This window comes from Xanthomonas arboricola pv. juglandis, from assembly GCF_905367715.1.
Taxonomy (GTDB): Bacteria; Pseudomonadota; Gammaproteobacteria; order Xanthomonadales; family Xanthomonadaceae; genus Xanthomonas; species Xanthomonas arboricola.
Genome location: NZ_HG999362.1, coordinates 1611457 through 1666697, shown reverse-complemented (window position 1 = coordinate 1666697; position 55241 = coordinate 1611457). Strand labels below are relative to the sequence as shown.

The 55241-nt window shown below is 66.9% G+C and carries 57 protein-coding genes and 2 other RNA genes (2 of these 59 only partly in view); 41 read left to right on the top strand and 18 right to left on the bottom strand.

The genetic code is table 11. The features are described 5' to 3' along the window. The 14 genes from metG to KHN93_RS07075 form a co-directional block, all read left to right on the top strand. A protein-coding gene (gene metG, locus KHN93_RS07140; RefSeq protein WP_212579326.1) for a methionine--tRNA ligase crosses the window boundary here: on the top strand, positions 1-1454 show its 3' portion. The gene continues 634 nt to the left of window position 1, outside the view; only the last 1454 of its 2088 coding nucleotides appear in the window; its start codon lies off the left edge, out of view; it ends in the stop codon at positions 1452-1454. Positions 1455-1640: 186 nt separating this feature from the next. After that, positions 1641-2231, top strand: a complete 591-nt coding sequence (locus KHN93_RS07135) for an HAD family hydrolase (protein WP_039528307.1) — start codon at positions 1641-1643, stop codon at positions 2229-2231. Between the two features lies 1 nt (position 2232). Next, entirely contained in the window at positions 2233-2664 is a 432-nt protein-coding gene (rnfB, locus tag KHN93_RS07130) for an Rnf electron transport complex subunit RnfB (RefSeq protein ID WP_104645388.1), read from the top strand. 195 nt (positions 2665-2859) lie between these two features. Beyond that, the gene (locus KHN93_RS07125) at positions 2860-3648 is read left to right on the top strand and encodes a hypothetical protein (protein ID WP_104594851.1); all 789 of its coding nucleotides are present in this window, start codon (positions 2860-2862) and stop codon (positions 3646-3648) included. Between the two features lie 85 nt (positions 3649-3733). Further along, the gene (locus KHN93_RS07120; RefSeq protein ID WP_024940530.1) at positions 3734-4102 is read left to right on the top strand and encodes a DUF4345 family protein; all 369 of its coding nucleotides are present in this window, start codon (positions 3734-3736) and stop codon (positions 4100-4102) included. A gap of 58 nt (positions 4103-4160) precedes the next feature. Next, positions 4161-4724 (top strand): sigma-70 family RNA polymerase sigma factor, encoded by a 564-nt coding sequence (locus KHN93_RS07115; protein WP_024940529.1) that lies wholly within the window; start codon positions 4161-4163, stop codon positions 4722-4724. Beyond that, positions 4721-5563, top strand: a complete 843-nt coding sequence (locus KHN93_RS07110; RefSeq protein ID WP_039528313.1) for an anti-sigma factor — start codon at positions 4721-4723, stop codon at positions 5561-5563. Before KHN93_RS07115 ends, KHN93_RS07110 begins: the two co-directional genes overlap by 4 nt. Positions 5564-5789: 226 nt before the next feature. Continuing rightward, entirely contained in the window at positions 5790-6788 is a 999-nt protein-coding gene (locus KHN93_RS07105; RefSeq protein WP_102256812.1) for an acyl-CoA desaturase, read from the top strand. Then, complete coding sequence (locus KHN93_RS07100; RefSeq protein ID WP_104561016.1) at positions 6785-8035, top strand: NAD(P)/FAD-dependent oxidoreductase; 1251 nt, start codon at positions 6785-6787, stop codon at positions 8033-8035. Before KHN93_RS07105 ends, KHN93_RS07100 begins: the two co-directional genes overlap by 4 nt. Beyond that, positions 8035-8940 carry a DUF1365 domain-containing protein gene (locus tag KHN93_RS07095; RefSeq protein WP_212579325.1) on the top strand — a complete coding sequence of 302 codons (906 nt, stop codon included), beginning with the start codon at positions 8035-8037 and terminating at the stop codon, positions 8938-8940. The genes KHN93_RS07100 and KHN93_RS07095 overlap by 1 nt, the downstream gene beginning before the upstream one ends. Beyond that, on the top strand, positions 8937-10232 hold the full coding sequence (locus KHN93_RS07090) for an SAM-dependent methyltransferase (protein WP_039514269.1): 1296 nt from the start codon (positions 8937-8939) through the stop codon (positions 10230-10232). The genes KHN93_RS07095 and KHN93_RS07090 overlap by 4 nt, the downstream gene beginning before the upstream one ends. Beyond that, a complete protein-coding gene (locus KHN93_RS07085; protein ID WP_102252368.1) occupies positions 10229-10774 on the top strand; it encodes a DUF2878 domain-containing protein in 546 nt (181 codons plus the stop codon). The genes KHN93_RS07090 and KHN93_RS07085 overlap by 4 nt, the downstream gene beginning before the upstream one ends. Then, a complete protein-coding gene (locus KHN93_RS07080) occupies positions 10771-11553 on the top strand; it encodes a DUF1295 domain-containing protein (protein WP_212579324.1) in 783 nt (260 codons plus the stop codon). The genes KHN93_RS07085 and KHN93_RS07080 overlap by 4 nt, the downstream gene beginning before the upstream one ends. A gap of 17 nt (positions 11554-11570) precedes the next feature. After that, a complete protein-coding gene (locus tag KHN93_RS07075; protein ID WP_166771091.1) occupies positions 11571-12641 on the top strand; it encodes an SAM-dependent methyltransferase in 1071 nt (356 codons plus the stop codon). A 234-nt stretch (positions 12642-12875) separates the two neighbouring features. Here the strand turns inward: KHN93_RS07075 and KHN93_RS07070 are convergent, their stop codons facing one another. Both KHN93_RS07070 and KHN93_RS07065 read right to left on the bottom strand, forming a co-directional pair. Next, a complete protein-coding gene (locus KHN93_RS07070) occupies positions 12876-13223 on the bottom strand; it encodes a RidA family protein (RefSeq protein ID WP_016903508.1) in 348 nt (115 codons plus the stop codon). 10 nt (positions 13224-13233) lie between these two features. Beyond that, the gene (locus KHN93_RS07065; protein WP_212579323.1) at positions 13234-13941 is read right to left on the bottom strand and encodes a DUF998 domain-containing protein; all 708 of its coding nucleotides are present in this window, start codon (positions 13939-13941) and stop codon (positions 13234-13236) included. 261 nt (positions 13942-14202) lie between these two features. Here KHN93_RS07065 and mprF point away from each other — a divergent pair, with 261 nt between their 5' ends. Then, positions 14203-16767 carry a bifunctional lysylphosphatidylglycerol flippase/synthetase MprF gene (mprF, locus tag KHN93_RS07060; RefSeq protein ID WP_212579322.1) on the top strand — a complete coding sequence of 855 codons (2565 nt, stop codon included), beginning with the start codon at positions 14203-14205 and terminating at the stop codon, positions 16765-16767. Positions 16768-17779: 1012 nt separating this feature from the next. Here the strand turns inward: mprF and KHN93_RS07055 are convergent. The 7 genes from KHN93_RS07055 to KHN93_RS07025 form a co-directional block, all read right to left on the bottom strand. Further along, complete coding sequence (locus KHN93_RS07055) at positions 17780-19153, bottom strand: virulence factor (protein WP_212579321.1); 1374 nt, start codon at positions 19151-19153, stop codon at positions 17780-17782. 69 nt (positions 19154-19222) lie between these two features. Continuing rightward, positions 19223-19405 (bottom strand): oxidoreductase-like domain-containing protein, encoded by a 183-nt coding sequence (locus KHN93_RS07050; protein WP_016903504.1) that lies wholly within the window; start codon positions 19403-19405, stop codon positions 19223-19225. Between the two features lie 62 nt (positions 19406-19467). Continuing rightward, positions 19468-20076: an HD domain-containing protein gene (locus KHN93_RS07045; protein ID WP_016903503.1), complete on the bottom strand. Its 609-nt coding sequence runs from the start codon at positions 20074-20076 to the stop codon at positions 19468-19470. A 35-nt stretch (positions 20077-20111) separates the two neighbouring features. Continuing rightward, complete coding sequence (locus KHN93_RS07040; RefSeq protein WP_212579320.1) at positions 20112-20714, bottom strand: 2'-5' RNA ligase family protein; 603 nt, start codon at positions 20712-20714, stop codon at positions 20112-20114. Between the two features lie 256 nt (positions 20715-20970). Continuing rightward, complete coding sequence (locus KHN93_RS07035; protein WP_024937995.1) at positions 20971-21426, bottom strand: PA2169 family four-helix-bundle protein; 456 nt, start codon at positions 21424-21426, stop codon at positions 20971-20973. A 226-nt stretch (positions 21427-21652) separates the two neighbouring features. Beyond that, a complete protein-coding gene (locus tag KHN93_RS07030; RefSeq protein WP_039511547.1) occupies positions 21653-21823 on the bottom strand; it encodes a hypothetical protein in 171 nt (56 codons plus the stop codon). 169 nt (positions 21824-21992) lie between these two features. Beyond that, complete coding sequence (locus tag KHN93_RS07025) at positions 21993-23201, bottom strand: MFS transporter (protein WP_104597444.1); 1209 nt, start codon at positions 23199-23201, stop codon at positions 21993-21995. 246 nt (positions 23202-23447) lie between these two features. Here KHN93_RS07025 and KHN93_RS07020 point away from each other — a divergent pair, with 246 nt between their 5' ends. The 4 genes from KHN93_RS07020 (at position 23448) to KHN93_RS07005 (ending at position 27127) form a co-directional block, all read left to right on the top strand. Continuing rightward, positions 23448-24542 (top strand): alkene reductase, encoded by a 1095-nt coding sequence (locus tag KHN93_RS07020; RefSeq protein WP_104597536.1) that lies wholly within the window; start codon positions 23448-23450, stop codon positions 24540-24542. A gap of 61 nt (positions 24543-24603) precedes the next feature. Beyond that, a non-coding RNA gene (locus KHN93_RS07015) (sX9 sRNA) lies at positions 24604-24679 on the top strand. 372 nt (positions 24680-25051) lie between these two features. Next, positions 25052-26107 carry a L,D-transpeptidase gene (locus tag KHN93_RS07010; protein WP_212579319.1) on the top strand — a complete coding sequence of 352 codons (1056 nt, stop codon included), beginning with the start codon at positions 25052-25054 and terminating at the stop codon, positions 26105-26107. Positions 26108-26338: 231 nt separating this feature from the next. Beyond that, a complete protein-coding gene (locus KHN93_RS07005) occupies positions 26339-27127 on the top strand; it encodes a hypothetical protein (RefSeq protein WP_244812213.1) in 789 nt (262 codons plus the stop codon). A 117-nt stretch (positions 27128-27244) separates the two neighbouring features. Here KHN93_RS07005 and KHN93_RS07000 read toward each other — a convergent pair whose 3' ends face one another. Then, positions 27245-27580, bottom strand: a complete 336-nt coding sequence (locus tag KHN93_RS07000) for a zinc ribbon domain-containing protein YjdM (protein ID WP_039520205.1) — start codon at positions 27578-27580, stop codon at positions 27245-27247. A 97-nt stretch (positions 27581-27677) separates the two neighbouring features. Between KHN93_RS07000 and KHN93_RS06995 the strand changes: the two genes are divergently transcribed. The 4 genes from KHN93_RS06995 (at position 27678) to KHN93_RS06980 (ending at position 31355) form a co-directional block, all read left to right on the top strand. Continuing rightward, positions 27678-28730: a cation diffusion facilitator family transporter gene (locus tag KHN93_RS06995; RefSeq protein ID WP_024937999.1), complete on the top strand. Its 1053-nt coding sequence runs from the start codon at positions 27678-27680 to the stop codon at positions 28728-28730. Between the two features lie 275 nt (positions 28731-29005). Continuing rightward, positions 29006-29479: an FKBP-type peptidyl-prolyl cis-trans isomerase gene (locus KHN93_RS06990; RefSeq protein WP_039520199.1), complete on the top strand. Its 474-nt coding sequence runs from the start codon at positions 29006-29008 to the stop codon at positions 29477-29479. Between the two features lie 124 nt (positions 29480-29603). Then, a complete protein-coding gene (locus tag KHN93_RS06985) occupies positions 29604-30980 on the top strand; it encodes an Hsp70 family protein (protein ID WP_212579317.1) in 1377 nt (458 codons plus the stop codon). 189 nt (positions 30981-31169) lie between these two features. Continuing rightward, positions 31170-31355, top strand: a complete 186-nt coding sequence (locus tag KHN93_RS06980) for a hypothetical protein (protein ID WP_010366034.1) — start codon at positions 31170-31172, stop codon at positions 31353-31355. 83 nt (positions 31356-31438) lie between these two features. On the opposite strand, the gene KHN93_RS06975 is transcribed toward KHN93_RS06980, so the two are convergent. The 3 genes from KHN93_RS06975 to KHN93_RS06965 are packed head-to-tail and all read right to left on the bottom strand — an operon-like array spanning position 31439 to position 33452. After that, on the bottom strand, positions 31439-32323 hold the full coding sequence (locus tag KHN93_RS06975; RefSeq protein WP_212579316.1) for a DUF4097 family beta strand repeat-containing protein: 885 nt from the start codon (positions 32321-32323) through the stop codon (positions 31439-31441). A gap of 11 nt (positions 32324-32334) precedes the next feature. Beyond that, positions 32335-32868 carry a hypothetical protein gene (locus tag KHN93_RS06970; protein ID WP_102596388.1) on the bottom strand — a complete coding sequence of 178 codons (534 nt, stop codon included), beginning with the start codon at positions 32866-32868 and terminating at the stop codon, positions 32335-32337. Further along, positions 32865-33452: an RNA polymerase sigma factor gene (locus KHN93_RS06965; protein ID WP_212579611.1), complete on the bottom strand. Its 588-nt coding sequence runs from the start codon at positions 33450-33452 to the stop codon at positions 32865-32867. The genes KHN93_RS06970 and KHN93_RS06965 overlap by 4 nt, the downstream gene beginning before the upstream one ends. A gap of 130 nt (positions 33453-33582) precedes the next feature. Here KHN93_RS06965 and KHN93_RS06960 point away from each other — a divergent pair. The 3 genes from KHN93_RS06960 (at position 33583) to KHN93_RS06950 (ending at position 34856) form a co-directional block, all read left to right on the top strand. Next, positions 33583-33657, top strand: a non-coding RNA gene (locus KHN93_RS06960) — sX9 sRNA. Between the two features lie 123 nt (positions 33658-33780). Further along, a complete protein-coding gene (locus KHN93_RS06955) occupies positions 33781-34029 on the top strand; it encodes a hypothetical protein (protein WP_065046504.1) in 249 nt (82 codons plus the stop codon). A gap of 233 nt (positions 34030-34262) precedes the next feature. Beyond that, the gene (locus KHN93_RS06950; RefSeq protein WP_039530084.1) at positions 34263-34856 is read left to right on the top strand and encodes a mechanosensitive ion channel family protein; all 594 of its coding nucleotides are present in this window, start codon (positions 34263-34265) and stop codon (positions 34854-34856) included. Positions 34857-35013: 157 nt separating this feature from the next. Here the strand turns inward: KHN93_RS06950 and KHN93_RS06945 are convergent, their stop codons facing one another. Next, the gene (locus KHN93_RS06945; RefSeq protein WP_024938007.1) at positions 35014-35280 is read right to left on the bottom strand and encodes a DksA/TraR family C4-type zinc finger protein; all 267 of its coding nucleotides are present in this window, start codon (positions 35278-35280) and stop codon (positions 35014-35016) included. Between the two features lie 131 nt (positions 35281-35411). Here KHN93_RS06945 and KHN93_RS06940 point away from each other — a divergent pair, with 131 nt between their 5' ends. Next, positions 35412-35666, top strand: coding sequence for a DUF2789 domain-containing protein (locus KHN93_RS06940; protein ID WP_024938008.1), 255 nt, complete (start codon positions 35412-35414; stop codon positions 35664-35666). Positions 35667-35840: 174 nt separating this feature from the next. Here KHN93_RS06940 and KHN93_RS06935 read toward each other — a convergent pair whose 3' ends face one another. Continuing rightward, positions 35841-36014 carry a DUF1328 domain-containing protein gene (locus KHN93_RS06935; protein ID WP_003489471.1) on the bottom strand — a complete coding sequence of 58 codons (174 nt, stop codon included), beginning with the start codon at positions 36012-36014 and terminating at the stop codon, positions 35841-35843. Between the two features lie 175 nt (positions 36015-36189). Between KHN93_RS06935 and KHN93_RS06930 the strand changes: the two genes are divergently transcribed. From KHN93_RS06930 to KHN93_RS06920, 3 genes are all read left to right on the top strand, one after another. Further along, positions 36190-36717, top strand: a complete 528-nt coding sequence (locus tag KHN93_RS06930) for a M48 family metallopeptidase (protein ID WP_212579315.1) — start codon at positions 36190-36192, stop codon at positions 36715-36717. Positions 36718-36900: 183 nt separating this feature from the next. Continuing rightward, entirely contained in the window at positions 36901-38151 is a 1251-nt protein-coding gene (locus KHN93_RS06925) for a 2OG-Fe(II) oxygenase (protein ID WP_212579314.1), read from the top strand. A gap of 155 nt (positions 38152-38306) precedes the next feature. Beyond that, positions 38307-39407, top strand: coding sequence for a Glu/Leu/Phe/Val dehydrogenase dimerization domain-containing protein (locus KHN93_RS06920; RefSeq protein WP_024938010.1), 1101 nt, complete (start codon positions 38307-38309; stop codon positions 39405-39407). A gap of 55 nt (positions 39408-39462) precedes the next feature. On the opposite strand, the gene KHN93_RS06915 is transcribed toward KHN93_RS06920, so the two are convergent. After that, positions 39463-42312 (bottom strand): autotransporter serine protease, encoded by a 2850-nt coding sequence (locus KHN93_RS06915; protein ID WP_212579313.1) that lies wholly within the window; start codon positions 42310-42312, stop codon positions 39463-39465. A 186-nt stretch (positions 42313-42498) separates the two neighbouring features. Between KHN93_RS06915 and KHN93_RS06910 the strand changes: the two genes are divergently transcribed. The 11 genes from KHN93_RS06910 (at position 42499) to pdeM (ending at position 53837) form a co-directional block, all read left to right on the top strand. Continuing rightward, positions 42499-43674, top strand: coding sequence for a thiolase family protein (locus tag KHN93_RS06910; RefSeq protein WP_212579312.1), 1176 nt, complete (start codon positions 42499-42501; stop codon positions 43672-43674). A gap of 122 nt (positions 43675-43796) precedes the next feature. Beyond that, positions 43797-44138, top strand: a complete 342-nt coding sequence (locus KHN93_RS06905) for a hypothetical protein (RefSeq protein ID WP_016904096.1) — start codon at positions 43797-43799, stop codon at positions 44136-44138. Positions 44139-44376: 238 nt separating this feature from the next. Beyond that, positions 44377-44703 (top strand): XAC1346 family secretion chaperone, encoded by a 327-nt coding sequence (locus KHN93_RS06900; RefSeq protein ID WP_016904095.1) that lies wholly within the window; start codon positions 44377-44379, stop codon positions 44701-44703. A gap of 116 nt (positions 44704-44819) precedes the next feature. Next, complete coding sequence (locus tag KHN93_RS06895; RefSeq protein WP_212579311.1) at positions 44820-46529, top strand: diguanylate cyclase; 1710 nt, start codon at positions 44820-44822, stop codon at positions 46527-46529. Between the two features lie 96 nt (positions 46530-46625). Next, entirely contained in the window at positions 46626-47183 is a 558-nt protein-coding gene (locus KHN93_RS06890; RefSeq protein WP_039809913.1) for a bactofilin family protein, read from the top strand. Further along, positions 47180-47545: a hypothetical protein gene (locus KHN93_RS06885; protein ID WP_024938016.1), complete on the top strand. Its 366-nt coding sequence runs from the start codon at positions 47180-47182 to the stop codon at positions 47543-47545. Before KHN93_RS06890 ends, KHN93_RS06885 begins: the two co-directional genes overlap by 4 nt. Before the next feature lie 327 nt (positions 47546-47872). Continuing rightward, positions 47873-48883: a ligase-associated DNA damage response exonuclease gene (locus KHN93_RS06880; protein WP_065031828.1), complete on the top strand. Its 1011-nt coding sequence runs from the start codon at positions 47873-47875 to the stop codon at positions 48881-48883. Further along, entirely contained in the window at positions 48880-49113 is a 234-nt protein-coding gene (locus tag KHN93_RS06875) for a hypothetical protein (protein ID WP_039528398.1), read from the top strand. The genes KHN93_RS06880 and KHN93_RS06875 overlap by 4 nt, the downstream gene beginning before the upstream one ends. Further along, on the top strand, positions 49110-50714 hold the full coding sequence (locus tag KHN93_RS06870) for an ATP-dependent DNA ligase (protein WP_212579310.1): 1605 nt from the start codon (positions 49110-49112) through the stop codon (positions 50712-50714). The genes KHN93_RS06875 and KHN93_RS06870 overlap by 4 nt, the downstream gene beginning before the upstream one ends. After that, positions 50711-53203, top strand: a complete 2493-nt coding sequence (locus KHN93_RS06865; RefSeq protein WP_212579309.1) for a ligase-associated DNA damage response DEXH box helicase — start codon at positions 50711-50713, stop codon at positions 53201-53203. Before KHN93_RS06870 ends, KHN93_RS06865 begins: the two co-directional genes overlap by 4 nt. Continuing rightward, complete coding sequence (gene pdeM / locus KHN93_RS06860) at positions 53193-53837, top strand: ligase-associated DNA damage response endonuclease PdeM (RefSeq protein ID WP_212579308.1); 645 nt, start codon at positions 53193-53195, stop codon at positions 53835-53837. Before KHN93_RS06865 ends, pdeM begins: the two co-directional genes overlap by 11 nt. A 32-nt stretch (positions 53838-53869) precedes the next feature. Here pdeM and KHN93_RS06855 read toward each other — a convergent pair whose 3' ends face one another. After that, positions 53870-55135, bottom strand: coding sequence for an FAD-dependent oxidoreductase (locus tag KHN93_RS06855; protein ID WP_127159300.1), 1266 nt, complete (start codon positions 55133-55135; stop codon positions 53870-53872). Between the two features lie 94 nt (positions 55136-55229). Next, on the bottom strand, positions 55230-55241 hold the 3' end of the coding sequence (gene cspE / locus KHN93_RS06850; RefSeq protein ID WP_003488188.1) for a transcription antiterminator/RNA stability regulator CspE. 195 nt of this gene lie beyond the right edge of the window; 12 of the gene's 207 nt are visible here — the last part of the coding sequence; its start codon lies off the right edge, out of view; the stop codon is at positions 55230-55232.

Below are 55241 nucleotides of genomic sequence, written 5' to 3'. Positions count from 1 at the left end.
TCAAGGCCAAGCTCAAGGAATGGCTGGACACCGAAGGCGGCCTGCGCGCCTGGGACATCTCGCGCGATGCGCCGTATTTCGGTTTCCAGATTCCCGGCCAGCCGGGCAAGTATTTCTACGTGTGGCTGGACGCGCCGATCGGCTACCTGTGCAGCTTCAAGACGCTGTGCGCGCAGATGGGCGAAGACTTCGACGCGCATCTGGTGGCCGGCACGCAGACCGAACTGCATCACTTCATCGGCAAGGACATCGTCAATTTCCACGGCCTGTTCTGGCCGGCGGTGCTGCACGGCACCGGCCATCGCGCGCCGACCCGGCTGCACGTCAACGGCTACCTCACCGTGGACGGCGCCAAGATGTCCAAGTCGCGCGGCACCTTCGTGATGGCGCGGACCTTCCTGGACGTGGGCCTGGAACCGGAGGCGCTGCGCTACTACTTCGCGGCCAAATCCTCCGGCGGCGTGGACGACCTGGACCTCAACCTGGGCGATTTCATCGCGCGGGTGAATGCGGATCTGGTCGGCAAGTTCGTCAACCTGGCCAGCCGCTGCGCCGGCTTCATCGGCAAGCGCTTCGACGGCAAGCTGGCCGACGCCCTGCCCGACCCGGCACAGTACGACCGCTTCGTCGCCGCGCTGGCGCCGATCCGCGAGGCCTACGAGCGCAACGACGCGGCCAGCGCGATCCGCCAGACCATGGCGCTGGCCGACGAGGCCAACAAGTACATCGACGACACCAAGCCATGGGTGATCGCCAAGCAGGACGGCGCCGATGCACAACTGCAATCGGTGTGCACGCAGGGCCTGAACCTGTTCCGGATCCTGGTGGCCGCGCTCAAGCCGATCCTGCCGCGCACCTGTGCCGAGGCCGAAGCCTTCCTGTCGGCACCGATGACGAGCTGGGAAGACGTCGCCCGCCCGCTGACCGCGCACGTGATCCAGCCCTACACCGCCCTGTTCACCCGTATCGACCCCAAACTGATCGACGCCATGACCGACGCTTCAAAAGACACCATGGCCGCACCTGCGGCACCCGCTGTCACTACCGCCAAGCCTGCCCCGTCCAAGGCCGAGACGAAACCGGCGGCTGTTGCCAATCCCCAATCCCCGATCGCCACTCCCAGCCTCATCGGCATCGACGATTTCGCCAAGCTCGACCTGCGCATCGGCAAGGTGCTGGTGTGCGAATTCGTGGAAGGCTCGGACAAGCTGCTGCGCTTCGAACTGGATGCCGGCGAACTGGGCAAGCGCCAGATCTTCTCGGGCATCCGCGCCAGCTATGGCGAACCGGAAGCGCTGGTCGGCCGCAGCGTGGTGTTCATCGCCAACCTGGCCCCGCGCAAGATGCGCTTCGGCATCAGCGAAGGCATGATCCTGTCGGCCGGCTTCGACGGCGGCGCGCTGGCACTGCTGGACGCCGATGGTGGTGCGCAGCCGGGGATGCCGGTGCGGTGAGGCGGGATTGGAGATTCGGGAATCGGGAATCGTAGAAGCTACAGCTGATAGTTGAGGAAGACCTCACACGCGTGCCTGGCCCGACCGCTCATCCGCCCCCTGCGGGGCACCTTCTCCCGGGGGGAGAAGGAACAGACACTGCGCTTCCAACCAATCCCCACTCCCAACTCCCCAATCCCCGCCCCCATGCACCTGGCCCTGTTTGACTTCGACCACACCATCACCACCTGCGATAGCTATGCGCGCTTCCTGCGCAAGGTGGCGACGCCTGCGCAGCTGGCGACGGCGAAGTGGCAGGCCGGTCCGTGGGTGTTCGGCTATCGGGTCGGGCTGGTCTCCGCACACGCATTGCGTGCGCGTGTCACGCGGCTGGTCTTCAGTGGTCGCTCGCTGGATGAGATGGCCGCCCATGGGGCTGACCATGCACGCAACGCATTGCCCGGGATGTTGCGCGCCGAGATGATGCGACGCATCGACTGGCACCAGGCACAGGGGCATGAAGTCGTGCTGGTGTCGGCATCGCTGGACCTGTATCTGCAGCCGTGGTGCGCCCAACATGACCTGTCGTTGATCTGCAACAAGCTGGAACACCACGCCGGCGTGCTGAGCGGGCGCTATGCAGACGGCGATTGCGGCCCGCACAAGGCCGCGCAGATCCGCCTGCGCTACGACCTGTCGCACTACGAATGCGTCCACGCCTACGGCGACAGCCGCGAGGACAAGCCGATGCTGGCGCTGGCGCAGCAGCGCTGGTATCGCGGCAACCTGCTGCACTGACATGCACATCGCAACGCCCGCCTCATCGCCCGATCTGGTCGAACGCCTCGACCGCCTGCTGCCGCAGACCCAGTGCGGCCAGTGCGGCTATGACGGCTGTCGCCCGTATGCGCAAGCCATGGCCAACGGCCAGGCCGATGTCGATCACTGCCCGCCCGGCGGCGACGCCGGGGCACGCGCGTTGGCGCACGTGCTGCAGCGTCCTGCACGCCCATACGACCGCAGCCGTGGCAGCCACACGCCGCCGCAGGTGGCCTGGATCGTGGAGGCCGATTGCATCGGCTGCACCAAATGCATCCAGGCCTGCCCGGTGGACGCCATCGTCGGCGGCGCCAAGCACATGCATACGGTGATCGCCGCGCTGTGCACCGGTTGCGAGCTGTGCCTGCCGGCCTGCCCGGTGGACTGCATCGCGCTGCACCCAGGCAGCTGAGCGGCTGGCGAGGCGGCATACCGCGTCAAACGCAACGCTGGCCAGCGTTGCGCGCATCGCACCGCGACGCCATCCCTGACCAGCGGCACCGGCCGCCAACGACGCCCTGTTTGTCAGGAACGTCCTGACGCGTCCGGCGCATCCGTGCTGCGGATGCGCTCGTATTGGTAGGCACTCCCATCGAGGAATCCGCCGATGCGCCCACTCGCCGCCGCCGTTGCCGCGCTCGCCACCGTCTGCCGGCCGATTCCGCCGTTGTTGCTGCTGGTGCTGGGCGGCCTGCCGCTGAGTGCGGCTGCGGTCACCCGCGTGGATGGCGATGCCTTCGATGGCGACAGCGGCGCGCTGCGCTATCGCGAGTCGCACTGGCTGCTCGACGATGGCGGGCGCGTGGTGCTGTATCGCTGCCCGGATGGGCGCCCGTTCGCGCGCAAGCAGGTCGATGGCGGCGGCAGCTCGCCCGACTTCAGCCTGATCGACGGCCGCGATGGCTATCGCCAGGGCGTGCGGCAACGCAACGGCGTGCGCGAGATGTTCCAGCAGGAGCCCGGCAAGGCCGAGCAGCGCACGCCATTGCCGGCCGACGACGGCCCGCGCGTGATCGATGCCGGCTTCGATGCCTACCTGCGCAGCAACTGGGACGCGCTCGCCAGCGCGCCGCAACGCGTGGACTTCGTGCTGCCCAGCCTGCAACGCCAGCTGGCGTTCCGTGTCGAGCGTATCGGCGATACCGGCGGCGAGCGCCGATTTCGCTTGAGCCTGGATGCGTGGTACGGCGCGGCCGTGCCCTCGCTCGAAGTGCGTTATGCCATCGCCGACAAGCGCCTGCTGCAGTTCCGTGGCGTGGGCAACCTGCGCGATGAGCGTGGCCGCTATCCGCACGTACGCATCGTTTTTCCGGACACCGCTGCGCGTGCCGTCGGCGCCGATGAACTGCGTCAGGCACGCGAGCAGCCGCTGGCCAAGAGCTGCAGCGCCCCGTGAACCAGACACCTGCCATCTTCACGTTCGACCACACGCGGTTGCGTACAACGGCCCGGTCACTTCTTCCCCATACAGGACCATCGCCATGGCCAAGGCCTACCTCTGGATCAACGCAGTGCTCTACGTCGTCCTGGCGATCTGGTGCACGCTCTCGCCGGCCAAGACCGCCAATGCCGTGGGTTACACCCAGCTCTCGCCGGCCGGCCAATCGGAATACCTGGTCATCTATGGCGGCCTGCAGCTGGGCATGGCGTTCCTGTTCGGCTACTTCGCCTGGATCGATCAACCGCGCACCGGCCTGCTGGTCGCACTCGCGTTCTACGTGCCGATCGTGCTGTTCCGCAGCGTCTCGCTGGCGCGCCTGTGGCCGGTCTCCGCACCCACGGTGGCATTGGCAGGCGTCGAGATCCTGCTGCTGCTCGCAGCAGTGCTGCTGTGGTTTCAGCGCAAGTGAAGGACAGCGTCAGCACAGTCCGGTAGCATCGCCCCCACCTCAAAAAACGCCCGACCGCATGAGTGCCATCCCTGGCCACGACGACGATGAAACCGGACGACTGCTGACCGCAACCGCGGGCGGCGACCGGCATGCCTTCGAAGCGCTGTACCGGCAGACCTCGCCGAAACTGTTCGGGGTCTGCCTGCGCATGATCCCGCAACGTGCCGAAGCCGAAGAGGTGCTGCAGGACGTGTTCACGCTGATCTGGCACAAGGCCGGGCAGTTCGATCCCGCCCGTGCACGCGGGCTCACCTGGCTGGCGATGATTGCGCGCAACAAGGCCATCGACCATCTGCGCGCCAATGCACCGCAACGCCGCAACGTGGCGCTGGACGATGCCGGCGAACTGCGCGCCGGCGATGCCTCGCCGCTGGAGCGCACCGAGCGCGCCAGCACGCGTCGCCGTATCGACCATTGCCTGGCCGAGCTGGAGCCGCCGCGCAGCGAATTGATCCGCACCGCGTTCTTCGATGGCATTACCTACGAAGAACTTGCCGCGCGCACCGACACACCGATCGGCACGGTCAAAAGCTGGATCCGCCGCGGCCTGGCCAAACTCAAGGCATGTCTGGAACGATGAGCACGCCCTTTCCCATCGACCAGGAACCGCCGAGCGACGTGCTGGCCGGCGAATACGTGCTGGGCCTGCTCAGCGCCGACCAGCGCCTGGCTGCCGAACAACGCGTCGCCACCGACGGCCAGTTCGCCCAGGCGGTGACGCAGTGGCAGGAACATCTGGCGCCGTTGCTGGATGAGATCGCCGCAGTGACGCCGCCCGGCCAGGTCTGGGCACGCATCCGCCAGACGCTGGGCTTCGATACGCCGTTGCATGCGGTGGCCTCCGCGCCGTCGGCAACGCCGCCGGCAGGCACGCCGAAGCCAGCGGTGTGGAACAGCGTGCGGTTCTGGCGCTGGTCAAGCGCCGCTGGCCTGGCCACTGCCGCTGTGTGCGTGCTGGCGCTGCTGAACCTGCGCACGCCGCCGGCAGCGGTGCAGCCGCCGCCGGGCACCGGTCCGGTGGTACAGACACCGGTGACGCCGCCTGCAACCACCACCGCGCCGGCGACCGGTATCGCGATGACCTCCACGCTGGCCACCGAAGACGGCCGCCCGGGCTATGTCGCCTTGATGGATGCCGACAAGCACACCATCACGGTGACGCCGCTGGACCGCACCGCCACCGCCGACAAGGTGCCCGAGCTGTGGCTGATCACGCCGGACGGCAAGGCGCATTCGATGGGTACCTTCGACGACCAGCGGGCACGCCGCGCGCAGATTCCCGATCAGCTGATGCCCATGCTCAGCAACGAGGCCATCCTGGCCGTCACGCTGGAGCCGCCAGGCGGTGCACCGGGCGGCATTGCCACCGGGACCGTGGTGGCCAAGGGCGGCATCAGCACACTGGCAATGGCGCCCTGATCCGGCGCGCCTGACGCCGCCTGCGACCACGTCGCAGGCGGCGGCTTCCAAGCAACAGCCTCATCCGCCTCAACCCTGGCTTGCGCCGTTGAATGTGTGCGCAATTGCGCGATTCGTTCGCACCGGCACGCCAACTGTGCGCACGCATGCGACGATCAAACGGGCTGGTGCATCTGTTTGCCGGCTGCGTCCGTAAAGGGTCACGACTACACACGGAGAACCACGCGTGCCGAGTACTGGCTTTGACCCACATGCCGCGCCGCCGCAGCCTGCCGACACCCGCCGTCTCGGGTGGCTCGCAGCACGCACCGGCAGCCTGCGTCGTTGGGTGGATTCGCAAACCGACGAGCCGCTGGACGAAGCACGCGCAGACCGCATCGACTGGCTGCGCGCACTGCCCTTCATCGCGCTACACCTGGCCTGCCTGGCGGTGTTCTGGGTCGGTGCGTCCTGGTTCGCGGTCGGCATGGCGGTGGCCTTGTACGCGCTGCGCATGTTCGCGCTGACCGGGTTCTATCACCGCTATTTCTCGCACCGCGCGTTCAAGACCTCGCGCGTGCTGCAGTTCCTGTTCGCGGCCATCGGCGCCACCTGCGTGCAACGCGGGCCGCTGTGGTGGGCCGCGCATCATCGCAATCATCACCGCCACACCGACACCGGCCGCGACCCGCATTCGCCGGCGCAGCACGGCTTCTGGTGGAGCCACACCGGCTGGTTCCTGACCCCGCGCAACTTCCGCACCGATTGGGAGGTCATCCCCGACCTGCGTCGCTTTGCCGAGCTGCGCTTTTTGGACCGCTTCGACATCGTGATGCCGGTGCTGCTGGCGATCGGGCTGTACCTGCTCGGCGACTGGCTGGCGGTTGCCGCGCCCGCGTTGAAGACCAACGGTGCGCAGCTGCTGGTGTGGGGCTTTGTGATCTCTACCGTGGCCTTGTTCCATGCCACCTTCACCATCAATTCGCTGGCGCACCGCTTCGGCAGCCGGCGCTTCGACACCCGCGACGACAGCCGCAACAACTGGCTGCTGGCACTGCTCACCTTCGGCGAAGGCTGGCACAACAACCACCACTTCTTTCCCGGCTCCGCGCGCCAGGGCCTGCGCTGGTGGGAGTACGACGTCACCTGGTACGGGCTCACCGCGATGTCGTGGGTGGGCCTGGTGTGGGACCTCAAGCCGATGCCGAAGTCGCTCACCCAGCGTGCCGAGCGGGTGAGCCGATGAGCGAGGGCAGGATTGCCGTGGTCGGCAGCGGGATCGCCGGCCTGGGCGCAGCGTGGCTGTTGTCGCGCCGCTACGAAGTCACCTTGTTCGAGGCCGCCGATTATCTGGGCGGGCATACGCATACGCACGACATCCAGCTGGACGGCCAGCGCTATGCGGTGGACAGCGGCTTCATCGTGTTCAACCCGCAGCACTATCCGCTGCTCACGCGCATGTTCGCCGAGCTGGACGTGGCCGCGCAGCCGACCACCATGAGCTTCTCGGTGCACGATGCGCGCAGCGGGCTCGAATACAACGCCGGCAGCCTGGGTGGGCTGTTCTGCCAGCGCAGCAACCTGCTCAGCCCGCGCTTCTGGGGCATGCTGGCCGACCTGCGCCGTTTCTACCGGCAGGCACCGGCTGTGCTGCACAGCGAGGAGCGCTTCAGCACGCTGGGCGCGTATCTGCAGCGGCATGGGTATTCGGACGCGTTTCGCGACCAGCATCTGGTGCCGATGGCTTCGGCGTTGTGGTCATCGCCCTCGCAACGCATCCTCGAATTCCCGATGGGCCAGCTGATCGGCTTCATGGCCAATCACCACATGCTGCAGCTCAGCGGGCGTCCGCAATGGCAGGTGGTGCGCGGCGGCTCCAACAGCTACGTGCGTGCGCTGCGTCGGCGCTGGCAGGTGCTCGAACGCCTGTCCACGCCGGTGCATGCGATCCGGCGCGCGCCCAACGGCGTGGTGCTCAGCTCCCCGTGTGGCGAGGAACACTTCGACAACGTGGTGCTGGCCTGCCATGCCGACGATGCCCTGGCCTTGCTCAGCGACGCCACAGCGGCCGAACAGCAGATCCTGGGCGGCATCACCTACCAGGACAACGACACCGTCCTGCACACCGACGCCAGCGTGCTGCCGCGCGACCGCCGCGCCTGGGCAGCGTGGAATGCGCATGTGCCGGCCGACCCGCAGGCGCCGTGCACGGTCAGTTACTGGATGAATGCGCTGCAGTCGATCAAAGCGCCGCAGCCGTTCATCGTCAGTCTCAATCGCGACCACGACATCGCCCCGGACAAGGTGCTGCGACGCATGCGCTACCGCCACCCGGTGCAGAATGCGGCCGCGCTCGCCGCGCAGACGCGCAAGGCCGAGATCCAGGGCCTGCAGCACACCTGGTTCGCCGGCGCGGCATGGGGCTTCGGCTTCCATGAGGACGGCCTGCGCAGCGGCGTGGACGTGGCCCGTGGCCTGGGAGTGGACTGGTGATGCAGCTGCTGCGCGAAGCCAGCCCCGATGCGGTACCGCTGCCTCCGGGCGAGGACAGCGGTGCCGGCAGCGTGGCCGGCACACTGCGCAGCGCGATCTACACCGGCTGGGTGCGGCACCGTCGGTTTGCGCCCAGAGCGCTGGCGTTCCGCTACCGGCTGTTCCTGATGTACCTGGATCTGTCCGAGCTCGATGCGGTGTTTGCGCGGCGTTGGCTGTGGTCGGTGGGGCGCGCCAACCTGGCGCAGTTCCGGCGCAGCGATTATCTCGGCGATCCGAACGTTCCGCTGGACCAGGCCGTGCGCGATTGCGTGCAGACCCAGACCGGCGAGCGCCCCGATGGCGCGATCCGCCTGCTCACGCATCTGCGCTACTTCGGCCACGTGTTCAATCCGGTCAGCTTCTACTACTGCTTCGATCGCCACGGTGGCCTGCGCTGGATCGTTGCAGAAATCACCAATACGCCCTGGCAGCAGCGCCACACCTACGTGCTGCCGGTCGCGCAGGCGCGCACGCATCGCGACGTGCATGCCTGGCGCTTCGACAAGCGCTTCCATGTTTCACCGTTCATGGGCATGCAGCACCAGTACGACTGGCGTTTCAGCGTGCCGGATGCGCAATTGCGCGTACATATGGAGGTGTTGGATGCGCCCGGCGGCGACGCGCCGGCCACTCATCCTGACGCCGATGGCGCAGGCAGCGAGCGCGGCGCGCGCCGCTTCGATGCCACCCTGGTCCTGCAACGCCAGCCGCTCAACGCACGCACCCTGGCGCGCACGCTGCTGGCCTACCCCTTGATGACCGTGCAGGTGGTGCTGGCCATCCACTGGCAGGCCCTGCGCCTGTGGCTGCGCGGCAACCCCGTCCACGATCACCCTCATCCGCCTGTGCGAGAACCCCGATGAACGCCACGTCCCTGCCCGACACCGCTGCGCCGCGCGCGGCTTCCTGGACGGACCGCCTGTTGCGCAAGCGCCTGCTGGCCACGCTCGGCGAGCTGCGCGATGGACAATTGCAGCTGCACGAAGCCGACGGCGTCACCACCCTCGGCAACGCCAGTGGTGCGGATGCGCTGCAGATGCAGTTGCGCGTCATCGACCCCGGCTTCTATCGCCAGGCCGCGCTCAACGGCAGCGTCGGTGCCGGCGAGTCGTACATGGACGGGCAATGGCAATGCGACGATCTGGTCGCGTTGATGCGCCTGCTGCTGCGCAATCGCGAGCGCCTGGATGCGATGGAGACCGGTACCGCGCGGCTGGGCGGCTGGGCAATGCGCAGCCTGCATGCATTCGCACGCAATACCCGCAGCGGCAGCCGGCGCAACATCGCCGCGCACTACGATCTGGGCAACCCGTTGTTCCGCCTGTTCCTCGACGAGAACCTGATGTATTCCTCGGCGATCTTCGTCGAGGGCGAAGAAGCCCAAGGCGAGGCCGCGCTGGAGCGCGCAGCCACACGCAAGCTCGAGCGCATCTGCCAGAAACTGCGGCTCGGCCCGCAACACCACGTGGTGGAAATCGGCACCGGCTGGGGCGGCTTTGCGCTGCACGCCGCACGCGAGCATGGCTGCCGCGTCACCACCACCACCATCTCGCGCGAGCAGTTCGAACTGGCGACCCAGCGCATCGCCGCGGCCGGCCTGAGCGACCGGGTCAGCGTATTGTTGCGCGACTATCGCGATCTGGACGGGCGCTACGACCGGGTGGTGTCGATCGAGATGATCGAGGCGATCGGCCATCAGTATCTGGACACCTACTTCGCCAAGGTCGGCAGCCTGCTGGCCGACGATGGCGAGGCGCTGATCCAGGCCATCACCATCGAAGACCATCGCTATGCGCAGGCGTTGCGCTCGGTGGACTTCATCAAGCGGCACATCTTCCCCGGCAGCTTCATTCCGTCGGTGGCGGCGATGACCGGCGCGATCGCACGCGCCAGCGACCTGCGCCTGTTCAACCTGGAAGACATCGGGCCGAGCTACGCGTTGACGCTGCGCGCCTGGCGGCAGCGCTTCATGGCGCAGCTGCCGCAGGTGCGCGCGCTCGGCTACGACGAACGCTTCATCCGCATGTGGGAGTTCTATCTGGCCTATTGCGAAGCCGGTTTCCTGGAGCGCTCGATCGGCGATGTGCATCTATGGCTGAGCAAGCCGGGTGCGCGCCCGCCGCAGTTCGTGCCCGGCCTTCCCGTTGACGCATGAAGCAGCTCGGCAACTATCTGGGCCTGCAGGTGCTGTGGCTGGTGGCCGTCAGCGCCGCTGCGCACGCGCGTGTCTGGCCCACCCTGTTGGTGCTGGCGCTGTTCGCGCTGTATCAGCTGTGGCCGTCGCGGCGTGCGCCGGGCGATCTGCAATTGCTGGTCGCCGCGCTGTCGCTGGGCTTGCTGCTGGACACAACGCTGGCCGCCGCAGGCTGGGTGCGTTATGCCGCACCGTGGCCGGGCACCCTGCTGGCGCCGGCCTGGATCCTGGCATTGTGGCTGGGCTTTGCGCTCACGCTCAATCATTCGCTGGCGTCGGTGATGCAGCGGCCGTGGCTGGCGGTGCTGCTGGGCGCGATCTTCGGGCCGTTTTCGTACTGGTTGGCGCAACGCAGCTGGCAGGCGGTGCAATTCCAGCCGCCGCAGCTGCATGCGGCGGTCGCGGTCGGCATCGGCTGGGGCGTGGCCTGCGGTCTGTTGTCGCTGTATGCACGCCGCCTCGCGCGACCATCGCCTGAACACCTGAGGGGAGAACTGCAATGAATGCCTGGCCGCTGCTGCATGTGGGCGTGTTTGCGAGCGTGGTGATGGTGATCGGCTGGCTGTGGCAACGCCGCAGCGGCAATGCCGGCCCGGTCGACGTGCTGTGGGCCGCGTGCCTGGCGGCGGCAGCGCCGTATTGCGCGTGGATGTCCGATGGCGCGCTGCTGCCGCGCGTGCTGGTCGGCGTGCTCGGCGGCGTCTGGGGCGCGCGCCTGGCGTTGCATCTGGGCGTGCGCGTGTTCGGCGACCCGCACGAAGATGGCCGTTATCGCGCCCTGCGCGAGCACTGGAACGGCGACCAACGCAAATTCCTGGGCTTCTTCCTGGCGCAGGCGGTGGTCGTGGTGCTGTTTTGTGTGCCGTTTCTGGCCGCTGCCAGCAATCCGACTCCGGCCTGGAGCGCGTGGAGCACGCTGGCGATTGCGGTGTGGTTGATCGCGGTCGGCGGCGAAGCCCTGGCCGACCGGCAACTGTCTGCGCACAAGGCCAACCCGGCCAATCGCGGCGTCACCTGCCGCAGCGGATTGTGGCGGTATTCGCGCCATCCCAATTACTTCTTCGAGTTCGTGCACTGGTTCGCCTATCTGGCGCTGGCCGTCGGTGCCGGGCCGTGGCCGCTTGCCCTGGCGGCGCTGGGGCCGGTGGTGATGTTCGTATTCCTGTATCGCTTCACCGGCATTCCCTACACCGAGCAGCAGGCGCTGCGCTCGCGTGGTGAGGACTACGCTCAATACCAGCGCAGCACCAGTGCGTTTTTCCCACTTCCCCCTTCGTCCTGAGTCGCCTGGAGAGTCGTATGTCCACTGTCACCATCCCGCCCTCCTCGCTGCCCGAAGAATCCTTCGCCACCCGGCTGGCCGAATCCGGCGTGCTCCCCGACGCCGCATTGCGTTACGGCATCCGCCGGCTGTGTGCGCAACGTCTGCGCGATGAGCGTACCGGCGGTGCCGACGCCAGCGGCGAACGCCAACGCGCCTTCATCGACAGCCTGCGTGCCAGCGCCATCGCGATCGAAACCGATGCCGCCAATCGCCAGCACTACGAATTGCCGCCGCAGTTCTTCACCCTGTGCCTTGGCCGCCGGTTGAAGTACAGCAGCTGTTACTGGGACGCCACCACGCCGGATCTGGATGCGGCCGAAGAACGCATGCTGGCGCTGTACGGTGAGCGCGCCGAACTGGCCGATGGCCAACGCATTCTGGAGCTGGGCTGCGGTTGGGGCTCGCTGACCTTGTGGATGGCCGAGCGCTATCCCGGCGCCACCATCACCGCGGTGTCCAACTCGCGTCCGCAGCGCGCGCACATCCTGGAGCAGTGCCGGGTGCGCGGATTGAGCAACGTGCAGGTCATCACCGCCGACGTCAACGCGCTGGCGCTGCCGCCGGGCAACTTCGACCGCGTGGTGTCGGTGGAGATGTTCGAGCACATGCGCAACTACCGCGAGCTGCTGGCCCGCGTCGGCAGCTGGCTGGCGCCAGGCGGCAAGCTGTTCGTGCATATCTTCTGCCACCGCGACCTGGCCTACCCGTTCGAAGTGGCCGGCGAAGACAACTGGATGGGGAGGCATTTCTTCACCGGCGGGCTGATGCCGGCGGCCGATACCTTGCTGCATTTCCAGCAGGACGTGGTCATCGAACAGCGCTGGGTGCTGTCGGGCGAGCATTACGAAAAAACCGCCAACGCCTGGCTGGACAACCAGGACCGCCACCGCGAGCAGATCATGCCGCTACTGCGGCAGACCTATGGCGACGATGCGCAGCGCTGGTGGCAGCGCTGGCGGATGTTCTGGCTGGCCTGCGCCGAGCTGTTCGGTTACGACCAGGGCCGCGAATGGGGCGTGGCGCATTACCGCTTCGTCAAACGCTGATCGCGCACGCGCGCGCGTCGAAACGACGAGGCGCACCACAGCAGTGAAGCGCGACATGTCGGCGTTTCACTCGATGGTGCGCCGGCAAACGCGCTGACGATCCTGCCAAGCAAATGTGTGAGCGGTTCTTCGCCGCTGTCATCCACTAACGCTGCGCTGCATGTCCGAGCGCATGCGCGCAGATGACACGGCGTCGGCGCGCGATCGAGCCGCGATCCGCGCGCCGCGCTGCGGTCAGCTCGCCGCAGCGGTGATCACGATTTCCACCTTCCATTCCGGCCGCGCCAGTCTGGCTTCGACCGTGGCGCGCGCCGGAGTGAAACCGTGCGGCACCCATTCGTCCCAGGCCTTGTTCATGCCGTCGAAATCGGCGATGTCGGCCAGGAAGATTTCCGCACGCAGGATCTTGGTCTTGTCGCTGGCCGCCTGCGCGAGCAACTTGTCGATTTCACCCAGCACCTGGCGGGTCTGCCCGGTGATGTCTTGGCTGGTGTCTTCGGCAATCTGGCCGGCCAGGTAGCACACGCCGCCATGGACGGTCATTTCCGACATCCGCGGACCCGCATCGAATCGCTGCAGCATTTCAGACTTCCTACGGTTGATTGACCCGGGCATTGTCCCGCGAATGCGGCAAACGTGCAGCCCCGGCGTGCACGTGCTGCGCCAACCACGCGCCGACCCGCACCATCCAGGCCACGATCAGCACGATGGCGCTCTTCTGGCTGATGCCCAGCGGCGCGCTGGTGACCGTGACGTGGAACAGCAATACCGCAAATGCGCACAGCCCCAGGCCGAACGCGGCGGCGAAGTGGCCTTGCCACATCCGGTCGCGGCGGAAGTACCAGGACTGCAGCAACACCGCCGCGATCACGCACAGAAACGTCATGTCGGCCGAGAGCAGGTGCACCGGCATCGCCGCATCGGGCGCCAGCTCCGGCATCCAGCTATCGCCGATCGACACCATGCACAGGCCCACCGCCGCCACCCAGAACAGCCCCACCACGGTGCGGCTGCGCGCGGGCGGTGCAAGTGCCGCATGCAGGCCCAGCGCCATCCACGCCATCGCGGCAGCCAGCACGCAATAGGCCGTGCGCAGCAGTAGGCCGTAGGCGCCGTGCAGATACGCGCTCAGCTGTGCATCGATCCAGTCCAGATCGCCGCGCAACCATTGCAGCAGCAGGATCAAGGCGATGAAGGCCAGGCCCGTGCAGGCGGCGACTGCGCCGGCCTGCCCGGCCCAGCGTGGCGGGCGGGCCGACCCGGGTGGCATCGCAGTGCCGCTGTTGTGTTGATCTTCCATCAGCAGCCTGTCTGTGTTGCAACAGTCATCGTGTCCATATTCGTCTCCTGCGGCACGTGGGCGCGGCGATGCCCTATGATGCGCGCGGCCGTCCTGAGCCGATACCTGTCGGCGCAACCGAACCCTGCGTTCACCTCATTCGGCATCCACGCGATCACCCTGCATGTACCTTGACACCGACCGGCCCATGCAGAGCAACCTCCCGCGCGGCACGCACCGTGCATGTGCCCTTCTTCCCCTTCAGCAGATCCCGTTTCCCTCATGACGGATACCTCCGTGTCTTCCCAAGCGCCAGCCAGCGGGTGGCGCCGCGCCTTGCCGGTGATCATCAGCCTGGCAATCCTGGCAATGGCGCTGCACGCGCTGTCGGGGCAATTCACCGACCATGGCTATCGGCAGATCCGCCAGGCCTTCCGCGCCCTGGGTGCCGGCCAGATCGCGCTCACCCTGTTGCTGGGCTTGAGCAGCTACGCCTGCCTGGTGGGCTTTGACTGGGTCGGGCTCAAGCGCACCGGCAAGCGACTGCATCCGGCGCGCGTGGGCATCACCGCCTTCATGGCGCATGCGGTGGGGCAGACGCTGGGCTTTGCCGCCCTGACCGGCGGCGCGGTCCGCCTGCGCGGCTATGGCAGCGTCGGGCTGACCCTGGCCGAGATCGGCCAGGTGGTGCTGATGAGCACGCTGGGCTTCGTCTTCGGCGCCTGGGTGTTGCTTGGCCTGGCGCTGCTGCTGGAACCGGAAGCGGCTGCACGTGCATTGCCGATCACTGCAGAAGGCATCCGCATCGCCGGCATCGCCTTGCTGGTCGGCTACGTCGCAATGCTGGGGCTGGTCGGCAGACAGGGCCGCGAATTCGGGATCCGCAGTCATCGCTTCTGGCTGCCCGACCGCACCACGGTGCTGGGCGTGACCGCGCTGAGCGTGGTCGAGCTGGGCCTGGCCTCCGCCGCGTTCTACGTGCTGCTGCCGCCGGACCCGGGCACCGGCTACTTCGGGTTTATCGGCATCTGGCTGGTGGCGGTGGTCGCCGGGCTGATCTCCACGGTGCCGGCCGGCCTGGGCGTGTTCGAGTGGAGCCTGCTCAAGCTGCTGCCGCATGTCACCCCCGCCGCGGTGCTGGCGGCCGCGCTGGCCTACCGGGTCACCTACTACATCGTGCCGCTACTGATCTCGGTGGCGATGGCGGCAGCCTCCGGCCTGGGCGCACCGGTGCGCGCCAGCGCCAGCACTGCACGCACGGTATGGAAGGCCTTGCGCCCGTGGTTGCCGCAAATCCTGGCGTTGGCGGTGTTTGCAGTGGGTGCGGCGCTGGTCATCGACGGCACCTTGCCCACCCCGCGTGCGCGCCAGGAAGTGGCGCCGCTGCCGCTGATCGAAACCTCGCATCTGCTGGTCAGCCTGGGCGGCATGGTGCTGCTGCTGATCGGCCAGGGCCTGCAACGCCGCAGCCATGCGGCCTGGGTGCTGGCGCTGGGCGTGTGCATCCTGCTGCCGCCGCTGTCGCTGTTGCGCGGCAGCCATATCTCGGTGTCGTTGTCGGCGGCACTGGCCGCAGTGGCGCTGTGGGCGGCACGCCGCGAGTTCTACCGCCAGGGCGCGCTGCTGGACGAAGCCTGGTCGTGGCGCTGGCTGAGCAATCTTGGCCTGGTGCTGGTGGCCACGTTCTGGCTGCTGTTCTTCGTCTACAGCCACGTCGAATACAGCAACGACCTGTGGTGGGAGTTCGCCACCTCGGCCAACGCGCCACGTGCGCTGCGCGCGGCGCTGATCCTGTGCGTGGGCGTGATCGTGTTCGGCATGGCGCGCCTGCTGCGTGGCGGCCGCCGCCCGATGCCGTCCGCCGATGCGCAGACCCTGCAGACGCTGGCGCCGATCCTGGCCATCAGTACCGACACCCAGGCCTGCCTGGCGCTGACCGGCGACAAGGCCTTCCTGCTCGACGAGCAGCGCCGCGGGTTTGTGATGATGCAGCGTTACGGCGGCTCGCTGATCTCGATGGGCGACCCGGTCGGCCCGCCCGAGGTCGCGCGCGCACTGATCTGGCGCTTCCGCGAGGAGGCCGACCATATGGGCCTGCGCCCGGTGTTCTACCAGGTCGGCGAAAAATACTGGCAGACCTACCTCGACATGGGCCTGACCCTGGTCAAACTGGGCGAAGAGGCGATCGTGCCGCTGGAAGGCTTCACCCTCGAGGGCCGCGACCGCGCCGATCTGCGTCAGGCCTGGAACCGCGGCAAGCGCGGCGGCCTGACCTTCCGCATGCTGCAGCCCGAACAGGTGGATGCGGTACTGCCGCGCCTGTCCGAAGTGTCCGAGCAATGGCTGGAAGAAAAGTCCGGCGAAGAGAAGGGCTTCTCGCTGGGCAGCTTCGATGCGGACTATCTGCGCCGCTTCCCGGTGGCAGTGGCCGAGGCGGAAGGCGAAATCGTGGCCTTCGCCAATGTGTGGTGGGCGCCGGCCGGTGGCGAGCTGTCGGTGGACCTGATGCGGCACAGCGCGCAGGCACCCAAGGGCACGATGGATTTCCTGTTCATCGAGCTGTTCCTGTGGGGGCAAGCCAATGGCTATACGCGCTTCTCGCTGGGCATGGCGCCGCTGTCGGGCCTGGCCGAGCATCGCCTGGCCGGCCGCTGGAATCGCTTCGCCAGCCTGGTCGCACGTCATGGCGAGCGCTTCTATGGCTTCAGCGGCCTGCGCCGCTTCAAGTCGAAGTTCGCCCCGACCTGGCGCCCGCGTTATCTGGTCGCGCCCGGTGGCATGCATCTGCCGGCGGCGCTGCTGGATGTCACCCGATTGATCTCGGCGGATCCGGGCCGGCAGGAGTAAGGCCGCTCGATACCTGCGGTTTTACGCGAATGCCTCGCTCTACTGCGGGCGCTTGCACGTGTGCCTGAAAGCATTGCTTGCCGATCAGCAGTGGCAACGCTGGGCGCGTGGTGCCGCGTCCGGGGGCGGGACCGTGTGGTGACATGGATGTCGCCACCGAGCCTCCACGGATGGATTTACGGCGTGTCCCGACACCGGATGCGGCGCCGCGCCGCCGACCAGCTCCGCACGCCGATCAATCTTGCGCACGACATCTGGCGTTCCATGCGAATGCTTAGGTTTGCTGCGGGCGCTTGCACGGTACCGGTGTGGGACACGCCGCAAGTACGTCCATGTAGGCTCTGGCGCGGCATCCGTGCCGCTCAAGGTCCCACGCCGGCACCCGCGCAAGCACCACCGGTTGGTGCCGGTTGCTGAAAGAAATGCGGAGGGCCTGTTGGCGCTGCAGATCCTTCGGAACGTCACCACTTTTTTTGGCGACATGACAGCAGGTAAATGGCTTACCGATTACATCGGCCACGAAGTCCGCAGGCATCAGCACGTGCTTGAAGCACTGCTTGCCGATCAGGAGTGGCAACGCTGGAAGCGCGGTGCCGCGTCCGGGGGCGGGACCGTGTGGCGACATGGATGTCGCCACCGAGCCTCCAGGGATGGATTCACGGCGTGTCCCGACACTGGATGCGGCGCCGCGCCGCCGAGCAACTCCACACACCGATCAGTCTTACGCACGACATCTGGCGTTCCACGCGAATGCTTCGGTCTGCTGCGGGCGCTTGCACGCGTACCGGCGTGGGACACGCCGCAAGTACGTCCATGTAGGCTCTGGCGCGGCATCCATGCCGCTCAAGGTCCCACGCCGGCACGCGCGCAAGCACCACCGGTTGCTATCGGTTGCGGAAAGAAATGTCGGGGCCTGCTTGGCTGCAGGGGCCGAACCGAAAGATGACAACCGGGTTGTTGACCTGGTTCGGCCTGGAGTTGGGCCGAACCAGGTCAGAAATCCCGCGCTCGCTTACGGCTTCGACAGCGCGTGCAGCTGCTCCATGATCACTTTGGCCAGGGTCGCGTAATCGCCCTTGAAGTGGTGATCACCCGGCAGCGCGACCCGCTTGGCGGCCTGTGCCGACAGGCTTGGGCAGAGCGCGTCCTGATCGTCCTGGCCGTAGATGCACACGGTGGTGCCGGCGGGCAGCCGCTGCACTTCCGGCGCGATCGGCAGGCCTTCATCGTCCGAGCCCAGCCAGTTGCTGACATGAAACTCGTAATCGGCCAGCTTGCCCACCGACAACAGCGCGGTCATGCGCAGGTTCTGCTTGGTCTGCGCCGGCAGCTTGTTGATCGCGGCCGGCAACACGTCCGCGCCCTGCGAGAAGCCGATCAGCACCACCCGCTGACGTTGCCAGCGCTGCGCATAGAAACGCGCGATGCGATCCAGATCGGTGGCAAAGCCCTGCGGTGTGCGCTCGGTCCAGAAGTAACGCAGCGAATCCAGGCCGACCACCGGAATGCCTTGCGCGGCCAGGGCATCGGCCACCTCTTCGTCCAGACCCGCCCAGCCACCGTCGCCGGAGACGAAGATCACGAAGGTATCGTCGTCGCTGTCGCCATCGGGCTTGGCCGGCAGCTCCACCACCGGCAGATCTTCCAGCCCGCCCGGTGGCGGCGGCAGCGCCACGCCCTTCTGCTCGCCCAGCGAACGTGCCGCCGCGCGCAGGCCCGGCAGGATGTCGCCCTGCGCCGAACGCGTGAACGTGCGCGCCTGCGGCACCTGCTTGAGGAAGCCGTCTTCGGCCGCGGCCGGGCAACGCTTGTCCTGGCTGCCGGCAAGCACCCAAGGAATCTGCAATGGCACCGGCAGCAGCGTGTTGCTGCCCGGGCGCACGCCCGGCTGGCAGATCGCCTGGTCGGACACCGTCGCCGGGCAGAGCCCGTCGGTCAGCACGCCGGCTAGCACATGCGGCTTGGCTTGCGCCGCGATCGCATAGGCCAGCGCAGCCCCCTCGCCGTCGCCGACCAGCAGCGGCAGGCGGTAGGTGGGGATGTGGTAGAAGGCCTGCACGTAGCGCGAGAAATTTTCCACATCGCCGACCGAGAACGCGCAGGTACCGCCGGCCTTGCGCAGCACCGCGTAAAGATGCGCGGTATCGACCATCGCCACCATCGCGCCATCGGCGCGCAGGCTTTCCGCCTGGGTCTGGCGCTTGACGTTGTTGCCGGTGCCGGTCAGCCAGATCACCACGCGCTGCGGCTCGCCCTTGGGCATCAGCACCGGTATCTGCTCGAAGCGGCCGTGGCTCACTGGCTGCGTGGTCTGCGCAGCCGCCATGCCCGATAGCGTCAACACCGCCGCGCCGCAGAGCGCGCTCCACATCTCAAGTCGTCGCATGTCGCACCATCGGGAAAAGTGGTTCAAAGATAATCGTTCCAGGCAGCCACGCGAAGCGCGGCGCTTCGCTTATCGCGCATGTGCTCGCTGACGCGCTTCCCAGGCGGCCAAGGCCTGCCGGTAGCGCGCCAGGTCCTCCGCGTACAGATCGTGCACGCACAACGGGCAACCGCTTTCGCAGCACTCGTTGGGCGCAGGCGGCTCGGGCGGCTGCGGGCGTGGATCGTGATCGGAAGCTGCGCGGTCGTGCATGCACGCATTGTAGCGTGCGCCATGGCTGCGCCTGGATGAACCACAGCACGCAGCGTGCCAGGTCAGCGCCCCAGTCGCCGGCGCAGATTGGCCCGCGCCGCAGCGTCGCAGCGCGCATGGAAGTAGTCGCTCAGGAAGATGCGCGGACGCTCGAGCAGGCCGGCCAGAAAGCGCCTGCGGTTGAGCCGGAACAGCAGGCTGGGGACATGCCCACGGTACTCGGCGGCAATGCCCTCGTCATACGCATCGAACACCGCTGCCGGTGCGGCCAGGATCGCCATGTCGCAATCCAGGAACAACGCCGCCTCGGCGTCCACATCCGCTGGCTGCAGTTGTCCATGGCGTGCGGTGAGCAGAATCAGGCGCTGCACGCGCTGCAGATCCACCGACGCCTGCGGCCACCAGCGCGGGATGCAGTCCGTCGCCCAGTTGGCGGACTCCGCCTCGTTGTCACTGCGTCCGGGCTGGTACACCGCATCGTGAAACAGCACCGCCAGCCAGACCTCGACCGGCTGCTGCCAACCCGGTCCGGCGGCGACCTCGGCGTAGTGCTGCAGCAGCGCACGCACATGGCCGAAGTGGTGATAAGCGCGCGGTGGCGTGGCATAGGCCTGTTCGAGCGCGGCCAGGTGCTCGGGCTGCAATGGCAGTGGTGTGGTGGTGGCATCCATGCACGCAGGCTACCGCGTATGCATCTGCCTGCACATCAGCGCAGCGCCCATTGCCCTTCGATCTGGTAACGCGACTGGCCCAGGAAGCTGCGCACCAGCGCGAACTCGCGCACCGTCCACGCCAGCGCATCGCAGCGCCGTTGCGGCAACGACTGGTTGCAATACAGCAGCGTCATGTGCGGCGTGTACTGCGCGTCGCCGGCAATACCCGCATGCGCCAGCTGCCGGCCCAGCGCGCCCTGCAGTTCGTACAGCCCGCGCACCTTGTCTTCGCCACGCAGCACGCATGGCAGCTGCGAGCGCCGGCCGCCGAAGGTGCCGACCCGATCGAACTCCACTTCGAACGCGTCCAACACCACGCGCTCGGCTGCCTGACTGGCGCGGCTCACCAGCGACGGCGGCAAGCCGCCCGCGTAATCGCCCAGATGATGCAGGGTCACATGCAAGCGCTCGCGCGCCAGCGGCTTGCCATCGACATAACCATTGTGCAGCAGCCCATCGGCGATCGCCGCAGCGCGTTGGGCGGTGGCCGCATCGGCCATCACCGCAAAGAACAGGCGTTCGGTGGTCTTCTCCTCACCGAGGCCGAGCGACAACTGCGCCTCGGCCGAGGACAGGTACAGGAACTGCTGTTGCATGGGCTGATTCCACGACCGCGTACGCGGACCTGCCGGGAAGAAGGGCGGCGGATACTAGCAGACCAAATGCATGTGTGACACGCATTCAACGCCAATGCAAAAACGTGGAACGCGTGCAATGCGTGGAACAACAACCGCGCAGCACTGACCACGCGCGACACAAAAAGAAACGGGCAGCTTGCGCTGCCCGTTTCCGCCTTTATCGGTTCACTCCGCAAGCTGCATCACCTGGATGCGCCTGGGTTACGCGCGCAGCTTATGCGGCGTTCTTCATCGCATGCTTGCGGTTACGCATCACGTCGTGACATGCGCGCACTTCCGGCAGCAGACGCAGTGCGGCGTCGCGTGCGGCAGCCGGGGTGTCCTGGTCGGCGATGGTTTCGTCGAACGCCTTCAGCAGACGGTCTTCGGACTCTTCCAGCTCGGCAACGTAGCCGTACTTGGTATCGCCCAACGTGGCGCGCACCTTGCCGTAGAACTGCTGCATGCTGCCGACCATGGTGCCGCTGGTCTCCGGCTTGCCACCGACCGATGCAACCACACTGCTCAGATTGCTGACGATGTCGGACTTCACGCCGGCAATGCGGCGGAACAGCGTTGCAAGCTCCGCATCACCCACCTTGGCGGCCGCTTCTTCGTAGAAGTCCTTGCCGTCGCGGGAAATGGCGATGAGGTCGTTGAGGCTATGCTCGGTCTTGCTCTGAATGCTCATGTGTCGCTCCTGGTTGCGATGGGCCAGCGCTTCGCAAGTTGTGGATGCGTTTGCGCTGGCTTTCGGGGGATGAGGCAATCGATGTGCTGATTGCATGCCTTGGCGTTGTGTACGGCCTTAGCTTGGAGGGACACACATAATCGACATGTGAGTGATGTGGTGATTGTCCTCACGCGATCATGCAGGCAATGAATGGCGATTCATCGATGCCAAGAGCAGGTCAAACCTACTTCGGCTGCCGGCTCGCCCACATATTGTCGACCAGGTTGGGATAGGGACGACCGGCCTCCTCGGCGCGCTGCTTGGCAGCGGCCTTTTGGCTTGCGGTCAGCGGCGTGGAGGCGGATTTACCCTTGGGTTTGCCGCGCTTCCAGGGCGGTGGCGTGTGTTCGGTCATGGCGCTGTACGGTCCGCTTGCAGTGGAGCACGCAGTCTCGACGTGCGCTCGTGAGTTGGCCGTGGATATGGCCTTGCGTCCGGTACGACCCAATCGCAACCAGCACGCCATCTGCCAGCTTTGCCACTCATCACTCCAACTGCAACAGGCAGTGCAGGCCGGCAGCGCCTCAGCAGCTCGACAGCGATGCGCGCTGGCGGCGCTCCTGCCAGACCGCCAGCGCATACACCAGCAAGCCGCCCAGCGCAGTGGCCGCGCCCACGTAGCCTGTCGAGGTCCAGCCCCACCCGGCCGTGATCGCCATACCGCCCAGCCACGGGCCCAGCGCATTGGCGGTATTGAACGCGGCATGGTTGGACGCCGCTGCCAGGGTCTGCGCCTCCGCGGCCACATCCATCAGACGCGTCTGCAGTGCAGGTGCCAGTGCGCCCATGGTGCCGACCGCCACGATGGACACAAACACCCACAGGCCCGACTGCGCAGCCAACGGAAAGGTCAGCATCACCACCACCGACCACACCAGCAATACCGGCACCGCGCGGAACTGCATGCGGTCAAACAGCCAGCCGCCCAGGATGCTGCCGAGCACGCCGCCGACCCCGAACGCCACCATCGCCAGCGGGATCCGCGCCGGCTCCACGCCGGTCACCGCGGTCAGGGTGGGCGCTAGATAACTGAAGACGCAGAACATGCCGGAAAAACCCACCGCGCCGATCGCCAGGGCCAGCCATACCTGCGGCTGATTGAATGCGCGCAGCTCACGCAACGGCTGTTGCCGCGGCTCGTCCGGCGCAGGCGGCAGGCGCGCCGCCACTGCCGCAACCGTGCACAGCGCAAGCACCGACACCGCCGCATAGGCCCACCGCCAGCTCACGATCTGGCCCAGCCAGGTCGCCAACGGATTGCCGACCAGCAAGGCGATGCTCAGGCCCAGCAATACCCGGCCCACCGCAGTAGCGCGTTGGTTGGGCGGGCTGATCGACGCGGCCACCAGTGAAGCGACGCCGAAGTACGCGCCATGCGGCAAGCCGGCGATGAAACGGCACAGCAACATCGTGTGATAGCTCGGCGCCAACGCGCTGGCGAGATTGCCCAGCGCGTAGAACACCATCAGCAGCAGCAACAAGGTGCGCCTCGGCCAGCGCGCGCCAATAATCGCCAGCAACGGTGCACCGACCACCACGCCCAGCGCATAGGCGCTGATCACGTGACCAACCTGCGGCTCGCTGATCTGCAGGCCCTGCGCAATCTGGGTCATCAGGCCCATGGTGGAGAATTCGCTGATGCCGATCGCAAAGCCGCCCATCGCCAACGCAAACAGGATCAGCACATAGTCGCGCCGTGATACGGGCGGCGTTGAAAGATCGGTATCGGACATGCCCGACTCCAGGATGACGGGGCGGCTTATTATTGTGCAACGCAGCAATCGACGGAAGCGCGGTGCCTGCTGCGATTCAGCGCCAGGCCCCGGCACGTCATAGTCTGGCCGCTTTCGACGCGCCAGGAGACGCTGTGTCCTATCGCTATCGCTCGAATCCGCTTTGCTCCGCCACCATCGCTAGGGGGCACTCGCGATCGGCGCGGTGTCGCGCCTGGCGCGTGATCCACACCCAATTGGTTGCTGATGTCCAAATCCACTGAATCCCCGTTGTTCTCCCCCGTGCGCCTGGGCGCGCTGGATCTTGCCAACCGCGTGATCATGGCGCCGCTGACGCGCAATCGCGCCGCCGCCGGGCAGGTGCCCTCGCCGCTCGCCGCCGAGTACTACGGCCAACGCGCCGGTGCCGGCCTGATCGTGGCCGAAGGCACGCAGATCAGCCCGCTGGGTCAGGGCTATCTGGATACGCCCGGCATCCACACCGCCGAGCAGGTCCAGGGCTGGCGTGCGGTCACCGATGAAGTGCATCGCCGTGGCGGCAAGATCGTGCTGCAGCTATGGCATGTGGGCCGCGTCTCGCACACCAGCGTGCTGCCGCCGGGCGAATCGCCGGTGGCGCCCAGCGCCATCCGCGCCGAAGGCAAGACCTACACCAAGGACGGCTTCCAGGATGTCTCCGAGCCGCGCGCGCTGGCGCTGGACGAAATCCCCGCCCTGATCGAGGACTACCGCATCGCCGCACGCAACGCCATCGATGCCGGTTTCGATGGTGTGGAAGTGCACGCGGCCAACGGCTACCTGCTCGACCAGTTCCTGCGTGACGGCTCCAACCGGCGCACCGACGCGTACGGCGGCGACATCGAAAACCGCACCCGCCTGCTGACCGAAGTGGTGCAGGCGATCGCCGACGAGATCGGCGCCGAGCGCACCGGTGTGCGGCTGTCGCCGGTCACACCGGTGTACGGCATGCATGACTCCGATCCGCAGCCGTTGTTCGAACGTGCGGTGGAGCGTCTCAACCTGATCGGCGGGCTGGCCTTCGTGCACGTGATCGAAGGCGCAACCGGCGGTGCGCGCGACAACGTCGCCTTCGACTATGCCGCGCTGCGCGCAAAGTTCGACGGCGCCTGGATCGCCAACAACAGCTACGACAAGGCGCTGTCCGACCACGCCATCAACAGCGGTTACGCCGATGCGATCGCCTTCGGCCGACCCTTCATCGCCAACCCGGATCTGGTGCGTCGCCTGCACGAGAACGCCCCGCTGGCCGAGCTCGACCAGGCCACCCTGTACGGCGGCGGTGCCAAGGGCTACACCGACTACCCCGCCCTGCCGAACTGAGCGCGGCTGCAAAACGCCTGCGCTCACCGCCAGGCGGGCGCGGCCGATGTCCGGAATCGGGATGCACCACGCGTACATTCCGGTTCCTGCGCGCCGTCAGCACTCACTTGACGCCTGCTCGCTCCGTTTTGTCAGCCGCACCAGGTCTCGCCGACACAACGGCTGCGCTCGGTATAAAGCAGCTGCCGTGTCGGATCGGCCGGCCCGCACGCGCACGTTGAACCTGAGTACGTCGCAGGCCCGGTATTTCGTGCAGGCGCGATACGCATCCCTTGCCCGATCGCCCGCGCGATACGGCGGCCATCGTGCATCTGCCAAGACAATCGTTGAACCGGCGCGCAAGGCCAGGCGCTTGTGCGTGTGTTGCGCCTTGGGCTCGGCGAATACGCAAATGCATACACAACACGTTCCTCGCAATGCCGGGAGCTTCGCAACGTAGCCATCCCGGTAGCAACCACATGACGCGTACACCCCGCCCCGCTAGGATCGTGCCGACACTGCTCTCTGGAATGCCGATGCGACCCCTGCTCACTGCCATTGTTTTTTGCACGCTGCTGATCTGCGGGCCAGCGCTTGCGGTGCCGTTCTGGGGCGCGCGCCAGTCCAGCCCTGCCGAAACGGCGCCGGCCGACCTCACGCCGGGCGAATGGATCTGGGGCGGCGTCAGCAAGGGCTGGGGGCCGATGGCGGTGATTGTCAGCCTCACCGAACAACGCGCGTATGCGTATCGCAACAGCATCCTGATCGGCGTTTCCACCATCAGCTCCGGCAAGCCCGGGCACGAGACACCGACCGGTGTGTTCACCATCCTGCAGAAGGACAAGGACCACCGCTCCAACCTCTACAACGCCGCACCCATGCCGTATCAGCAACGCCTGACCTGGGACGGCGTGGCCCTGCACGCAGGCGGCCTGCCCGGCTATCCGGAATCGCATGGCTGCGTGCATCTACCGTCGGAATTCGCACGGCTGCTGTTCGACAATTCCAACATGGGCATGGTGGTGGTGGTCGCGCAGGCCGGTGTGGATGCGGACGCGGTGGTGCATCCCCGCGCGCTCAGTCCGATCGACCCGGCCACCGGTACGCAGCGGGCATTGCTGCCGCTGCCCAACGGCCAGAGCTTTGCGTGGCAGCCGGAGCTGGCACCCACCGGCCCCATCTCGATGCTGGTCAGCAGCAGCGATCAGCAATTGGTGGTGTATCGCAACGGTGTGGAGATCGGACGCGCACAAGTGGCATTGCGCGCGCAGACCGGCGCCGCGCCGCTGGGCACGCAAGCGTTCATCGTCGGCCAGGGTTTTCTGCCTGGCGAAGTACCCGGCTTGCCCGGTCAACGCATGCCCAACTGGATGCGCATCGGCATCCCCGGCAGCAGCGCGGCAGCAGGACAGGCCCTGGATGCCGACACCATCGCGCGGCTGCAGGTGCCGCCGGCCTTCCTGGCCGGCCTGCTGCCGCTGCTGACGCCTGGCGTGGTGCTAGTGGCCACCGACCAACGCATCCTTCCCGAAACCACCGGCGGAAAGCTGCAGGTGCTGGATTCGGACCCGCCCGAGGCGCCCTGAGCGCAGGCTGCGCCGCGTTATCGCGGCAGCAAAGTGAAAGGCGCGCGTAAGGTTGCGCGCGCACATGCGTGCAGCCAGGGATCGGCACGCACTCGTATGCGCTGGCGGTACCGAGCGCTAGCCGCCCACCCGGCGTTGTTGAGCGCGCGACCCGACGCGCGTTGCTGCGATTGTCAGCGCGACCTGCTTGGCAGATGATGCGGACATCCCTCATTGCCAAGGATGTGCGTGATGCGTTTACTCACTGCGGTTCTGCTCGGCAGCACGCTATTCGGTTACGCGTCCTCCACTGCAGCGGCCGAGTCGCTGCGCCCTGCCGCACCAAACGCCGAATGCCTGGATGCGCGCAAGGTGACGGAGCTGCATCAAGCCGATCCGCGCACGCTGGCAGTGGCCGAACAGGGCGGGCGGCTGTTCCGCATCAGCCTGGCGCAGGACTGCCCGCTACTGGCCGCACAAGCGGATGCGAGCCTGCTGGCGGCGCACGGCTGGGTCTGCAACGGTGCGCCGGCATACGTGAGCTCGGGCCAGCAGCACTGCGCTGTCAGCCAGATCGCCACGTTGAATGCGCGCGAATACGCCAGTGCGGCACGGCAACGCGACAGCGGCATCCCGACCCTGGACGGGGTCAGCGTGCGCGAAGCGCGCCGGCGTAATTTCGCCGGCTCGTCCAGCTACTGCTTCAATCCCAGCATGCTGCGTTCGTGGTCGGAAGACGGCCAGGGCCTGGTGGTGGAAGTCTCGCCACGTCACCCCGGCACGCATCGCCACTACCGTGTCGAACTGATGGACAGCTGCCGCGAACTCAGCGGCGCGCCGCCGATCCGCTTCGTCTCCGGCATGGGCCTGAATGCGATCTGCGGCAATCCCGGCGACAAGGTCGATGTGCTCGACGAAATGGCGCTTGCCGGCGCGGCTGCCGGATCCGGCCAGCAGGGCGATCTGAGCACCACGCGTGGCGGCCTGGCCGCGCGGATGCGCCAGAGTTGCACGGTGGCGGCGGTGTATCCGCGCGATTGAGCGACCCGCAACGCAGGAGCGCGCTTACGCGCGATGAGGCGGTCTCGATACCGCTTCATCGCGCGCAAGCGCGCTCCTACACACGCTGCAGGCTGTGCTGCTGGCTCCGCGACAGCCTCAGGCCTTGCGCAGGAAACAGGTCTTCAGCACCAGGCCCTTGATCTTTTCCGAATTGCCTTCGATGTGCTCGGCATCGTCCTCGACCAAGCGGATGTTGCGGATCAGCGTGCCCTGCTTGAGCGGAATCGACGAGCCCTTGACCTTCAGGTCCTTGATCACGGTCACCGTGTCGCCGGCCTGCAGCAGGTTGCCGTTGCTGTCGCGCACCACCGTCGCAGTCGCGGCGGACTCGCCCGCGCTCCATTCGAAGCCGCAGTCTGCGCAAATCAGCAACGCGCCATCGGCATAGGTATTGTCCAGGCCACATTGCGGGCAGGCGGGAACGGAAGACATGCGATTCCTAGGTTCAAAACGGGCGTGGATTGTAGCGCCCCGGCCGCCCGATCACGTCTCCGGCACGGCGCCGGCGCGATAGTGCAGCGCTTGTCGAATGCCCTGCAGGTCGCACGTGCCCAACCCATCGCTTCCCCAAGCCCCCGGCGCTGCGCCAGGATCCACCGCGCCTGCGGCTGGCGAACCGGGCGCGGCAAAGAAAACCGGCTCGCATCTGGTCGTCTATGTCGCGCTGGCCGGCAACCTTGCCATCGCGATCGCAAAATTCATCGCCGCAGGCATTTCGGGCAGCTCGGCGATGCTCAGCGAAGGCGTGCACTCGCTGGTGGACACCGTCAACGAAGTGTTGCTGCTGTACGGCCTGCGCCGCGCCGCGCAGGCACCCTCGCCGACCCATCCGTTCGGCTACGGGCGTGAGCTGTACTTCTGGAGTTTCATCGTCGCGCTATTGGTATTCGCGATGGGCGCAGGCGTGTCGCTGTACGAGGGCATCGTGCATCTGCGCAATCCCGAGCCGGCCAAGAGCCATCTGCTCGCCTACATCGTGCTCGGCGTATCGATCGTGTTCGAAGGCATTTCCTGGGTGGTGGCGCTGCGCGAATTCCGCGCCAAGAAGGGCCGCATGGGCTATTTCCAGGCATTCCGGCAGAGCAAGGATCCCAGCACGTTCACCGTGCTGCTCGAAGACAGCGCCGCCTTGATCGGTTTGTTCATGGCGGTACTGGGCCTGGCCGGCGCGCAGCTGCTGGACATGCCCGAACTCGATGGCATCGCCTCGATCGGCATCGCTTGCGTGCTGGCCTTCACCGCATTCCTGTTGGCGCGCGAAACCAAGGGCTTACTGATCGGCGAACCCGCGCATGCGCACGTCACCGAATCGCTGCTGCGCATTGCCGCCAGCGATCCGGATGTGCGCGCCGCCAACGGCGTACTGACCATGCAGATGGGCCCGAACCAGGTGGTTGCCGCGTTGAGCGCCGAGTTCGAAGACAGCCGCACCACGCCACAGATCGAAGCCTGCGTCGGGCGCATCGAAGCGGCAGCCAAGCGTCAGCACCCCGAGCTCACCGCGCTGTTCATCAAGCCGCAGACGCCGGAAACCTGGCACGCGCGCCGCGCCCAGATCGAACGTGGCGCCGAGAAGGATTAGCGCACGGCAGGGCGTGGAATGCGTGCATCGCCACGCGGCCAAACACCGCAGGTAACGCGCATCGATCGGCTCACCTTCGCGTACCGACGCATCGCGCAGCATTCAATTGCATCGCAGCGGTGACATCGTCACCACCAAGCTGATCCTCGCCCTAACCGCAGCCCCAGCTGCGGTTGCATCATCCGGGCCGATTGCCTACGGTAGGCGGGCACCACTTCTTGGCGTCGTGAGTCAGCCGACGCATCCCACTCGATCACAAGTCATGGAGGTTTCCGATGGAAATCAGCCAGGGTCGCGTTGCGACCATTCATTACATCCTTTCCGACGACAGCGGCCAGGTCCTCGACCGTTCGACGCCGGACGCGCCATTGAGCTACCTGCACGGCGCCGGCAATATCGTGCCCGGCCTGGAACACGCGCTGGACGGCAAGCGCGTCGGCGAGACACTCACTGCCGATGTCGTGCCCGAACAGGGCTATGGCCCGCGCCACGAGCAGTTGATCCAGCAGGTGCCGCGTGAGGCATTCCCGACCGATGTCGAGGTCGTGCCGGGTGTGCAGTTCGAGGCGCGCACCCAGCAGGGCCCGGTGCTGGTCACCGTCACTGAGGTGGGCCCGGAGCAGGTCACCGTCGACGGCAACCATCCGCTGGCCGGGCAGACCCTGCATTTCGCGGTCGAAGTCATCGAGGTGCGCGAAGCCACCACCGAAGAACTGAACGAAGGCCAGGTCGCCAGCGTCGCGGCCTGATCGGGTGTGCCGCGTGCCTGCGGGCATGCGGCAGTTCGGCTGCTGCGACGTCCAAACGCAGCGCGACGGGCGTCGCCGGCAGCAGAAGTAGTAAAGTGCGCGGCCCGCTCACAGGCCCGCTTGCATGAAACTCGGCATCGACTTCGGTACCAGCAACTCCGCCGCTGCGGCGATCGTCGACGGCCAGGTGGTACCGGTGCGCTTCGGCGAGGCCTTGCAGTTCCGCACCACGGTGTATTTCCCCGAGACCATGCGCGACCCGGACGATTTCAGCCTGACCCCGGCGCTGGAATACGAGGTCGAACGGCTGATCGACTCTGGCCGTCGCGACGCCGCCGCGGCCGGCCGCACGTCCAGCACCGACAGCCTGCGCCGCGATGCGATCCGCATAGTGCGCCGCCAATGGATGGAAGAGCAGGTGCGCGAGCCGCGCAGCTCCGCCGCCCTGCTGCAGAACGCGGTCTACGGCGACGAAGCACTGGATGCGTATTTCCTGGAAGGCGAAGGCAGCCTGGTGCAGAGCCCCAAATCGATGCTGGGCTACAACCTGCATCCGCGTGCACGCCAGACCATCACCGGCATCGCCACGCACGTGCTGGAACACATCCGGCTCACCGCCTCGCGCCAGTTCGACATCAATATCCGCAGCGCCACGCTGGGCCGTCCGGTGCAGTTCCGCAGTTCCATCGGCGAGGCCGGCAACGCGCAAGCGCTGGAGATTCTGCAGACCGCCGCCATCGCGGCCGGCTTCGACAGCGTGGATTTCCTCGAAGAACCCGCGGCGGCCGCGATGCATTACCACGTCAGCCACGACAGCCGTCACGACACTGTGGTGGTGGACATCGGCGGCGGCACCACCGACATCGCCCATGCCAGCGTCGGCGACAGCGCCGCTCCGCAGGTGCACCGCGCCTGGGGCATCGCGCGCGGCGGTACCGATATCGATCTGGCGCTGAGTCTGGCCGCCTACATGCCGCTGTTCGGCCGCGGCATCACCCGCGTGCCCACCCACCATTACGTGGAAGCGGCGATGGTGCAGGACATGACCCGCCAGCGCGAATTCCGCCTGCACAAGTACCAGGACGTCCCCGCCCCGTTCGACAAGCGCCTGCAGGCGCTGCAGAACACCGGCAACACCGCGCGCCTGTACCGCGGCGTGGAAGCCTGCAAGATCGCGCTCAGCGAGCGCGACCGGCACCAGGCCGGGCTGGACTTCATCGAACGCGGGCTGGAGGTGGAGGTGCATGCCAGCGCGCTGGTTGCGTCCGCTTCCAGCTACCTGGGCGAACTAGAAGGCTTGCTTGCGCAGGTCCGTGCCGACCTGGACACGCCGCCGGCCACGCTGTTCCTCACCGGCGGCATGTCGCGTGCCGGCTATATCCGCGACACGGTGGCAGCCGTGTTCCCGGAATCGCGCCTGGTGCAGGGCGATCCGTCCTTCGGTGTGGTGCAGGGCCTGGCCTGGGCGGCGGCACGCCAGGCCCGTCCGTCGGACGGTTAAGGCAACGCGGGCGCCCATCCGTTACAATGCACGGTTGCTGCATACCGCTTAGCCGGCTTGTCAGCTAGGCACGCTTGCCGTGCCGCCGCGATTGCGCACCGAACGCGACCGCACCTCTCGACACCGCTTCCGCGCGCGCCACCTTAGCCGCACGCGGTGTCATCGCACTTCCCCGCTACAGGAGGCCACATGGCACGTCCCGCGACCAAGCAGAAATCCCAGCCCAGCATCGCTCGCAGCGAAGGCAAGTCGCAGCCGCTCAGTCGTGAGCGTATCGCTGCCGACATCGCCGCGTTCCGCAAGACCGGCGGCCGGATCGAAGTGCTCACCACCAACTTCGGCCCTGCGCGTAACGATGGCGACAAGATCGCCTAAGCGTCACCCGCAAACCGAAGCGTTGTACCGACGTGCCACCGCAAGGTGGCACGTTCGTTTCAGGCTACAGTTGGCGCAGCCGCTCAGTTGCCGTAATCGATGCGCACCGACCCGGAATGCGACTCGAGCTTGATGTCGCCATTGCCGGCTCCCAGTCGAGTTCTCAGGCTCTTGCCCGGGCCGTACTCCGGCCGCTCCACCTGCCCGGCCACCGAGCGGATGTCGCCGCTGAACACCTCCACCTGCAGCGCTGCCGACACGTTGCGCGGCACGCCCAGGCTGATGGTGCCACTGACGCTCTCTGCAGCAATACTGCCGCCCGGCGCCAGACCGGCCACCGTCAGCGCCGTTGCGCCGGACACGCTCTCGGCGCGCAGCTGCGATACCTGCCCCGCGCCGACCCGGATCTGGCCGGAAACGGACTCGACCGACACTACGCCGCTGGCACCGGCCGGCGCATCGATCTGCCCGCTGACCGTGCCCAGGCTCAGCCGTGCGCTGGCCACCGTGCTGCGCAGCGCGCCGCTGACGGTTTCCAGTTGCGCTTCCCTGGCGCGTCCGGCTGCGACCACGTTGCCGCTGACCGACTTGAGCTGCAACCGCGCCAGATCGACCTGATCGACATCCACCGAGGCACTCACCGCCTCCACCTCCAGCAGCGCCGCGCGCGGAACCCGCAGCTCCAGTTGAGCCCCCCTGCTGTTGCGGTTGTTACGCGGGTAGATCACCTCGAACTGCAGACGGTCCGGGCTTTCATCCACCTCCAGGCGCTGCCCTTCGCCCAAGGTGCCGGTCAGCGCCACGTCGTCGCGGTCCCAGCCGCGCACGCGGATCTGCCCGGCAATGTTGTCCAGTTCCACGCGCCCGCCGCGTGTCAACGGATGGCTTTGCTTCACGGTGGTCTGCGCTGCCGCCGGCAGTGCGCAAAACGCAATCAGCAACAACATGGATAAATGGGCGTAACGCATGGGCATGCTCCTCAGCTTGGAAAGGACGTCTCGCCCTGCGAGGCAAGACGGGTCAGTTGCAGGCGCTTGGCATAGGTGCGTTGCAGCTGCGACAACAGGAATGCAGAGCGCGGACTCTGCGCGATGGCGTGGTGGATGGCCTGTGCACTCTGGTCCAGCTCGGCCAGCGCCGGGCGCAAATCGGCCGGCACCTGCTGCACCGGCACTGCGTCGATGGCCTGCTGGTACTGCCCGGCCATTGCCTGTGCCTGCGCCACCAAGCCAGGGCGCGCCGACGCTGGCGCTGGCGCCTGGGTCGAGCGATCGAGCCCCGGCACGATCGCCACCACCGCCAGCGCAGCAGCAAGCGCCACACCGAACGCGGGCCAGGCCCAGGCACGCTGGCGACGCGGCTGCAGGGCAACCACGTTGGTGTGCGGCGTTAGCGCGGGCGCGATGCGCTCCCAGAGCTGCGCCGGTGGCTGACGTTGCTGCGGTAACGCGCGCAGACGCGCGGACAACGCGGCGTCATCGGTTGCGTGCGGATCAAGCGGATCGTGATTCATGCAATATCTCCCAGCCGCACGCGCAGCAGGCCGCGCGCGCGATGCAATTGCGCCTTGGAACTGCCGACCGCCATCTGCAGTTCGTCGGCAATTTCCTGATGTTTCCAGCCTTCGATGTCGTGCAACACCAGTACCGCGCGTGCGCGCGGCGGCAGCGTCTCCAGCGCGCGCTCCAGATCCATCTGGGTGGCCTGGCAGGCTGCGGCACCTGGAATGGCAGCGAGGATCTCGCCATCGGCGTCGTCCACCATCTGATCGCCCGCAACCGAGCGCGCCCGCAGCTCCATCAAGGCCGTATTGACGGCCAGCCGATGCAGCCAGGTGCCCAACGCGCTCTGGAAGCGGAATTGCGGCAAGGCCTTCCATGCGGCAATGAAGGTCTCCTGCAGCACATCGTCGGCACGCGCCGCATTGCCGCCGCATAGCCGCCACACCACCGCATACAGGCGCGGCGCATGACGGCGGTAGATGGCCTCGTAGGCGGTGCGATCGCCGCCTGCGGCGGAACGCGCCAGCGCCGCGTCGTCGCGTCCGGCCGGACCGTCACAAGCTGAGGCATCGATGGGCATGGAGGTGTCGAGCATATCCACTTCGATGCGCCGGGCAGCGCAAAGGTTTAAACCGCGCCCAGGTATTTTTTCGAGCACGGTTCCAGGAGCGGCCGACAAGCCTACTGCGCCGCCGCCCGGCGGGCCTTGCCGGTGCGGAATCGACATAGACCACTCGTACACCCCGGTTCCGAGCGTGCCGTCTGCATCCGCCTGACGACTGCTCGCTCCATTTTTAGCCGCTCTAAACCTTTTCGCCGGCCGCCGCATCCAAGCCTGCGATGGCGCAATCCTGCGCCGCATCGTTTGCCGGGAGCACGGCCGTTGTCCGCTCCAGGCGCAGGCCCCCTGATCGGACGTCGCCATGCCGCATGTTCTCGGAATACTGCTGAGCCTGTGCTCCACCCAGTGCCCGGCCCCGCTGCCGATGGATGCAGTGCAGCTCACGCTGACGCCTGCGCGCCTGCAGGCCTGCCTGCTGCATTTGCCGTCGACGCGGCTGTCATGCGTCGAGCTGAACTCACCGGCGCACTGGTTGCCGGTACGCCGCGCCGAGCAGCTGTGGCGGCGCGTTGTCGCGTTGTCCGCGCATGGCCGCAGTTCAACGCGTTGACCGGTTGCAGCGTCATCATGAATTTCGGTCGCTGCTGTATCGCCGTGTTGGCCTCCATCAATGCCCATGGCAGCGAGCGCCCCGGCCACGTACAGCTGAGATGCGGCAATCCATCGTAGCACCCTTGACTCAATCTGGCTGCCGCCACCGCTGGGCGCGCGTTCACCCCGCGCACCGGCTGCGCAATGACGCCCCCGTTACAATGGGCGGTCTCTGTGAACCTGCACGATCCGATGTCCGCGTCCGACGCTTTGCCCACCATGATCCGTAGCCTGCTGCCGCACTGGAATCCGCAGTGGCTGACCGTGGCAGTGCTGACGGTCCAGATCGTGTTGATCCTCACCGTTGCCGCGCTGGTTCGGTTGCTGCTGCGGCAAGTGCTGCGCCGCCTGTGTACGCGCTACAGCCTGCCGGCGGAAATGATGATCGGCATCCGTCGCGTGGGCAGCTTCGTCATTTCCGTCACTGCGGTGCTGACGGTATTGAACGTGCTGGGCGTCTCCAGCGGCACCTTGTGGACCGCGTTCACCGGATTCGCGGCGGTCGGTGCGGTGGCGTTCTTCGCGGCATGGAGCGTGCTGTCCAATATCTTCTGCACCTTCCTGATCATCACCACGCGCCCGTTCCGCCTGCACGACCACATCGAGCTGCTGGAAGGCGGCGACAAGCCGGGCCTGAAGGGCCGGGTGATCGACATCAACGTGATTTACACGACCCTGGAAGAAACCGGCGACCACGCCGGTAGCGTGCTGCAGGTTCCCAACAGCCTGTTCTTCCAGCGCACCACGCGCCGTTGGCGCGAGACCAGCCACTTCAACGCCAACTGAGGGCGGTGGACAAGACGTCATCAGCCGTTATCGGGTGACTCGGTCGGCGCGTCGCAAGGACACGACGTGCGAATGTCGCATGTAGATCAAAGCGATGGCCGCAGCCGCCTGGCGGCAAGCGCAGTCGTTTGCCGGTTGCGCTGAAGCCGCGTGACAATCAACGCAGCTGGCTGTCCTTGCTGCCACGACGGTTGTAGCCGCCTTGCGCCGCCTGCTCCTGGTCGTGCGCCTGCTGACAGTTCACGCACAGGTGCACGCCCGGTACTGCCTTGCGGCGCGCCTCGGGGATGGGCGCATCGCACTCCTCGCAGTGAGTCAGGCTTGGGCCCTGATGCAGCTGGCTCCGCGCGCGCTTGATCGCATCCTCGACGGTCGCATCGATCTGGTCCTGCACCGCCCCATCACCTGCCCATCCGGTCGCCATGTTCGCCTCGGCTTGTCTGCTCAGAACTCAAATATGGGCATGCGCCCGGGGAAATCCAAGCCGGACGTGCACAGCGCGCTCAAATCAGGTGCTTTAGCATCCGCCCATTCGCACTCTTCGAGGAAGTCGCAATGGAACAACACGTCCACCCGTTCTCCGAATTATTCGCCCAGTTGGGCCTGCCGTCGGATGAGGTCAGCATCCGCAGCTTCATCGACGAACACTCTCCGCTGCCGGGCGACATGCGCCTGGAGGAAGCGCCCTTCTGGACACCGGCGCAGGCGCAGCTGCTGCGTGAAGAGCGCCTCGACGATGCCGACTGGATCGTGACCATCGATCAACTCAATATCGCCCTGCACACCACTGCCGAAGACACCGGCGTCTGAGTCGCGCAAGGACGCAGCGAGTGCCCTGCGCTAGACCTCGCTCGCGGCCCGCTTGTCGTTTCGTTGGTTGATTAGTTTGCAGGAATAAAAAAAGGAGCGGCCACTGGCCGCTCCTTTGCATTCCGGGCGATGTAGCCGGCATGCGAGTCGCACACCAAAGCCAGGCCTCGGGCGTCAGGTCACCTTCTTGGCGATCGTCATGCCGAGCACGAACAGCACGATGGCGATGATGATGCCGGCCCAGAACAGGAACTTGGCAATCCCCATTGCAGCGCCCGCCATGCCGCCAAACCCGAGCGCACCGGCAATCAGTCCGATGATGGCGAAAATAATGGCCCACTTGATCATGTTTGTTGTCTCCTCATCCGGCACGGTGCCGTGTTCAGTCGTGTGCTTGCGCAGTGGTGCCGCAAAACATGCGCTGCACGCTACGCATCCGGGTGTGCCGCATTCGTGAATACGTCTGACACATGACGCCACATTCGCGCGTGCAGATTCGCCAGCAGCGCCTGCATCGGCGATCATGCGCAGCTCGCAGCAATCGATTGGCATGGACACTCTTCGCTATCTCGCCGGTTACCCGCCCGCAGTCCTGGATCAGGTGCGCGAGCTGATCGCGCAGGACAAACTTGCCCTGGTGCTGGCACGCCGCTACCCGGATCGCCACAGCATCCGCACCGACCGGCAGTTGTACGACTACGTCAAGGCCATGAAGGAGCGCTACATGCGCTCCTCGCCCACCCTGCACAAGGCGATCTATGACAACCATCTGCAGGTGGTGAAGCATGCGCTGGGCACGCATACGGCGATCTCGCGAGTCCACGGTAGCCGGCTCAAGGCCAGCCGCGAGATCCGCATCGCCTCGATCTTCCGCGATGCGCCCGAACCGTTCCTGCAGATGATCGTCGCCCACGAACTGGCGCATCTGAAGGAGGCCGATCACAACAAGGCCTTCTACCAGCTGTGCAACCACATGAGCCCGGACTACCACCAACTGGAGTTCGACCTGCGCCTGTATCTGACCCACCTGGCGCTGTCCACGGACGCTTGATCGCGCACCGGCTAGACGAGGCAGCCCATCGCCGCGACCACCGGTCCATGGCGACCGGTCGCCCGCCTGGGACGCACGACCTGCATTGATCTCGGCGAGGCCGCCATCGACCTACGCGGGCCGCAGCGGCGCCCGCCTGGGATCAGGCACGACAGGGTTGCCGGCCTCTCCTAGAATGCCTCCATGCAGGCACCGTCCCTCCAGCAGCTCACCCAGGCCGCGCAGACCGCCCACCCCGCAGCAATGACGGCGCTGGCACATGCATTGGTGCGCACCGGGCAGCCCGAGCAGGCGCTGGCGTGGTACACGCGCAGTGCGGCCGCAGGCGATGCCGGCGCGCAGATCGAAGCCGGCCGCATGCTGGCCTACGGTGTGGGTTGCGAGGTGGACCTGGCCCGTGCGCAGGAGCACTGGCAACACGCCGAGCGCCAGGATGTTGCGGCAGCGCGCTACCTGTTGGCGACCGTGGCCATCACCGACGCCCCGTTGATGCTCGACACGCAGGCGCAATCCCGCTTGCATGCAGCGGCCGCAGCCAACTACCCGCCTGCGCTGCGCGCGCTGGCCATCCAGCACGGCCGGATCGATCACCCCGCGCAGCAACGCAGCTGCGTTGCCTTGCTGGAGCGCGCCGCGGCAGCCGGTGACGCACTGGCTGCGGCGCTACTGGCCGAGCGCCTGCTGCGTGGCGAAGGTGTCCCGCCGCAACCCGACGCTGCGGCGCAGCTGCTGCTGCAATTGCAGCCGCTGGGTATCGCCGCGGCGCCTGCCGTGCAGATCACACCGCCGGATCCGCTTGGCGACGATCCGCGCATTCGTTTCGCTGCCCGACATGTCGCAACGCGCCGCCACGACGCGCCCATGATCGAAGAAGTCTGCGGCGTGCTGTCTGCCGACGAGTGCCGCCTGTTGATGTTGCTGGCGCGGCCGCACCTGCGCGCCTCCGAAGTGGTCGACCCCGACGATGCGAGCACGCGCCGCGCGCCGATCCGCACCAGCCGCGGCGCCACCCTGGACCCCATCCTCGAAGACTTTGCCGCGCGTGCGGCACAGGCGCGCGTGGCGGCCTGTGCGCAGCTGCCGCTGACCCATGCCGAAGCGCTGTCGGTGCTGTGCTACGCGCCGGGTGAGCAGTACCGCGCGCATCGCGACTACCTGCCGCCCGGCACGATCGCCGCTGACCGCCCCACTGCCGGCAATCGCCTGCGCACCGCCTGTGTCTACCTCAACGACGTCGAGGCGGGTGGCGACACCGACTTCCCGGTCGCGGGCGTGCGCGTGCGTCCACGTGCCGGGTCGGTGGTGTGCTTCGACAATCTGCATGCCGATGGCCGCCCCGATCCCGACTCGCTGCACGCCGGCCTGCCCGTCAGCGCAGGGAGCAAATGGCTGGGAACGCTGTGGTTCCGGCAGCAGCGCTATCGGCAGTGGTGAACAGATTCATACACTAGCCCCCGCCGACGTGGTTTAAAATGTTGCAGCGCGACGTGATCGGACAGGGTCTGCAGACGTCGCGTTTTTGTTTCCCATTGCACGGGTTTCGGCCCGGCCTCAGGGAAGGCACATCACGCAGCCCCGCGGAGCCTTCGATGCTTTTCGAAACCCTCGACACCACCGGCCACGAGCAGGTGATTTTCTGTCACAACCGCGACGCCGGCCTGAAAGCGATCATCGCGTTGCACAGCACCCGTCTCGGGCCCGCGCTGGGTGGCGTGCGCATGCGCCCCTACCCCAACAGCGAGGCGGCGCTGGACGATGCGCTGCGGCTCAGCCGCACCATGACCTACAAGAACGCGCTGGCGGGATTGAATGTCGGCGGCGGCAAGGCGGTGATCATCGGCGACCCAAAGAGTGACAAGAGCGAGGCGCTGTTCCGCGCATTCGGCCGTTTTGTCGACACCCTGGGCGGGCGCTACATCACCTCCGAAGATGTCGGCACCGACGTCAACGACATGGAACAGATCTACCTGGAGAGCGAGTACGTCACCGGCGTGCACCAGGTGCATCGCGGCTCCGGCGACCCCGCCCCGTTCACCGCCTACGGTGCGTTGCAGGCGCTGATGGCCTCGCTCAATCGCAGGCTCGGCCACGAGGAAGTCGGCAAGACCAGCATTGCGATCCAGGGCCTGGGCCACATCGGCATGGAGCTGGTGAAGCTGCTCAAGGAACGCGGCGCCAAACTCTATGTGGCCGATCTGAACCCGGCGCTGGTGGATCGCGCGGTGGCCGAATACGGTGCCGAAGCGGTCAGCATCGAGGAGATCTACCAGGTGCCGGCCGATGTGTTCGCACCTTGCGCACTGGAAGGCGCGATCAACGAAGACACGCTGCCGCGGCTGAAGGCCAAGATCATCTGCGGCACTGCCAACAACCAGCTCGCCAGCGCCGCCATCGGCGAAGAGCTGCACAAGCGCGGCATCCTGTATGCGCCCGATTACGTGGTCAATGCCGGTGGCGTAATGAACGTGTCGCTGGAGATCGACGGCTACAACCGCGAACGTGCGATGCGCCTGATCCGCAGCATCTATCACAACTTGGAAAAGGTCTTCGACCTGTCCTCCCGCTTGGGCGTCGCGCCGCAGCAGGCGGCCGACCAGATTGCCGAGGCGCGTATCGAGGCCATCAGCAAGCTCAAACTGCCGCTGGGCCGCACCGCACCGCGCTTCCTGCACAAGCTGCGCGGCGAGTGACCCACCTGTCCAGGCACGTTGCCTGGACAGATGAACCACCGATCAGGCGCGCCGATCAGAAATCGGCGCTGTAGCGCAGGCTCAGCGCGCGATCGTCACCACGCTCGCCTACCCGCTGGTCGTAGCCGAAGCGCAACTGGCTCTGCGGCCCCAACGGCGCGGCCGCGGTGATGCCGAACAGACCACCCGAGCGCGCCGGCTGCATGCCGCGCAACGGCGCCCATGCGTCCACGCCGATGAAGCTGGCATCCAGCGTCAGGCCTTCGCTGCTCAACGCCTGCTGCCATTCGGCATAACCGCCGAGCTGCACGCCGCGCCAGCGATAGGACGAACGCAGGCCGGCCAGCACCTGGGTGCGCGAGGAGGTGCTGGCATCGGCACGCAAGCCGAAGCCGTCGCCACCGCTTTCGCGGAATCCTTCGCTGCGCAGACGCACGTAATCCAGCCCCATGTAGGGCGTCAGGCTTGCGCGCGCGCCACCCAGGCGATACCCGGTTTCCAGGTTGCCGCTGAGGTAACTGCCGCTGTAGTCGCTGAAGGCACTGCTACGGTCTTCGCCCAACTGCAGGCTGCGCTCGATCTGCCGGTTGACGTTGCCGAAACCCAACTGGCTCAGCGTGTACGCCGACCCCAGCGTGGTGCCCCAGTACAGCTGCCCCTGCACCTGCCGATCGCGCCCGCGTGCACCGTCCAGATCGCCCAGGCTGTTGGAGCGCGTTTCGCCGAAGGCAAAGCCGGTGACTGCGCCCGACGCCAGGCGCAGGTCGTTGCCCATCATCCAGCCGGAGGTGGCGAATCCTGCGGTGGTCACGCCACCCTCGCCCGGCCCACCGAGCGCACGTTGCCAGACGCCCAGCATGCGCGGCTGCTGCGACAAGCCATCGAAATGCGAGGCCAACGCACGCCTGCCCAGATCGATGGTGTCGAAGGTCATCGCTGCCGACTCGGCATGCGCGCGGCCGGACAGACTACGCAGCGAATCGGCGGCAGCCTTGGCATCCGGCGACTGCTGCAACGCCGCTGCGGCGCGGATGAACCCGCTGCTGATGCCGCCAGTGCCCTGCAGTTGCTGCGCATCCACCTGCTGGAACGCCTGCTCGACGCGGATTGCCGACTCCATCGATGCAGTGCCGGTCATGCCCAGCGTGGCGGCGACAGCGGTGGCATTCAAGCTGCGCAAGGCAAGGTAAGCCGTATTGCTGTCGTACGTCAGCGAGGCATCCAGGAAGGTCACCGCCGCGCCGCGGCTGAGCGTATCGAACGTGCCCTGCAACCCGCTGCTGGCCTGCAACAGCGTGTAGGTCGCGTTGTCGACCACGTAATTGCGGCGGCCGAGCACTTGCAGATCACCTGCAATCGTCGCGGTCCCGGTCACGTTCACCCGGTCGCCCACGTTCAAGGCAAGGCGACCGTTGCTGGCCTGCGTGTAATTGCCCGCGATCGACAGGGTCGCACTGTTGACCTGCAGGGTGCCGGCGTTATCGACGCGTCCGCCGATCCTGCCCGCACCGATCAACGTCGCACCATTGGCGATACCAACGCGCGCACTCTGCAGACTGGCCGTCTGCAGAGTGCCGCCCAGCACCTGGGTGTCGCCGTTGAACGTATTGGCGCCACTGCTCAACACCAGCGTACCGGTGCCGCGTTTGGTCAGGCCGCCCGTGCCACTGATGTCGTTGGCCCAGGTGGAACGCAAGGTGTTGACGGTGACATCCACCGTGCCCCAATCAAAGCGCGCGGGCCCTAGCGCCGCCTTGCCGACATTGAGCAGGCCGTAACCGAAGGTCGGGTCGACGCCGGCCGCGCCCAGATCGGTGGCCGTTCCCAATAGCGTCTGCCGCACCAGATCGTTGCTGAAATACGGAAACGCCTGCCACACCAGCGCAGCCGCACCGGAGACCAATGGCGCCGCAAACGAGGTGCCGCTGCCGTAGAAGTAGCGGATATTGCTGGCGGTCGCATCGGGGTCGAGGAACATCGAGGTGCCCGGCGCCACCAGGCAATAGCGCATCGCCACGCCACAGGCATTGGAGTACGAGGCCAGCTGCGTAGGATTGGCGGTATCCAGCGCAGCGACGACCAGCCAGCCGCGTTCCAGATCGGCGGCCGGCAGCGTGCCATTCGGGCCCGGTTGGCTGGGCAGCGCAGCGGTATCGGACGGTTGCGATCGCGATTCGTTACCCGACGCGAACACCACCAGCCCATCGTTGCCGATGACGAACGGCCGGTATTCCTGTGCAATCTGGTTGGTGACCGCCGGGTCGTTCCAATACAGCCCGCCCCAGGAATTGTTCATGATGCGCACGCCGACGCTGATCAGATCGGCATGCACCGGACCCAGGCCAAGCGGGCCATCGACCTCGTTGCCTTCGCCGCTGCCGTCATCGTCCGGTGCTTCGTCGCTGATGATGCGTGCCGACACCAGGCCGGCGCCGCTGGCGATGCCACCCGGCCACTGGCCCACTGCGCGCCCGGCTGCCAGCTGCGCGACCACCGTACCGTGGCCCACCACGTCGCCCGCAGCGACGTTGTTCGTGCGCGGATCCACATAGATGAAGCTGTCGCTGACCCGTCCCTGCAAGGCCGGATGATTGGTATTGATGCCGGTATCGATCACGCCGATGCGATAGCCCGCACCGGTGAACCCCAATGCCTGCGCAGCGCGTGCGTTGGTCAGCGCCAGATGCGCGTCGAATGCGGGTTCCGGCGTCGTCGGCGGTGCCACCACCGGCGGCGGAGGCGGTGGCGGTGAAGTCGGCGGCGGTGCCGGCGGTGGCGACGTCGGTGGCGGTGCCGTCGGTGTACTCGGACGGATACCACCGCCCCCACCACCGCCGCCACACGCGGTCAACGCCACGGCCAACGCCGAGGCCAGGACAGTCCTGGCGACGTCTGTCTTCTTCATTTGGATGTTCTCCCCGAACCCATTCCATGGATAGGGCCCAATCCCGGGCCCGAACGCCGTCTTTATACTGCATCCTCACACGGCTGTCGCAGCTGATTGCGTAGCGAATGTCGCAGCGCCGGGAGCGTGCTGGCGCGAACCGATCATGAGGCAGATAATCGTTTCACTTTAAACGGTATCTCCTTTATGTCCGACATCGTCATCGTTGCTGCCAAACGCACTGCCATCGGCTCGTTCCTTGGTCAATTCAACGGTGTGCCGGCGCCGACGCTCGCCGCCACTGCGATCCGCGGCGCGCTGGCGCAGTCCGGCGTCGCGCCGGCCGACATTTCAGAAGTCATCGTTGGCTGCGTGCTGCCGGCCAACCTGGGCCAGGCGCCCGCACGTCAGGCGGCGATTGCCGCAGGCATCCCCACCTCCACCGGCGCCACCACCATCAACAAGGTGTGCGGCTCGGGCATGAAGGCGATCATGTTCGGACACGATCTGATCAAGGCAGGCTCGGCCAGCATCGTGGTCGCCGGCGGCATGGAGTCGATGAGCAATGCGCCGCATCTGCTGCCCAATTCGCGCACCGGCAACCGCTACGGCAACTTCCAGGCGGTCGACCACATGGCCTGGGATGGGCTGACCAACCCTTACGACGGCCAGGCGATGGGCGTGTTCGGCGAGGCCACCGCCGAGAAGTTCGGTTTCAGCCGCGCCGATCAGGATGCGTTTGCGATCGCCTCGGTCGAACGCGCGCAGGCTGCCCAGCGCAGCGGTGCGTTCGCCGATGAAATCGTTCCGGTCACCGTGGCCACGCGCAAGGGCGAGGTGGTCGTCGACAGCGACGAGCAACCTGGCAAATCCGACATCGCCAAGATCCCGACCCTGAAGCCGGCCTTCAAGAAGGACGGCAGCGTCACCGCCGCCAGCTCGTCGAGCATCTCCGATGGCGCGGCGATCACCGTGCTGATGGGCGCAGACGAGGCGCAGCGCCGTGGCATCGCACCGTTGGCGCGCATCGTGGGGCATGTCACCCACTCGCAGGAACCTGAGTGGTTCACCACCGCGCCGGTCGCTGCCATCCAGAAGTTGATCGGCAAGATCGGCTGGCAACTGGACGAGGTGGATCTGTTCGAAATCAACGAAGCATTCGCGGTGGTGGCGATGACGCCGATCGTCGAGCTGGGCATTTCGCACGACAAGGTCAACGTCAACGGCGGTGCCTGCGCTTTGGGCCATCCAATCGGCGCATCCGGTGCCCGCCTGGTGGTGACATTGGTGAATGCGTTGCGCACGCGCGGTGGCAAGCGCGGAATCGCGACCCTGTGCATCGGCGGCGGCGAGGCGACTGCCATCGCTATCGAATTGATTTAATTGTTTTTAACGGCGATTTTGCAAAACTGAATGCGCGCACGCTTGACACTGGTCTTTGGACCGTCATCATGTCGGGGGCGCGCAATAGCGCGTTGCCTAATCTAACGACGAGGATTGAAACAATGACCATTAACAAGCTGCTGATCGCAATGGCTCTGGGCCTGGCCCTGACCGCTTGCTCGAAGCCGGAACAGGCTCAGGACGCTGCTGCTTCGGCTAACGAAGCTGCTGCCGACGCTCAGACCGCTGCTGACCAGGCTGCTGCCTCGGGCTCGCAGTCGGCTGACGCCGCTCAGGCTGCTGCCAACACCGCCGCTGCTTCGGCTGACACCGCTGCTGACGCTGCCCAGGCTGCTTCCGGCGCCGCCACCGACGCTGCTGCTGAGCAGGCTGCCGACGCTGCCAAGACGGCTGAAAACACCGCCGAAGCTGCTAAGGACACCGCCGAAGAAGCCAAGAAGTAATCACTTCTTAGCTCCAAGCGAGTTCGGAGAAAGCCGCTGGTTTCCAGCGGCTTTTTCTTTGCCCGCGATTTATAGGCGCCTGGCCAGCGTTGCCGTTCCTGCATCGAACCTGCCCCTGTCGCGACGTGTGCTGCGCATACCGCCCATTGGCTGAATGGCCGGCCGCGCATTGACGCCGGCTGCATCGGCCCGTGCATAAGCTCGCTCTTCCAACACCGGAACAGGAACAGGACCACCCATGAAGACGATCCGCATGCTGTCGTTGAGCGCCATCGCCGCTCTCACCCTCGCCGCTTGCCAGGGCCCTGACGCCGAGCAGGCGCAACGCGATGCCGCCTCCGCTGCCAAGCACGCCGCGGCTGCGACTGAACAAGCTGCCGATCGCGCCGCCGTGCAGGCCAAGGCCGCCACCGCCGATGCACGCGTGGCTGCACGCGAACTGGCCGCCGATGCGAGCCGCGCAACCGCCAATGCTGCAGACGCCACCGCCGACAAGACCCGCGAGATGGCCAACAAGGCCGAGCAGAACGCCGACAAGCACGACGCCGAACATCCGCAGCATTGATTGACCGTGTGACCGTATCAACAGTTTGCAGACGCGCCGGCCGGATTGGGCCGGCGCGCTTGTTTCCTGCCAACGGCGACCTCGTGTTGTCGAGGCTGGCAGGCTAGCATTCGTCCATGTCCTCCTCTTTTACTGCGCGCCGCCGCAACCAGCTGGCGCTGGCGTTCTCTGCCCTGATCTTCATCGCCATCGGTATCGGCATCTTTGTCGGTGCCCGCCGCTCGTTGGCCGATGCAGCACTCGTCTCGCATACGCATGAAGTGATCGGCCGGGTCGACGAGATCCAGGCGCGCGTGCTGGATGCCGAATCGGCGCAGCGCGGCTTTCTGCTCACCGGCAACGATGCCTATCTGCTCGACTATCAAACCAGCGTCGAGCGCCTGCCGATCCTGCTCGACAATCTGCGTCGCCTGATTGCCGACAATCCCGGCCAGGTGCAGCACCTGGACACCCTGCAGCGACTGGTGGAAACGCGCCTGCAGCAGATCCAGCACGTGCTCGACGTGTATTCGCAGCAGGGCCTGGAGCCGGCCCGCGCCGGCATCCGGCAGACCGCCTTCCGTACCACCAGCGCGATCCGCGAGCAGGCGCTGACCATGGTGCAACGCGAGCAGGAGCTGCTAACGCAACGGGCCGAAAGCAGCCGGCAGAGTGCGGCCTTGCTGCTGGTGCTGGCACTGGCCGGCATCCCGTTCGGGCTGGCGGTGGTCGGCACCGTCTATGCCTTGCTGATGCGCGAACTGCGGCATCGCTCGCAGGCCGAGAAACGCGCAGCGCAGGCGAATCGCGAGTTGGGCGACAGCGTCGTTGCGCTGCAACGCAGTACCGCCGATCTCAATCTGCTCAGCCGCTATACCGGCCTGCTGCAAAGCTGCATCAGCGCAGAAGAGGCGCTGATGGTGAGCAGCCGCACCCTGGCCAGCCTGCTGCCGGGCGTTGCCGGAAGCGTGTATCTGCTGCGTGCCTCGCAGGATCGCGCCGAGGCGATCAGCCACTGGGGCGAGCCGCTTGTGCACAGCGCACCGCATCTGCTGCCCGAAGAATGCTGGGCGCTGCGCCGTGGTCAACCGCACATCGTCGACGACCTGGGCCGGGATGCGCTGTGCGCGCACATCGGTGCGCCCGAGCACGGCAGCGCCGTCACCACCGCATGCCTGCCGATGTCCGCGCAAGGTACCCAGCTCGGCTTCCTGTTCCTGTCTTCGCCGGGTCCGGGGCCGATGCCCCGCCTGGAAATCGCCGAGGCGGCCGCCGAACAGTTGTCGCTGGCACTGAGCAATCTGCGCCTGCGCGAATCGCTGCGCCGGCAGTCGATTCGCGACCCGCTGACCGGGCTGTACAACCGCCGCTATCTGGAAGAATCGCTCAGCCACGAACTGGCGCGCTGCGCACGCCGCGGCCTGCCGTTGTCGGTGCTGATGCTGGACGTGGACCACTTCAAGCAATTCAACGACAGCCAGGGCCACGCCGGCGGCGATCTGCTGCTGGCGGCGCTGGGCGAGTTGCTGCTGACCCGGCTGCGTGCCGAAGACGTCGCCTGCCGCTACGGCGGCGAAGAGTTCACGGTCATTCTTCCCGAGGCCGATGGCGTCGAGGCGCTGCGCGTGGCCGAGGACATTCGCGGCCATATCGCGGCCCTGGCAGTCAGCGACGGCCCGCGCTCGTTGCCGCGGGTGACGGCCTCGATCGGCGTGGCCAGCTTCCCGGTCGATGGCGAGCTGGGAGCGAGCCTGATCCAGAAGGCCGATGCGGCCCTGTATGTCGCCAAGCACGGCGGTCGTAACCGGGTCGAGCGGCATGGTGCCGCCACGCCCGCAGTGGACTGAGCACACGCGCCATCGGTGCTGGTTTGCGTAACCCGTCACACAAAAGATCGGTCTGCGCGGCGATAGTCGGTTTTGACCCCCGAGCGAGGCAGTCCGATGTCGATGTGGCGCGATCAAGGTCCCAACAAGAAAGACGGCGTTCCCGCAGCCCCTGAGGTCCCGGCTGCCGATGGGCGGCTGTTCACTGCCGAGGCCAGCCCGGCACCCCCGGTGCCCGCCGCCGCGCCACCGAGCGCCGCGCCCGCAGCGGCCACACCGCAGCGCCAGAGCGAGGCCAAGGAATCGCTGATTGCCGCCGACATCAGCATCGAAGGCAAGATCGAGGGCGCCGGTCACGTACGTCTGGCCGGCCGCTTCAAGGGTGATGTCAACGTCAAGGGCGATCTCACCATCGAGCGCGGCGCCAAGCTCAACGGCGGCGTGCGCGCCAACAAGGTGATCATCGCCGGAGAGCTGGAGGGCAATATCGAATCGGCCGCGCAGGTGGAGCTGCAGACCTCCGGCGTGCTGGTCGGCGACGTCAAGGCCGGCAGCCTGACCGTGGCCTCGGGTGCGCGCATGCGCGGCCAGGCCGATTTCGGCTGGGGCGAGGACACCGGCAAACCGGTCGTCGCGGCCAAGCCGGTCGTCAGCGGAGACAGCGACGCCACATGAGTGCGCCCCGCCCGGGCACGCCCGGTGCCACGCGCAGCTGCCCGCACTGCAAGGCGACGATCCTGGAAAGCGCCAGTGTCTGCCCTGCGTGCAGGCACCACCTGCGCTTCGACTCGGCGGCGGCGCAGCACGCACAGCCGGCACCGATCGTGCCTCTCAAGGTCGACGGCACCATTCGCCATCCCGCCGATGGCGATCCATGGGAATACACCGTTGTGGTGGTGGTGCGTAACGGCAAGGGCGAGGAGATTCGGCGCCAGGTCGTGGATGTCGGCGCAATGCAGGGCGGCGAGGAGCGCGGCTTTACGCTGGCGGTGGAGGCGACTGCGGTGCGTTCGCCTGGGCGGCGGTCGCGGCATTAGCGGTTGGTGCGGGGATTGGGGATTGGGGATTGGGGGAATCGGGAATCGGGAATCGGGGTGGATGATGCGGGCCAGCGCCTGCGTGGGTGTTCGATTTCCGAGTCTTGACTGATTGTTCCGGTGAGCAATGGCGCGAGCTGGCGGCGTGCGTGCTGCATTGAAGGCCAGCTCACGCCCCGCCAGGCGCTTGATCGATTCGATGGCCTTGCCTTGATCGCGCACTGGCTCGACTAGCGATTGCGATCTGCAGGCGTTGCCGCATCGGTGTACCGATGCGTGCCATTCCCATTCTCAGGATCTGCACATCGGCTTGGCCAGAGTTGCCGCATGCGCAACGGCAACGGACAACTTGGCGATCTGGTGGTGCTTGGCCCCGAAGGCCTGTACTGCCCGCAGGGCGACTTCCATATCGATCCCTGGCGGCCGGTGCCACGTGCGGTGATCACGCATGGGCATGGCGACCACGCACGCAGCGGCATGGGCGAATACCACTGCACGCACGAGAGCTTGCCGATCCTGCAGTGGCGCCTGGGCGAGCAGGTCTATCACACGCATGCCGACGGCGAAGCCTTCGAGCTGGGACGCGCGCGGGTGTCGTTGCATCCGGCCGGGCATGTGCTCGGCTCGGCGCAGGTGCGCATCGAGGTGGATGGCGAAGTCTGGGTTGCATCGGGCGACTACAAGCGCCAGCACGATCCCACCTGCAAACCGTTCGAAGTGGTGCCCTGCGACACCTTCATCACCGAGGCGACCTTCGGGCTGCCGGTGTATCGCTGGCCGGATACCGCCGATGTCGCGGCCGACATCGTCGCCTGGCGCCACGAATGCGCCGAACGTGGCGAGGCCGCCATTCTGTATTGCTATGCCTTGGGCAAGGCGCAACGCGTATTGGCGGAATTGCGCGCCTGGGATACGCAACCAGCCTTGCTGCATGGCGCGATCGCAGTGGGCGTGGAGGTGTATCGCCAGGCCGGCATCCCGATGCTGGACACCCAACCTGTCAGCGAACACGCGCGTGGCGCCGACTATGCAGGGCAACTGGTACTGGCGCCGCCATCGGCGGCCGGCAGCGCCTGGATCCGTCGCTTCCGGCACGCGCAACAGGGTTTCGCATCGGGCTGGATGCGCATTCGCGGCAATCGCCGTCGGCGCAATTACGACCGCGGTTTTGTGGTGTCCGATCATGCCGACTGGCCGGACCTGCTGCGCACCATCGAAGACACCGGCGCACGGCGGGTGATCGCTACCCACGGCAACACCGATGCCTTGATCCAGCACCTGCTGGAACGCGGCGTCGCTGCCGAAGCCTTCCGTACCGATTTCGGAGCCGAGGAATGAACCCGTTGCCTGCACGTCGTTATGCGCGCGCGCGCCCAAGGATCCGCTTGACCGGCGCACTCGCATTCCGTCGCCACGCGTTGGCATTTCGCGTGCACCGCGCACTGCCGGCGGCGGTGATCGGGCCGCCACGGCCCTACCGGCGCCCGCGTTGTCTGGGCGCATTTACGCGGCGCGCGCTGGAACTGCGTGCTGCCGACAACCGCACCAAGCTGCAGGGCCCGGCGTGAAGCGATTTGCCGCGTTGTACCGCACCCTGGATCGCAGCACCGGCACGCTCGACAAGCGTGCGGCCCTGGTCGCGTATTTCCGCAGTGCGCCGCCGTTCGATGCGGCGTGGGCGCTGTACCTGCTGGCCGGTGGCAAGGTAGCCAGCACGCGCATGCGCATCGCCAGCAGCGGCGAACTGCGCGAATGGATCACCGACACCGCCGGCATCGCCGACTGGCTGGTGGCCGACAGCTACGACCATGTCGGCGATCTGGCCGAGACCCTGGCCTTGTTGCTGGACGACCCGATCACCGAGGCGGCCGATCTGCCGTTGGCCGAGTGGATCGAACAGCGGTTGCTGCCGATCACCAACCAGGACGTGGAAGTGCGCAAGGCCTGCATCGTGCAGGCGTGGCGCAGCCTGGCCTTCGACGAGCGCCTGGTGTTCAACAAGCTGCTCACCGGCGCCCTGCGCGTGGGGGTGTCGCAGCGACTGGTGCAGCAGGCGCTGGCGGAGATGTCCGGGATAGAGATCGCGCGCATTGCACAGCGCATGCTCGGCAGCTGGCGGCCGCATCCGGGCTATCTGGCCACCCTGCTGACCGCCGAGGAATTGCCCGGCGATCGTCAACAGCCCTACCCGTTCTTTCTCGCCTCGCCACTCGAAGCGGAGGTCGAAACGCTGGGCGCGGTCGATAACTGGTTGCTGGAATGGAAGTGGGACGGCATTCGCCTGCAGCTGATCCGGCGCGCTGGCGAAGCGGCGTTGTGGTCGCGTGGCGAGGAACGCCTGGATGGCCGTTTCCCGGAGATCGAACAGGCCGCGCTGCAGTTGCCCGACGGCACGGTCATCGATGGCGAGCTGCTGGCCTGGCAACCGGAACAGCCCTTGCCGATGCCGTTCACCGCCTTGCAGACGCGCATCCAGCGGCTCAAGCCCGGGCCGAAGACATTGGCGGCGGCACCGGCGCGCGTGGTCGCTTACGACTTGCTCGAACTCGATGGCGAGGATTTGCGCGAGCGCCCCTTGCAGGAGCGTCGCGCATTGCTGGAAGGCGTGCTGAGCACGCTCGCCGACCCGCGCATCGTCGCCTCGCCGCTGGTGCAGGCCGGCGACTGGCAGGCGGCCGCGCAGCTGCGCCTGGATGCGCGCGAGCGCGGCGTGGAAGGGTTGATGCTCAAGCGCGCCAGCTCCAGCTACCAGTCCGGCCGCCGCCGCGGCGACTGGTGGAAATGGAAGATCGACCCGCTCACCATCGATGCGGTGCTGCTGTACGCGCAGGCCGGCCATGGCCGCCGCAGCACGCTGTATACCGACTACACCTTCGGGCTGTGGCACGAGGGCCAGCTGGTGCCGATCGCCAAGGCCTACTCGGGGCTGGACGACAAGGAAATCCTGCAACTGGATCGCTGGATCCGCGCCAACACCACCGAACGCTTCGGCCCGGTGCGTGCGGTCACCGCGCACCATGTCTTCGAACTGGGGTTCGAAGCGGTCAACCGCAGCGCGCGGCACAAGTCCGGCATTGCGGTGCGCTTCCCGCGCATCCTGCGCTGGCGACAGGACAAGCCGATGCGCGATGCAGATCACCTGAGCAGCCTGCAGGCGCTGGCACGGTGAGTGCTGCGGCGCAGACGCGCGGCACGCCCTTGCAGCAATGGCGTGCCTGGTTCGCGCAGCGCGGTTGGGCGCCGTTGCCGTTTCAACGCGATGTGTGGAAGCGCTATCTCGCGGGCGAGTCCGGCTTGCTGCATACCCCCACCGGCAGCGGCAAGACGCTGGCAGCCTTCGGCGGGCCGCTGCTGGAGGCCTTGTCCACGCGTGGACGCAAGCCGGCGAGCAAGCCCGCTACGGCCACGCGACGCCAACAGCAACGCACGCTGCAGGTGCTGTGGATCACGCCCCTGCGCGCACTCGCCGCCGATACCGCACGCGCGCTGCGCGAGCCGGTGGAGGCCCTGGGGCTGGATTGGCAGGTGGGCCTGCGTACCGGCGATGCCAGCGCGCGCGACAAGCGGCTGGCGCGCAGCGGCAAGCTCGATGTGCTGGTCACCACGCCCGAATCGCTGGCCTTGCTGTTGTCGTATCCCGACACCGCGCCGCAGCTGTCGGCGCTGCGCTGCGTGATCGTCGACGAATGGCATGAGCTGCTCGGCAACAAGCGCGGCGTGCTGCTGCAGCTGTGCCTGGCGCGGCTGCGCGGCTGGGCGCCGGAGCTGCGCATCTGGGGCCTGTCGGCAACGCTGGGCAACCTGGCGCAGGCGCGCGACGTGCTGTTGCCGCATCGCCCCGATGCCGCGCTGGTGTCGGGCGTCAAACCCCGCGCGATGACCCTGGAGACGTTGCTGCCCGACAGCGGCGAGCGCTTTCCGTGGGCTGGGCATCTGGGTCTGGCGCAACTGGCGCGCGTGCTGCAGAAGATCATGCAGCAGCGCACCAGCCTGGTGTTCACCAATACGCGCGCCCAGGCCGAGTTGTGGCATCAGGCCTTGAGTGCGGTGTGGCCGGATGATCTGGCCACGCTCGCGTTGCATCACGGCTCGCTGGACCCCTCCTTGCGTGCGGCGGCCGAGCAAGGCTTGCGCGACGGCAGCCTGCGTTGCGTGGTCGCCACCTCCAGCCTGGACCTGGGCGTGGATTTCCCCGCCGTCGATCAGGTGCTGCAGGTCGGCAGTCCCAAGGGCATTGCACGCCTGCTGCAACGTGCCGGCCGCGCACGCCATCGTCCGGGCGAATCCGGGCATGTGGTGTGCGTGCCCTCGCATGCACTGGAACTGGTGGAATACGCTGCCGCGCGACGCGCCATCGTGCATGGCCAGATCGAGGCACGGCCGCCACCGCGCCTGTCGCTGGACGTGTTGGCGCAGCACTGTGTGACCCTGGCATTGGGCGGCGGTTTTCAGGCCGATGCCTTGTTTGAGCAGGTGCGCGGCACCGATGCGTTTGCAGCACTGGATCACGCCACCTGGCAGGCGGTGCTGGACTTCATCGTGCAAGGCGGCAGCGCGCTGGCGCATTACCCGGATTTCCACAAGGTCGTGCGCGACGAGGAAGGCGTGTACCGCGTCATCGATCGGCGCGTCGCGCTGCGGCACCGCCTGTCCATCGGCACGATCACCAGCGACGGCAGCGTGCGGGTGCAGTTCCTGCGCGGCGGCCGCCTGGGCGCGGTGGAAGAGCAGTTTGTCGGCCGCCTGCGCCGTGGCGATCGGTTTCAGTTTGCCGGCCGTTTGCTCGAGCTGGTGCGGCTGGAAGACATGACCGCCTACGTGCGCGTGGCCAAGGGTGGCAGCGGCGTGGTGCCCAAATGGATGGGCGGGCGCATGCCGTTGTCGTCGGCCCTGGGGCGCGAGGTCGAAGCGGTGTTTGCCGATCCCGGCGATGCGCCGGAAATGCAGGCGCTGGCGCCGTTGCTGCGCCTGCAGGCCTCGCTGTCCTCACTGCCCGGCCCGGACCATTTGGTGGTGGAAAGCATCAAGGCGCGCGATGGCCGGCACGTGTTCGTGTATCCGTTCGCCGGCCGCCAGGTCAACGAAGGGCTGGCCGCGTTGCTGGCAGCGCGCTGGGGCCGGCGTCAGCGCAATACCTTCAGTTTTGCTGCCAACGATTACGGATTCGTGCTGTCGCCGGCGCAGGATGTGGAACTCGATGCGAACGTCCTGCAGGCGCTGCTGTCGCCGGAGGGCCTGTTTGCCGACCTGCGCGACAGCCTCAACCTGGGCGAACTGGCACGCCGCCAGTTCCGCGAGATTGCGCGCGTGGCCGGCTTGCTGTCGCCATCGCTGCCCGGCCGTGCACCACGCAGCCTGCGTCAGCTGCAGGCCTCCAGCGGATTGCTGTACGACGTATTGCAACGTTTCGATCCCGATCACCTGCTGCTTGCCCAGGCCGAGCGCGAAGTGTTCGAAGGCCAGCTCGAACTGGCGCGGCTTGCGCATGCACTGGAAGATTGCGCGCGGCGCGAACTGCGCCTGTGCAAACCGCGCAGCCTCACCCCATTGTCGTTTCCGTTATGGGCCGAACGCGTGCGCGGCCAACTGAGTACCGAAGACTGGAAGGCCCGCGTGTTGCGCGCTGCCGAACAACTGGAGCGTAAACATGGGCGATAGCGTGCAACTGCAGCTGGCCGGCGAAACAGTGGAACTGCTGGGCGAACGCGCGCTGTATCGACCGGCGCAACGCGCCTTGCTGATCGCCGACCTGCATCTGGGCAAGGCCGATGTGTTCCGTCGCGCCGGCATCGGCATGCCGGCCGGCGGCACCGCGCACGATCTGGAGCGGCTGGATGCGCTGCTGCAGCAGCGCACGGTGGACGCGTTATGGATCCTCGGCGACCTGCTGCACGGCCCCGTACCGCGCGCGGCCTGGCATCGCCGCTGGAGTGCATGGCGCGAGCATCACTGCGCGTTGCGCGTGATCGCCATCCGCGGCAACCACGACCACGCGTTGGCCGGTGCGGATCTGCATATCGAGGCGGCCGGCGAACAGGTCGAAGATGGCCCCTTCGTGCTGCGCCACGATCCGCTGCCGCATCCAACCGGGCATGTGCTGTGCGGGCACCTGCATCCGCTGGCCGCGCTGCCCGGCATGTCGCGCCGCTGGCCGGCGTTCTGGTTGCGCGAGCGCGTCACCATCCTGCCGGCGTTCTCGCATTTCACCGCGGGCATCGTGCCAACGCTGGTCGAAGGTGAGCGCCTGGTCGCCTGCGTGGAAGACGATGCGCTGGCATTGCCGGTGCGTTAGCAGGCGCAACACTACCTGGGCCGGCGCTTCTTCTAAGCGGCAGCTTCGGCCTTGTCGACGGCAACACGCGGCACCGGTTGCGCCAACGCGTCCACAAAGTCCGGCGCCAGTGCCAGCTTGCCGAACCAGCCGTGCTGAGTGCCGCTGAGCACGCGCAACATATGCCCGCGTCCGCCGGGCACGCGTCCCATCGGGCGCAGCAGCAGATCGCGCCCGTGCGCCCAGAGATCACGTTCGGACTGGAACAACGGCGTCAGCCAACGGCTCCAGCGGTGATAGATCGCCACATGCGCCTGGCGCTCGCGCTGATAGTGCTGCAAGGCCGCATCCAGATCGGCGCCGACCCGCAAGGCATCGCGCATCGCCAACGCATCCAGCAGCGCCATGTTGACGCCCTGCCCCAGCTGCGGACTCATCGAATGCGCGGCATCGCCGGCCAGCACGAAGCGGCCGCGATGCCAGCGTGTCACCACCGCGTCGCGATAACTCGCACGCGCCAATGCGCCATGCACTTGCACGGTCTCCAGACGCGCATGTGCATCCGGCCACATCTGCGCAATCTCCTGCCGCCATGCGGCAATGCCGCGCTGTTCCCACGCGGCAAAATCGCTGCACGGCAGGCTCCAGAAAAAACTCAGCCGCGGGGTGGCGTCGCCCGGACGCGTGCCCACCGGCAGCAGGCCGATCATCTTGCGCGCGCCGATATAGCGCTGGCGCAACTCATCGACGAACGGCCAGTCGTCGCGTGGCAGCAGGCACCACAACGCACCCCACGGATACACCCGATCCAGCCGCGTGCCCTGCGCCTGCGCGCGCAAGCTCGATGCAGAACCATCGGCGGCAATGATCAGATCGTAGGGGCCGTGCCAGTGCCCGCGCTGATCCTGCACGCGCGCGCCGTCGTGATCGATCGCGGTGATCTGGGTATCCACATGCAACTGCCCGTGCTCCGGCCAGGCTTCGCGCAACAGCGTAAACAAGGCGCCGCGCTGCATGCCCAGGCCCATCAGCCGCGCATCCAGATCGCTGTACTGCATGTCCATCACCGCGCGTCCGCACGGCGTTTCGCCATACAGCCGGCGCACCGGTGCGCCATGCGCGAGCGCCTGCGGCAGCAAGCCCATCTTCCACAGCACCTGCAACCCGCTGGGCTGCAGCAGGAAGCCCGCTCCCACCGGCCCGGGCGTGGCGGCACGTTCGAACACGTCCAGCCGGTGCCCGTCGGCGCCCAGCAGCACGGCCAGTGCCTGCCCCGCCGTTCCATAACCCACTACCGCAATGCGCAATGCTCGCTGCATGTCCTTCGCTCCCTGGACGGCACCGGCCCCGCATGGGCCGATGCAAAAAAAACCCCGCCGTGGCGGGGTTCTTCAACCGCACAATCGAGTCACATCACTCGACCGG

Coding starts and splice junctions, on each gene's coding strand:
- KHN93_RS07135 (WP_039528307.1), top strand. CDS start 1,641: ATGCACCTGGCCCTGTTTGACTTCGACCACACCATCACCACCTGCGAT.
- rnfB (WP_104645388.1), top strand. CDS start 2,233: ATGCACATCGCAACGCCCGCCTCATCGCCCGATCTGGTCGAACGCCTC.
- KHN93_RS07125 (WP_104594851.1), top strand. CDS start 2,860: ATGCGCCCACTCGCCGCCGCCGTTGCCGCGCTCGCCACCGTCTGCCGG.
- KHN93_RS07120 (WP_024940530.1), top strand. CDS start 3,734: ATGGCCAAGGCCTACCTCTGGATCAACGCAGTGCTCTACGTCGTCCTG.
- KHN93_RS07115 (WP_024940529.1), top strand. CDS start 4,161: ATGAGTGCCATCCCTGGCCACGACGACGATGAAACCGGACGACTGCTG.
- KHN93_RS07110 (WP_039528313.1), top strand. CDS start 4,721: ATGAGCACGCCCTTTCCCATCGACCAGGAACCGCCGAGCGACGTGCTG.
- KHN93_RS07100 (WP_104561016.1), top strand. CDS start 6,785: ATGAGCGAGGGCAGGATTGCCGTGGTCGGCAGCGGGATCGCCGGCCTG.
- KHN93_RS07095 (WP_212579325.1), top strand. CDS start 8,035: ATGCAGCTGCTGCGCGAAGCCAGCCCCGATGCGGTACCGCTGCCTCCG.
- KHN93_RS07090 (WP_039514269.1), top strand. CDS start 8,937: ATGAACGCCACGTCCCTGCCCGACACCGCTGCGCCGCGCGCGGCTTCC.
- KHN93_RS07085 (WP_102252368.1), top strand. CDS start 10,229: ATGAAGCAGCTCGGCAACTATCTGGGCCTGCAGGTGCTGTGGCTGGTG.
- KHN93_RS07080 (WP_212579324.1), top strand. CDS start 10,771: ATGAATGCCTGGCCGCTGCTGCATGTGGGCGTGTTTGCGAGCGTGGTG.
- KHN93_RS07075 (WP_166771091.1), top strand. CDS start 11,571: ATGTCCACTGTCACCATCCCGCCCTCCTCGCTGCCCGAAGAATCCTTC.
- KHN93_RS07070 (WP_016903508.1), bottom strand. CDS start 13,223: ATGCTGCAGCGATTCGATGCGGGTCCGCGGATGTCGGAAATGACCGTC.
- KHN93_RS07065 (WP_212579323.1), bottom strand. CDS start 13,941: ATGGAAGATCAACACAACAGCGGCACTGCGATGCCACCCGGGTCGGCC.
- mprF (WP_212579322.1), top strand. CDS start 14,203: ATGACGGATACCTCCGTGTCTTCCCAAGCGCCAGCCAGCGGGTGGCGC.
- KHN93_RS07055 (WP_212579321.1), bottom strand. CDS start 19,153: ATGCGACGACTTGAGATGTGGAGCGCGCTCTGCGGCGCGGCGGTGTTG.
- KHN93_RS07050 (WP_016903504.1), bottom strand. CDS start 19,405: ATGCACGACCGCGCAGCTTCCGATCACGATCCACGCCCGCAGCCGCCC.
- KHN93_RS07045 (WP_016903503.1), bottom strand. CDS start 20,076: ATGGATGCCACCACCACACCACTGCCATTGCAGCCCGAGCACCTGGCC.
- KHN93_RS07040 (WP_212579320.1), bottom strand. CDS start 20,714: ATGCAACAGCAGTTCCTGTACCTGTCCTCGGCCGAGGCGCAGTTGTCG.
- KHN93_RS07035 (WP_024937995.1), bottom strand. CDS start 21,426: ATGAGCATTCAGAGCAAGACCGAGCATAGCCTCAACGACCTCATCGCC.
- KHN93_RS07030 (WP_039511547.1), bottom strand. CDS start 21,823: ATGACCGAACACACGCCACCGCCCTGGAAGCGCGGCAAACCCAAGGGT.
- KHN93_RS07025 (WP_104597444.1), bottom strand. CDS start 23,201: ATGTCCGATACCGATCTTTCAACGCCGCCCGTATCACGGCGCGACTAT.
- KHN93_RS07020 (WP_104597536.1), top strand. CDS start 23,448: ATGTCCAAATCCACTGAATCCCCGTTGTTCTCCCCCGTGCGCCTGGGC.
- KHN93_RS07010 (WP_212579319.1), top strand. CDS start 25,052: ATGCCGATGCGACCCCTGCTCACTGCCATTGTTTTTTGCACGCTGCTG.
- KHN93_RS07005 (WP_244812213.1), top strand. CDS start 26,339: ATGCGTTTACTCACTGCGGTTCTGCTCGGCAGCACGCTATTCGGTTAC.
- KHN93_RS07000 (WP_039520205.1), bottom strand. CDS start 27,580: ATGTCTTCCGTTCCCGCCTGCCCGCAATGTGGCCTGGACAATACCTAT.
- KHN93_RS06995 (WP_024937999.1), top strand. CDS start 27,678: ATGCCCTGCAGGTCGCACGTGCCCAACCCATCGCTTCCCCAAGCCCCC.
- KHN93_RS06990 (WP_039520199.1), top strand. CDS start 29,006: ATGGAAATCAGCCAGGGTCGCGTTGCGACCATTCATTACATCCTTTCC.
- KHN93_RS06985 (WP_212579317.1), top strand. CDS start 29,604: ATGAAACTCGGCATCGACTTCGGTACCAGCAACTCCGCCGCTGCGGCG.
- KHN93_RS06980 (WP_010366034.1), top strand. CDS start 31,170: ATGGCACGTCCCGCGACCAAGCAGAAATCCCAGCCCAGCATCGCTCGC.
- KHN93_RS06975 (WP_212579316.1), bottom strand. CDS start 32,323: ATGCGTTACGCCCATTTATCCATGTTGTTGCTGATTGCGTTTTGCGCA.
- KHN93_RS06970 (WP_102596388.1), bottom strand. CDS start 32,868: ATGAATCACGATCCGCTTGATCCGCACGCAACCGATGACGCCGCGTTG.
- KHN93_RS06965 (WP_212579611.1), bottom strand. CDS start 33,452: ATGCTCGACACCTCCATGCCCATCGATGCCTCAGCTTGTGACGGTCCG.
- KHN93_RS06955 (WP_065046504.1), top strand. CDS start 33,781: ATGCCGCATGTTCTCGGAATACTGCTGAGCCTGTGCTCCACCCAGTGC.
- KHN93_RS06950 (WP_039530084.1), top strand. CDS start 34,263: ATGTCCGCGTCCGACGCTTTGCCCACCATGATCCGTAGCCTGCTGCCG.
- KHN93_RS06945 (WP_024938007.1), bottom strand. CDS start 35,280: ATGGCGACCGGATGGGCAGGTGATGGGGCGGTGCAGGACCAGATCGAT.
- KHN93_RS06940 (WP_024938008.1), top strand. CDS start 35,412: ATGGAACAACACGTCCACCCGTTCTCCGAATTATTCGCCCAGTTGGGC.
- KHN93_RS06935 (WP_003489471.1), bottom strand. CDS start 36,014: ATGATCAAGTGGGCCATTATTTTCGCCATCATCGGACTGATTGCCGGT.
- KHN93_RS06930 (WP_212579315.1), top strand. CDS start 36,190: ATGCGCAGCTCGCAGCAATCGATTGGCATGGACACTCTTCGCTATCTC.
- KHN93_RS06925 (WP_212579314.1), top strand. CDS start 36,901: ATGCAGGCACCGTCCCTCCAGCAGCTCACCCAGGCCGCGCAGACCGCC.
- KHN93_RS06920 (WP_024938010.1), top strand. CDS start 38,307: ATGCTTTTCGAAACCCTCGACACCACCGGCCACGAGCAGGTGATTTTC.
- KHN93_RS06915 (WP_212579313.1), bottom strand. CDS start 42,312: ATGAAGAAGACAGACGTCGCCAGGACTGTCCTGGCCTCGGCGTTGGCC.
- KHN93_RS06910 (WP_212579312.1), top strand. CDS start 42,499: ATGTCCGACATCGTCATCGTTGCTGCCAAACGCACTGCCATCGGCTCG.
- KHN93_RS06905 (WP_016904096.1), top strand. CDS start 43,797: ATGACCATTAACAAGCTGCTGATCGCAATGGCTCTGGGCCTGGCCCTG.
- KHN93_RS06900 (WP_016904095.1), top strand. CDS start 44,377: ATGAAGACGATCCGCATGCTGTCGTTGAGCGCCATCGCCGCTCTCACC.
- KHN93_RS06895 (WP_212579311.1), top strand. CDS start 44,820: ATGTCCTCCTCTTTTACTGCGCGCCGCCGCAACCAGCTGGCGCTGGCG.
- KHN93_RS06890 (WP_039809913.1), top strand. CDS start 46,626: ATGTCGATGTGGCGCGATCAAGGTCCCAACAAGAAAGACGGCGTTCCC.
- KHN93_RS06885 (WP_024938016.1), top strand. CDS start 47,180: ATGAGTGCGCCCCGCCCGGGCACGCCCGGTGCCACGCGCAGCTGCCCG.
- KHN93_RS06880 (WP_065031828.1), top strand. CDS start 47,873: ATGCGCAACGGCAACGGACAACTTGGCGATCTGGTGGTGCTTGGCCCC.
- KHN93_RS06875 (WP_039528398.1), top strand. CDS start 48,880: ATGAACCCGTTGCCTGCACGTCGTTATGCGCGCGCGCGCCCAAGGATC.
- pdeM (WP_212579308.1), top strand. CDS start 53,193: ATGGGCGATAGCGTGCAACTGCAGCTGGCCGGCGAAACAGTGGAACTG.
- KHN93_RS06855 (WP_127159300.1), bottom strand. CDS start 55,135: ATGCAGCGAGCATTGCGCATTGCGGTAGTGGGTTATGGAACGGCGGGG.